General features: G+C 60.4%; 51 protein-coding genes (2 of these 51 only partly in view). 27 read left to right on the top strand and 24 right to left on the bottom strand.

Annotated elements, in window-relative coordinates; genetic code table 11:
- The 5 genes in view from HU727_RS14275 to HU727_RS14255 are tightly spaced (at most 3 nt apart) and all read left to right on the top strand, a layout consistent with a single transcriptional unit that may run on beyond the window.
- On the top strand, positions 1 to 415 hold the 3' portion of the coding sequence (locus HU727_RS14275; RefSeq protein WP_186532337.1) for a DUF2138 domain-containing protein. 1298 nt of this gene lie to the left of the window's left edge; 415 of the gene's 1713 nt are visible here — the last part of the coding sequence; its start codon lies off the left edge, out of view; it ends in the stop codon at positions 413 to 415.
- Positions 385 to 1050: a DUF1175 domain-containing protein gene (locus HU727_RS14270; protein WP_186532338.1), complete on the top strand. Its 666-nt coding sequence runs from the start codon at positions 385 to 387 to the stop codon at positions 1048 to 1050. The genes HU727_RS14275 and HU727_RS14270 overlap by 31 nt, the downstream gene beginning before the upstream one ends.
- A complete protein-coding gene (locus tag HU727_RS14265) occupies positions 1047 to 5621 on the top strand; it encodes an alpha-2-macroglobulin family protein (protein ID WP_186532339.1) in 4575 nt (1524 codons plus the stop codon). Before HU727_RS14270 ends, HU727_RS14265 begins: the two co-directional genes overlap by 4 nt.
- Before the next feature lies 1 nt (position 5622).
- On the top strand, positions 5623 to 7242 hold the full coding sequence (locus tag HU727_RS14260) for a DUF2300 domain-containing protein (RefSeq protein WP_186532340.1): 1620 nt from the start codon (positions 5623 to 5625) through the stop codon (positions 7240 to 7242).
- A gap of 3 nt (positions 7243 to 7245) precedes the next feature.
- Positions 7246 to 8058, top strand: coding sequence for a YfaP family protein (locus HU727_RS14255; protein WP_186532341.1), 813 nt, complete (start codon positions 7246 to 7248; stop codon positions 8056 to 8058).
- A gap of 45 nt (positions 8059 to 8103) precedes the next feature.
- On the opposite strand, the gene darG is transcribed toward HU727_RS14255, so the two are convergent.
- From darG to exaC, 12 genes are all read right to left on the bottom strand, one after another.
- On the bottom strand, positions 8104 to 9189 hold the full coding sequence (gene darG, locus HU727_RS14250; RefSeq protein ID WP_186532342.1) for a type II toxin-antitoxin system antitoxin DNA ADP-ribosyl glycohydrolase DarG: 1086 nt from the start codon (positions 9187 to 9189) through the stop codon (positions 8104 to 8106).
- Entirely contained in the window at positions 9186 to 9803 is a 618-nt protein-coding gene (darT, locus tag HU727_RS14245; RefSeq protein WP_186532510.1) for a type II toxin-antitoxin system toxin DNA ADP-ribosyl transferase DarT, read from the bottom strand. Before darT ends, darG begins: the two co-directional genes overlap by 4 nt.
- 68 nt (positions 9804 to 9871) lie before the next feature.
- On the bottom strand, positions 9872 to 10306 hold the full coding sequence (locus tag HU727_RS14240; protein ID WP_367617013.1) for a hypothetical protein: 435 nt from the start codon (positions 10304 to 10306) through the stop codon (positions 9872 to 9874).
- A gap of 423 nt (positions 10307 to 10729) precedes the next feature.
- Positions 10730 to 11476 (bottom strand): S24 family peptidase, encoded by a 747-nt coding sequence (locus HU727_RS14235; RefSeq protein WP_186532343.1) that lies wholly within the window; start codon positions 11474 to 11476, stop codon positions 10730 to 10732.
- Between the two features lie 217 nt (positions 11477 to 11693).
- Positions 11694 to 12221: an inorganic diphosphatase gene (gene ppa, locus HU727_RS14230; protein ID WP_003205933.1), complete on the bottom strand. Its 528-nt coding sequence runs from the start codon at positions 12219 to 12221 to the stop codon at positions 11694 to 11696.
- A gap of 112 nt (positions 12222 to 12333) precedes the next feature.
- Positions 12334 to 13146 (bottom strand): M90 family metallopeptidase, encoded by an 813-nt coding sequence (locus tag HU727_RS14225; protein ID WP_186532344.1) that lies wholly within the window; start codon positions 13144 to 13146, stop codon positions 12334 to 12336.
- A 4-nt stretch (positions 13147 to 13150) separates the two neighbouring features.
- Positions 13151 to 13801, bottom strand: coding sequence for a DedA family protein (locus tag HU727_RS14220; protein ID WP_186532345.1), 651 nt, complete (start codon positions 13799 to 13801; stop codon positions 13151 to 13153).
- A gap of 350 nt (positions 13802 to 14151) precedes the next feature.
- Positions 14152 to 14613 (bottom strand): GNAT family N-acetyltransferase, encoded by a 462-nt coding sequence (locus HU727_RS14215; protein ID WP_007958617.1) that lies wholly within the window; start codon positions 14611 to 14613, stop codon positions 14152 to 14154.
- A gap of 115 nt (positions 14614 to 14728) precedes the next feature.
- On the bottom strand, positions 14729 to 15562 hold the full coding sequence (eutC, locus tag HU727_RS14210) for an ethanolamine ammonia-lyase subunit EutC (RefSeq protein ID WP_437180412.1): 834 nt from the start codon (positions 15560 to 15562) through the stop codon (positions 14729 to 14731).
- Complete coding sequence (locus tag HU727_RS14205; RefSeq protein WP_186532347.1) at positions 15559 to 16953, bottom strand: ethanolamine ammonia-lyase subunit EutB; 1395 nt, start codon at positions 16951 to 16953, stop codon at positions 15559 to 15561. The genes eutC and HU727_RS14205 overlap by 4 nt, the downstream gene beginning before the upstream one ends.
- Positions 16954 to 17007: 54 nt before the next feature.
- On the bottom strand, positions 17008 to 18459 hold the full coding sequence (gene eat, locus HU727_RS14200) for an ethanolamine permease (protein WP_186532348.1): 1452 nt from the start codon (positions 18457 to 18459) through the stop codon (positions 17008 to 17010).
- Between the two features lie 192 nt (positions 18460 to 18651).
- Entirely contained in the window at positions 18652 to 20172 is a 1521-nt protein-coding gene (gene exaC / locus HU727_RS14195; protein WP_186532349.1) for an acetaldehyde dehydrogenase ExaC, read from the bottom strand.
- A 385-nt stretch (positions 20173 to 20557) separates the two neighbouring features.
- Between exaC and HU727_RS14190 the strand changes: the two genes are divergently transcribed.
- From HU727_RS14190 to HU727_RS14175, 4 genes are all read left to right on the top strand, one after another.
- Entirely contained in the window at positions 20558 to 22468 is a 1911-nt protein-coding gene (locus HU727_RS14190; RefSeq protein WP_186532350.1) for a sigma-54-dependent Fis family transcriptional regulator, read from the top strand.
- Positions 22469 to 22555: 87 nt separating this feature from the next.
- Positions 22556 to 23905: a UDP-N-acetylmuramate:L-alanyl-gamma-D-glutamyl-meso-diaminopimelate ligase gene (gene mpl / locus HU727_RS14185; RefSeq protein WP_186532351.1), complete on the top strand. Its 1350-nt coding sequence runs from the start codon at positions 22556 to 22558 to the stop codon at positions 23903 to 23905.
- The gene (gene ubiX, locus HU727_RS14180; RefSeq protein ID WP_186532352.1) at positions 23902 to 24534 is read left to right on the top strand and encodes a flavin prenyltransferase UbiX; all 633 of its coding nucleotides are present in this window, start codon (positions 23902 to 23904) and stop codon (positions 24532 to 24534) included. Before mpl ends, ubiX begins: the two co-directional genes overlap by 4 nt.
- Positions 24527 to 24811: a YceK/YidQ family lipoprotein gene (locus HU727_RS14175; protein WP_186532353.1), complete on the top strand. Its 285-nt coding sequence runs from the start codon at positions 24527 to 24529 to the stop codon at positions 24809 to 24811. Before ubiX ends, HU727_RS14175 begins: the two co-directional genes overlap by 8 nt.
- Positions 24812 to 24962: 151 nt before the next feature.
- Here the strand turns inward: HU727_RS14175 and HU727_RS14170 are convergent, their stop codons facing one another.
- The 3 genes from HU727_RS14170 to HU727_RS14160 form a co-directional block, all read right to left on the bottom strand.
- Entirely contained in the window at positions 24963 to 25604 is a 642-nt protein-coding gene (locus tag HU727_RS14170; RefSeq protein WP_186532354.1) for an oxidoreductase, read from the bottom strand.
- 27 nt (positions 25605 to 25631) lie between these two features.
- The gene (locus HU727_RS14165; RefSeq protein WP_186532355.1) at positions 25632 to 27359 is read right to left on the bottom strand and encodes a C13 family peptidase; all 1728 of its coding nucleotides are present in this window, start codon (positions 27357 to 27359) and stop codon (positions 25632 to 25634) included.
- Between the two features lie 102 nt (positions 27360 to 27461).
- Positions 27462 to 27917 carry a MaoC family dehydratase gene (locus HU727_RS14160; protein WP_186532356.1) on the bottom strand — a complete coding sequence of 152 codons (456 nt, stop codon included), beginning with the start codon at positions 27915 to 27917 and terminating at the stop codon, positions 27462 to 27464.
- A gap of 193 nt (positions 27918 to 28110) precedes the next feature.
- Here HU727_RS14160 and HU727_RS14155 point away from each other — a divergent pair, with 193 nt between their 5' ends.
- The 5 genes from HU727_RS14155 (at position 28111) to HU727_RS14135 (ending at position 30764) form a co-directional block, all read left to right on the top strand.
- Entirely contained in the window at positions 28111 to 28473 is a 363-nt protein-coding gene (locus HU727_RS14155) for a CidA/LrgA family protein (RefSeq protein WP_186532357.1), read from the top strand.
- Complete coding sequence (locus tag HU727_RS14150; protein ID WP_186532358.1) at positions 28473 to 29189, top strand: LrgB family protein; 717 nt, start codon at positions 28473 to 28475, stop codon at positions 29187 to 29189. Before HU727_RS14155 ends, HU727_RS14150 begins: the two co-directional genes overlap by 1 nt.
- A 9-nt stretch (positions 29190 to 29198) precedes the next feature.
- Positions 29199 to 29789: an LON peptidase substrate-binding domain-containing protein gene (locus HU727_RS14145; RefSeq protein ID WP_186532359.1), complete on the top strand. Its 591-nt coding sequence runs from the start codon at positions 29199 to 29201 to the stop codon at positions 29787 to 29789.
- A gap of 113 nt (positions 29790 to 29902) precedes the next feature.
- Entirely contained in the window at positions 29903 to 30133 is a 231-nt protein-coding gene (locus HU727_RS14140; protein ID WP_186532518.1) for a hypothetical protein, read from the top strand.
- Positions 30134 to 30203: 70 nt separating this feature from the next.
- Positions 30204 to 30764: a hypothetical protein gene (locus HU727_RS14135; RefSeq protein WP_186532360.1), complete on the top strand. Its 561-nt coding sequence runs from the start codon at positions 30204 to 30206 to the stop codon at positions 30762 to 30764.
- A 158-nt stretch (positions 30765 to 30922) separates the two neighbouring features.
- Here the strand turns inward: HU727_RS14135 and HU727_RS14130 are convergent, their stop codons facing one another.
- The 4 genes from HU727_RS14130 to HU727_RS14115 form a co-directional block, all read right to left on the bottom strand.
- Positions 30923 to 34411: a calcium-binding protein gene (locus HU727_RS14130; RefSeq protein ID WP_367617012.1), complete on the bottom strand. Its 3489-nt coding sequence runs from the start codon at positions 34409 to 34411 to the stop codon at positions 30923 to 30925.
- A 72-nt stretch (positions 34412 to 34483) separates the two neighbouring features.
- Complete coding sequence (locus HU727_RS14125; protein WP_225919838.1) at positions 34484 to 36223, bottom strand: hypothetical protein; 1740 nt, start codon at positions 36221 to 36223, stop codon at positions 34484 to 34486.
- A 578-nt stretch (positions 36224 to 36801) separates the two neighbouring features.
- Positions 36802 to 38118 (bottom strand): bifunctional DedA family/phosphatase PAP2 family protein, encoded by a 1317-nt coding sequence (locus HU727_RS14120; RefSeq protein WP_186532362.1) that lies wholly within the window; start codon positions 38116 to 38118, stop codon positions 36802 to 36804.
- 152 nt (positions 38119 to 38270) lie between these two features.
- Positions 38271 to 38996, bottom strand: coding sequence for a DNA-3-methyladenine glycosylase (locus HU727_RS14115; protein ID WP_186532513.1), 726 nt, complete (start codon positions 38994 to 38996; stop codon positions 38271 to 38273).
- A 177-nt stretch (positions 38997 to 39173) separates the two neighbouring features.
- Between HU727_RS14115 and HU727_RS14110 the strand changes: the two genes are divergently transcribed.
- The 13 genes from HU727_RS14110 (at position 39174) to HU727_RS14050 (ending at position 51752) form a co-directional block, all read left to right on the top strand.
- The gene (locus tag HU727_RS14110) at positions 39174 to 40445 is read left to right on the top strand and encodes a glutamate-5-semialdehyde dehydrogenase (RefSeq protein WP_186532363.1); all 1272 of its coding nucleotides are present in this window, start codon (positions 39174 to 39176) and stop codon (positions 40443 to 40445) included.
- Positions 40414 to 41136, top strand: coding sequence for a nicotinate-nucleotide adenylyltransferase (nadD, locus tag HU727_RS14105; protein WP_437180411.1), 723 nt, complete (start codon positions 40414 to 40416; stop codon positions 41134 to 41136). The genes HU727_RS14110 and nadD overlap by 32 nt, the downstream gene beginning before the upstream one ends.
- Positions 41137 to 41208: 72 nt before the next feature.
- Complete coding sequence (gene rsfS, locus HU727_RS14100) at positions 41209 to 41703, top strand: ribosome silencing factor (RefSeq protein WP_186532365.1); 495 nt, start codon at positions 41209 to 41211, stop codon at positions 41701 to 41703.
- Between the two features lie 9 nt (positions 41704 to 41712).
- A complete protein-coding gene (gene rlmH, locus HU727_RS14095) occupies positions 41713 to 42180 on the top strand; it encodes a 23S rRNA (pseudouridine(1915)-N(3))-methyltransferase RlmH (RefSeq protein ID WP_110965050.1) in 468 nt (155 codons plus the stop codon).
- A 10-nt stretch (positions 42181 to 42190) separates the two neighbouring features.
- Entirely contained in the window at positions 42191 to 44086 is a 1896-nt protein-coding gene (gene mrdA, locus HU727_RS14090; protein ID WP_186532366.1) for a penicillin-binding protein 2, read from the top strand.
- A 31-nt stretch (positions 44087 to 44117) separates the two neighbouring features.
- Positions 44118 to 45221 (top strand): rod shape-determining protein RodA, encoded by a 1104-nt coding sequence (gene rodA / locus HU727_RS14085; protein WP_186532514.1) that lies wholly within the window; start codon positions 44118 to 44120, stop codon positions 45219 to 45221.
- Positions 45222 to 45238: 17 nt separating this feature from the next.
- Complete coding sequence (mltB, locus tag HU727_RS14080; protein ID WP_186532367.1) at positions 45239 to 46249, top strand: lytic murein transglycosylase B; 1011 nt, start codon at positions 45239 to 45241, stop codon at positions 46247 to 46249.
- Complete coding sequence (locus HU727_RS14075) at positions 46249 to 47259, top strand: septal ring lytic transglycosylase RlpA family protein (protein ID WP_186532368.1); 1011 nt, start codon at positions 46249 to 46251, stop codon at positions 47257 to 47259. The genes mltB and HU727_RS14075 overlap by 1 nt, the downstream gene beginning before the upstream one ends.
- A gap of 187 nt (positions 47260 to 47446) precedes the next feature.
- Positions 47447 to 48604: a D-alanyl-D-alanine carboxypeptidase family protein gene (locus HU727_RS14070; protein ID WP_186532369.1), complete on the top strand. Its 1158-nt coding sequence runs from the start codon at positions 47447 to 47449 to the stop codon at positions 48602 to 48604.
- Between the two features lie 80 nt (positions 48605 to 48684).
- Positions 48685 to 48960 (top strand): DUF493 domain-containing protein, encoded by a 276-nt coding sequence (locus tag HU727_RS14065; RefSeq protein WP_186532370.1) that lies wholly within the window; start codon positions 48685 to 48687, stop codon positions 48958 to 48960.
- Positions 48960 to 49607 carry a lipoyl(octanoyl) transferase LipB gene (gene lipB, locus HU727_RS14060; protein WP_186532371.1) on the top strand — a complete coding sequence of 216 codons (648 nt, stop codon included), beginning with the start codon at positions 48960 to 48962 and terminating at the stop codon, positions 49605 to 49607. Before HU727_RS14065 ends, lipB begins: the two co-directional genes overlap by 1 nt.
- A 25-nt stretch (positions 49608 to 49632) precedes the next feature.
- The gene (gene lipA, locus HU727_RS14055; RefSeq protein ID WP_167394918.1) at positions 49633 to 50631 is read left to right on the top strand and encodes a lipoyl synthase; all 999 of its coding nucleotides are present in this window, start codon (positions 49633 to 49635) and stop codon (positions 50629 to 50631) included.
- Positions 50632 to 50801: 170 nt separating this feature from the next.
- Positions 50802 to 51752 (top strand): S66 peptidase family protein, encoded by a 951-nt coding sequence (locus HU727_RS14050; RefSeq protein WP_186532372.1) that lies wholly within the window; start codon positions 50802 to 50804, stop codon positions 51750 to 51752.
- 116 nt (positions 51753 to 51868) lie between these two features.
- Here HU727_RS14050 and HU727_RS14045 read toward each other — a convergent pair whose 3' ends face one another.
- From HU727_RS14045 to leuS, 5 genes are all read right to left on the bottom strand, one after another.
- Entirely contained in the window at positions 51869 to 53191 is a 1323-nt protein-coding gene (locus tag HU727_RS14045) for a lytic murein transglycosylase (protein ID WP_186532373.1), read from the bottom strand.
- Positions 53192 to 53252: 61 nt separating this feature from the next.
- A complete protein-coding gene (gene arfA, locus HU727_RS14040) occupies positions 53253 to 53417 on the bottom strand; it encodes an alternative ribosome rescue factor ArfA (RefSeq protein ID WP_186532374.1) in 165 nt (54 codons plus the stop codon).
- A 145-nt stretch (positions 53418 to 53562) separates the two neighbouring features.
- A complete protein-coding gene (gene holA, locus HU727_RS14035) occupies positions 53563 to 54600 on the bottom strand; it encodes a DNA polymerase III subunit delta (protein ID WP_186532375.1) in 1038 nt (345 codons plus the stop codon).
- 39 nt (positions 54601 to 54639) lie between these two features.
- Complete coding sequence (locus HU727_RS14030) at positions 54640 to 55245, bottom strand: LPS-assembly lipoprotein LptE (protein WP_186532376.1); 606 nt, start codon at positions 55243 to 55245, stop codon at positions 54640 to 54642.
- 88 nt (positions 55246 to 55333) lie between these two features.
- Positions 55334 to 57671, bottom strand: partial view of a leucine--tRNA ligase gene (gene leuS, locus HU727_RS14025; protein WP_186532377.1) — the 3' portion only. It continues 269 nt past the right edge of the window; 2338 of the gene's 2607 nt are visible here — the last part of the coding sequence; the start codon falls outside the window, past its right edge; the stop codon is at positions 55334 to 55336.

The raw sequence follows: 57671 nt of genomic DNA, 5'->3' as shown, positions 1-57671 counted from the left end.
TCCGTATGCGGCGAAGACCGCCGAAAACCCGGACGCCATCAGCGGCCGCGCGTTCATGAAAGTCAGCCTCGCCCGCCACGGCTCGACGCTGCTGTTTTCCCTCGACGACAAACTCGTCGACAAGGCCCTCGGCACTCTCGACAAACGCTTCCCGCCGATGGCCGACGTGTTGCCCAAGGATGTGCTGATGCCGATCTACTTCGGCCCCGATTCGATGGCGCAACTGATGCAGCAGGAAACCCTCGACAGCCTGCCGCAGGACATGGAACCCGTGTTCTACAACGCCGCGCAAGCCCACCTGATCCCGAAACTGCGCACCCTCGGCGGCTACGGAAAATATGCCCTGACCTTGCCCGAAGGCAGCGAGCCCGATGGCCACTGGCAATGGTTGCCGCTGGAGTGGAAAGCACTGTGACGGCACTGATCCGCAGCCTTGGTCTGCTTGCGCTGCTGCTCAGCGCTGGCGCCCGCGCCGTTGAGGCGCCAGCGCTCGATCCTGCGCAATCCCAAATTTTTCGTGCCTGGTTTGTGCGCATCGCCCAGGAACAACTGAGCCAAGGCCCGAGCCCACGCTGGTATCAGCAGGATTGTGCCGGGCTTGTGCGATTCGCTGCCAACGAAGCGCTGAAGGTTCACGACGACAAATGGCTGCGCAGCAATGGCGTGTCCAATCGCTATCTGCCGCCGGAACTGTCGCTGAGCGACGCGCAGCGCAAGCTCGCCCAACAGTGGCAGCAGGGCGGCGGCAAGGTCGGGCCCTACGTCAATGCAATCAAGCTGATTCAGTTCAACAGCCATCTGGTCGGCCGTGATGTTTCCCAGGCGCGGCCCGGTGATCTGATGTTTTTCGATCAGGGCGACGATCAGCACCTGATGATCTGGATGGGCCGGTACATCGCCTACCACACCGGCGCAACGACCCCTACTGACAACGGCATGCGTTCGGCAAGCCTGCAACAACTCATGACATGGAAGGACACCCGATGGATACCCGACGCAGCCAACCCCAACTTCATCGGCGTCTATCGACTGAACTTCCTCTCCCAATGACCGGTGCCCGCATGCTGCGTATCTGCGCTTCAATTCCTTTGCTGTTGGCGTTGCTGCTGCCAATCGCCACCGTCAACGCTGAAGATTCGGTCGAGCCAAGCGGCTACACGCCGGTGTCCGGGGAAAGCTTTTTCCTCCTGGCCGACAGCAGTTTCGCGGCCGACGAACAGGCCATGGTGCGCCTGGAAGCGCCGGGCCGTGATTACCGTCGCTTCCGCATGGAACCTTATGGCGGCGCCGACATTCGCGTGTACCGCATCGACAAGCCACTGGACTTTCTCAAGCGCCAGAAGAACCTGCATCGCGTGGTCAGCGATGGCCAATTCAAGGGCGAGGGGCTGTCCAACACCCTCGCGTACCTGTGGGACAACTGGTATCGCAAGTCCCGGCGGGTGATGCAGCGCGCCTTCTCCTATGAATCGCGCAAACAGGTCACCGAGGAGGTACCGGAACTGAAGATGGGCGACGCCATCGTAGCGCCGACGCCGTACGACGCGCAGCCGCAATTCGCACTGATCCCGGGTCTCCCGGTGGTCAGCCAGTTCCGTTATCCGCTGTGGCAGGCCAAGCCGATCCAGCCGCCAGCGGGCGTCAATCTGGCCGGGTCTTCGAGCGACTTCGTCAGCGTCGCGCCGGGCAACGTTTATATCCCGCTGGGCAAGCTGAAGCCGGGTCTGTATCTGGTCGAAGCGCTGATCGGCAAGTACCGCGCGACCACCATGGTCTTCGTGTCCAACACTGTCGCGGTGAGCAAGATTGCCGGTGATGAATTGCTGGTATGGGCGGCGCGCAAACACGAAGGCAGCTCGGTGCCGAAGGTCAACGTGTTGTGGACTGACGGCCTCGGCGTGATGAGCAGCGGTGCCACCGATACCGAGGGTCTGCTGCGCCTGAAACACGTCAGCCCCGAGCGTTCGTTCGTGATCGGCGAAGACGAAGAGGGCGGCGTATTCGTCTCGGAAAACTTCTATTACGACAGCGAAATTTACGACACCAAGCTCTATGCATTCACCGACCGGCCGCTGTATCGCCCAGGCGATTGGGTATCGCTGAAAATCGTCGGGCGCGAGTTCAAGAACGCACGTGATTCGGTGCTGCCGGGTGCGGCGGATGTCAGCGTCAGCGTCCTTGATGCCACCGGTACCGAGCTGCAAACGATGGACCTGAAGCTCGATTCCAAGGCCGGTACTCAAGGCCGCTTCCAGTTGCCGGACAACGCCGTTGCCGGCGGTTACGAGATTCGCTTCAACTACAAGGATCAGGCCTACAGCAGCGCCTTCCGTGTGGCCGAATACATCAAGCCGCACTTCGAAATCTCGCTGAATCTGGCCAAGCAGGATTACCGCACCGGCGAACCGGTCAAGGGCAGCCTGGTGTTGCTCTACCCTGACGGAAAACCGGTGGCCAACGCCAAACTGACCCTGAGCCTGCGCGCCCAACAACTGTCGATGGTCGACAACGAGCTGCAATACCTCGGGCAATTTCCGGTAGAACTGACCAGCACCGAACTGACCACCGACAGCAAGGGCAACGCGACACTCGACCTGCCAGCGGCGGACAAACCGAGCCGCTATATGCTCACCGTGTTTGCCAGCGACGGCGCGGCGTATCGGGTCAAGACCACCAAGGAAATCCTTATCGATCGTGGCGCCGCCAGTTTCCGACTGAGTGCACCGCAACGCTTCAGCGCGGTCGGTGACAAGGTGGCGTTCAGCTACGCCAACGAGGGCGGCACCGAGCCGGGCAAACCGGTGACGCCGGGCACGTATGGCTGGGTGCGACTGGAAGATCAAAGCACCGGCGAAGGCAAACTCGCCGCGACAGATAAAGGGTTCAGCATCGCCTTCGAGCGTCCGGGCACATACAACCTCACCTTGAAAGACCAACATGGCCGTGTGCTCGGCGCTACCGGCCATTCAGTCACCGGTGATGGCGTCAAGGCGGTGCCGGGTACCGTCGAAATCGTCCTCGACAAGCCTGAATACAAGGCCGGCGATGAAGCGCTGGCGTTGATCACTTTCCCTGAGCCGGTCAGCGACGCTTTGCTGTCGCTGGAGCGCGACAAGGTCGAGGCCACTGCGCTGCTGGCCAAGGGGGGGGACTGGCTGAAACTGGAAAAACTCAGCGAGACCCAGTACCGCGCACGCATCCCGGTGAAGGATAGCTTCGCGCCGAACCTGACCTTCTCCGTCCTGTACACCAAGGGCGGGCAGTACAGCTTCCAGAACGCCGGCATCAAGGTGACCGCGCCGCAGATCGACGTGGCGATCAGCACCGATAAAGCGGTGTATCTGCCGGGCGACACGGTCACCGTCGACCTCATGACTCAGTTCGCCGGCAAGGCAATACCGGCGCACCTGACCGTCAGCGTCGTCGATGAAATGGTCTATGCGCTGCAACCGGAAGTCGCGCCGTCCATCGACCAGTTCTTCTATCACCCGCGTCGCAACAACGTGCGCACCAGCGCCAGCCTGTCGTTCATCAGTTACGACGTGGCGTTGCCGGGCAGCCCCGGCGCGCCAGGCAAGGCCAACCGCAGCGAACGCGGGGTGAAAGTGCTGGAGCGCCCACGGCGTGAAGACGTCGATACCGCCGCATGGCAGCCAGAGTTGCTGACCGGCGCCGACGGCAAAACCCGCTTCACCTTCAAGATGCCGGACTCGCTGACCCGCTGGCGCATCACCGCCCGGGCGATCGCCGACGACGGTCAGGTCGGGCAGAAGAAGCAGTTTGTACGCTCGGAAAAACCGCTGTACCTGAAGTGGAGCGGGCCGAGCAAATTTCGCAAGGGTGACCAACCGCAACTTGGTGTGTTCGCCTTCAGCCAGGCCGACAAACCGGTCAAGGCTGAACTGGTCACTCGCTACGCCGGCGCCGAACACCGCCTGCCGGTGACGTTGAACAGCGGCATCAATTATCTGCAAATTCCGCCATTCGCCCTGGCCTCTGGCGAGTGGACGGCGGAACTGGTGCAGGACGGCAAGACGGCTGACGCCCTTGCCGTGCGCCTGAGCGCGACCGGGGACGGCTGGCAAGTCACCCAGACGCAGAGCGTCGACGTGGTCAGCGGCGATACGGCCCTGCGTCTGCCGGCGGATGCCACGGATATTCGCCTGCGCCTGGACGACAGTCCGCAAGCGCTGTTCCGTTCAGCGCTGGACGATCTGCTCGGTTACCCCTACGGCGGCGTCGAGCAAACGGCGAGTCGTTTGCTGCCGCTGAGCATCGCTTATCCATCGCTGGCATCGAACCCGCAGATCCGCGACCGCTTGCGTTTGATCATGCAGAACAGCCGCTTGCGTCTGGTGCAAATGGCCGGGCCATCGGCGAGTTTTACCTGGTGGGGTTACGACGGTGAGCCGGATGCCTTCCTCACCGCCTACGCTTATTACGCCGACTGGAACGCCAGCCGAGTGCTGGAGCTGACCTTACCGCCGGAGCATTGGCTGCGAGTGCTGGAGGTCTACGCCAAACAGGCGCCGAACACGCCGCTGCTGCAACGGGCGCTGATCCTGTCGTTCGCCAGACAGATGCAACTGCCGGTCAATACATTGCTCAGTGGTTTGCTGGACGATCTGGCGAAGGCCGGTGACGGTAATGCCGAAACGCTGATGGATGATGACGCAGAGAGTCTGGTGATGAGCGATCCGGATTCGGCGTTGGGGCTGGCAGCGGCGCGTGTCCTGGCCGCTTCCATGGCGACGCAGGCGAAGGTCGCTTTGCCTGAGCCCTTCAACCGTCAGCTCGGCGCTGCGCAACAGCGCCTGTCGGTCAGTTCGCAGCCGTTCGTTGAGGCGCTGAACCTGTCGCTGCAACCGTTCGACCAGGCTCGCGCGACGGCGCTTTTGCAACGTCTGTTGCCGCAACAATCGACACTGGAACGTGCGCTGGCGCTGACCTGGCTGCAACGCAGCATCGCCCAGGCATCACCGACCATCGCGCTGATGCCGGGGGACGGCTGGAAGAAAAACCATGGCGTTAGTGGCGAGATGTATTGGACGTGGCAAGGCGCGACGCCGGTGCCGAGTGTGCTGACCGTTTCCGGCACTCAGGAACGACCGTTGCGCGCAGCGCTGAGCTATCAGACGCAGCAACCGCCGGTCGATCCGATGGCTGTGACCATCACCCGTCGCCTGTCGCGGCTGGTGCCGGGCGAGGAGGCGTTCACTTTCAAACTGGAGCCGGTCGGCAGCAAGCCGCTGTCCAGCGACAGCTTGTATCTGGACGAAGTCATCCTGACCAACAAGGCGCCCAAACCGCTGCGCTACGGCATGCTCGAAGTGCCGCTGCCGCCGGGCGCTGATGTCGAACGCACGACATGGGGCATCAAGCTGCAGGGCAAGGACGGCACCGAACCGACCGCGCTGGAGAAGGCGCGTTTCGAGCCGGGGCAACTGGCCTACGCGGTGCCGGTGGATGCACTGAGTGGTGAATTGCGTCTGCGCCATTTGGTGCGCTTCTCGCAAAAAGGCCAGTTCAGCCTGCCGCCGGTGCGCTTCAAGCAGGTCTACGCGCCGCAGCATCAGGCTCAGGAAACCAAGGCTGCCCTCGGCCAGGTCACGGTCAACTGACATGACCCGGCCGCTGCTGTGGCTGATGATGTGGCTGATTCCTGCGCTGGCGACGGCGCAGGAAGAACCGTTGCGCGTGGCTTACAAGGGCGAGTTGCTGTCGTTGAATCAGACGCAACTGATCGCCCGCGAGCCGTTGCCGTCGTCACTGGATACACCGCTCGGCAGTCTGTGGAAGCTGTTTGTCTACGCGTGGCTGGTGGATACCGGCGCGCGTGAACCGGCGTACGAATGTCGCGGGCAGTCCAGGGAAGAAGTTTATTGCTGCTCGGCGGGCGGCCGGATCGAGCGTGATCAGGCGCTGGTGAAATCCTGTGGGTTGTATTTTGAACCTGCGCGGTTGGGGATTTCGGCTTCTGACTGGCGAGCGTATTGGCAAGCCCGGCAAGCACCGGCGTGGCTGCTGGACTTGCCTTCGGTGCAACCGGCCACGCGGGTTACTGTCGCCGATCTGCTCAAGCTGCTGGCTTCATTGCCCGCTCAGGATCAAATGCGTCGAGTGCTGCTCGACGTGCCGCTGAACGCGGCGGACGGCAATGTCGTCGGCGAACTCGGCGGACGTCTGCGGGTGAAGACCTGGAGCTGGCTCGGCGATCAGGATCCGCAATCGCGACAGGGTGGCTTCGCCGGCTGGACGGTCGACGGCGCGCCTGTATGGGCGGGTGGGCGAGGCACCAGTCAGATGGTTCTGCGTCATTACGGGCAGGCGCTGGCGACCGTGTTACCTGTCGCATGGCCGGCAGACGCGGGGCGATGCGTGGAAGTTGGCTTGTTCTCGCGTTATCCGCTGGCGCGGGTGCTGAAGGGTGAGCGCGTTGCTGCGTCCGGCCCGTTGCTCGGCGACTACCGCGTCGAATTTGCCAACGGTAACGCACTGGACGTTCGCAGCGACGGCGAGCTGTTCCTGCTCAACGACAAACTCGTCGCCAGGCTTGATCGCGAAGAATACGTTGCCCGCGTCCTCGAACGTGAAGCCAGGCCCGAACCCGCCGAGGCTGCCAAAGCGCTCGCCGTGGCCATCCGCACCTACTTGCTGCAAAACGCCACACGCAACGGCGACTGTCTGAGCATCGACGACAGCAGCAATCGCCAACGCGTCGCACCGCGCCCGGCTTCCAGCGCCTCCCGTAACATCGCCGCCTGGACGGCCGATCTGGTGTTGGCCGGCAGCGCGGTCAACTATCACTCCGATCAGCCCGGCCCGGACAAACTCGCCTGGCAGCAAGCCGTCGAACAAGCCAATGCCGGCCAACGCTACGACGCCATCCTGCTGCACGCCTACCCGCGTGCCAGCCTCAGCCGCTGGGACAACCCGGTCGCCTCCTGCGAAACATTGCCTGCCGCGCAAGACTGGCTGCAAAAACAGCGACGGGGCTGGCGCCAGGCACTTGAAAGCGAAACCGGCTACAACGAAGTCAGCACGTTCGCCGTCTGCAAACTCGCCTTTGGCCGCCCCTTCGTCGACCGCGAACGTCGGCGCATCTATGTACGCGGCGTGCTGACCCTGCAGGACCGCCTCGATCTGACCCACGAATATCTGCACCTGGCCTTCGAAGCCCACCCCAACGGCCAGGACGAAACCTACATCGAAGGGCTCGCCCGTCACCTTTTGCTGGAATAGACCATGACAACCCGTTATCCACAGGTCTTGCTGCTGCTCTGCGCGCTCAACGCACTGCCGCAGGCTTTCGCCGCCGATGGCGTCAAACTGGACACCCCCGTCGGCGGCTGGCGCAGCGGCGCACCCGAAGGCGAGGGCGAGCGCTTTCGCCAGACTGTCAATTATCCCGCTTCATCGGTAAACACCCCGATCGGCCAGGCCAATACCGCGCGCATCAGCGGCGAAATCAAAGCCAGCCCGAAAAACAACGAACCCGGCCGACTCATCGTCAACGGCGTCAGCATGCCCCTGAAAATCGGCGACAGCGGCCGCTTCGACCGCCCGTTCTCCTTTCCCAACGGCAGCAACAGCGTCGAAGTCCGCAGCCCCGACGGCCAGCAACGTCACCGCACGCAGTTCCTCAACACCCGCGGCGGCGCCACTCCGGCCAAGTTGCGCGTCCTTTTGGCCTGGGACAGCGACGGCACCGACCTGGATTTGCACTTGATCACCCCCGACGGTGCCCACATCTGGTACGGCGACCGCACCGCCGCCAATGGCGCCGCGCTGGATGTCGACGTCACCACCGGCTACGGCCCGGAAATCGCCGCCATGCCCGCGCCGATCAAGGGGCAGTATCTGGTCTATGTGAATTATTTTGGTGGCGGGTATCGCGGGGACGACGAGGGCGGGGAAGCGGCGGTGCAGGCGCTGACGACGGCACAGGTGACCGTCATCACCGAAGAAGGGACGCCGAGCGAGAAGATGGAGACGTTTGTGGTGCCGATGCGGGCGGTGGGGGAGTTGACCTTGGTGAAGTCGTTCAGTTATCCGTGAGAGAAATCAGGCAGCAGGTTGCTGCCCGATTTATTCGATCGCATTTCAGGCCGCTAACCCAGACCGGAAACTACTGGATGTCAGCCGCTTGAGCGCAATATCCAGTGCTTGTTCATCGAAGAGTTTGCTCTTGCGAGCCGCAGCACCGGCGCCACCATCCCAATGCTTCATAGCCTCACGTACCGCAGGAACAGTCGCAGGTACCCCCTCCTGGCTCAACAGCCAATCAACCGTGGCTAATAACTCCATCCCGAAGGGCGATTCGAAACCGTCAATTAGCTGAGCCGTGCGTTCCAAGGCTTGTGAGTATTCCTTGGCCTCAGTCTTGAGGTAGGCTTGCAAAAAAGCTTTGCGCTCTTGGTCAAACCAGATCACATCGCTGATGCCAGCGTCACTTATGCGCTTGTCACAGTGCAGATAGCTGCCATCAAGGTTATCGAGCAAGTGCTCTAGCCGGTTCGCATATGGGCCATATTTATGAGCGACAAACTTCAGGTTCAAAGGGTTCTCTGTATTGGGTAACTGCTCGATAGCGCGCTCAAGAAACCAGGCCAGCTTCTGAATTTCCAGCAGACTGCACTCCATGCCTAAAACCCAGTAACGACGAACCAGTTCGGCGATAAGAGCACGGGCAGGCGTGAGTTTTTCCACGCCCGTGCGTTTGGCGACATTCAAATACTGGTTGGACGGTTCGAACACCAAGACATCAGCATCCAGATCACCCAACACGTTGACAATCTGCTCACGTACTTCCGGCCACTTCAAACCGCCATTGCCAGCTCCTAACGGTGGAACCGCGACGGATTTCACATCGTTTTCAAGCAGGAACCGCCGCAGGTCATGCAAGCCTTCGGTAATCCATGCCATTTGCGACGGCGACCGCCAGTGGCGCTTGGTAGGAAAATTCACAATCCAGCGAGGGCCATCAAGTTCGTCGGTGGCTGTCACGTGCATTTTGCCGGTTTCTACTTCGTTCGCTTTGCATGCTGCAGCATATAAGCGGTAATTCTGCGCAAAGCGTTCTTTGAACATCAATGCGATGCCCTTGCCCATTACGCCCACGGTATTCACCGTGTTGACGAGGGCTTCGGCTTTGGCTTCCAGAAGGTTGCCTTGGGTGAATCTGATCATTGGAAATACCATTTGGGACGCGCATGGACAGCCAGCGTCAGGCCTCTGGCTGCGACGTCTGCTTCTATGCGTACTTTCATTGCATCGGTGTGGCACATGATGCCCAGTAGTCCCGTAATCGGTAAGTGATGGTGAATCAGCGCCTCAGCCTGGTAACGCTCCATTTTGCGGGGATCATCAGGATCGCGCTTGAAGTCGCGTCGTTGAAGGATAGACCAATCGATCTGGTCGAGATTCGCCAGATCGCTGTAATAGTTTGTCCAGCTCGGATAGGCGTGTGCGTTTGTGAAGACAAACGGTAGACCGAGCTCTTCAACTCGATACAGGCTTGAGACCAGAATCACGATCTCGTCATTGCTGCGTTGCTGAACACTCCACCCAGAGTGGATGTTCTGCATCATCACCGAGAAGGGCGTGAAATAGAAGGGCACGTAGTCGGCAAGAACGCCTTCGGGGGGGATAGGCACGTGGCGGGAACGGCGTTTGTCGATCAGGTCGACATTGCCAATGTTCACGTATCGAGGTGCCTGTACTTCCGAGTTTGCGCAATGCAGACCGTTGTCCAGAATCCAGGGCAGGTTATCGCGATGGACGATACGCACAGTCGCTGCGATTCTAAAGTGCCATCAATTTTGACCGCAAGCACAACAGGGTAATAAATACATTTATCCGCGAGCCCTGGCTAATCTGGAAAAACGCCACAAAGCGCATTGCCCTGATAACCATGAACAATCGGCCCCAGCACCATGAACGGGCCGCAGGCGTAGAACGGCGACGGCACTGTTTGTTTTGAATAGAGCAAAACGATTTCATTGCCAGACGCGTCACGTCCGAAGGACTGCTCGGAGTACGACGAACACACGGGCAATTTCAACGGCACGGGAATGATCAGCGCCCAAACCGTGATGCCACACCACTCACGTTGGGGCGTTGATTGAACGGTTCGGGTGACCGCTGGAGGGATCGAGCGAGCGCTTAGAACTTTGTACTCATCAGTTCTGTGCGTGGTTTTCTCAGGCAAAGCCACGATGGCACCGACGCAGCCGCAAAGGTGAAAACTCATCGCGGCGATCAGGATGACTGGCCCGAGCATTGTGAAACGAGGGGTGAATCGCACGTTTTAACTTCCTTGTGAAACGCTTCAGAACTGCAGTGCCCAGTTTGTTCGATTCCTTTGCGCGAGGCCTAGCCTTTCTGCAGACATTAAAAAGCCGGCTTGTGGCCGGCTTCTCGGGGACTGGCTTGGTTTATTTTTGGTAAACCGCGCCAGCCTTCAAAACGTACATCCGGATCTGCGTCCGGGTGCGGGACTTGGTCAGACGTTGGTCTGCCGCGTCGGACGCCATCTGAGCCGCGGGGGCGGGTCGATGCGCAAATGTGGGGCGCAGGATACTGAGTTTTGCTTTGGATTCCCAGCCTCAAGTGCGGGTTAGAGCTACTGAAGGGGTACGAACTCTGGATTTGTACCGGTTTTCAGGGCCTGTTCGCGAGCAGGCTCGCTCCCACAGGTTCTGTGTATAGATTGAGATCGGCGAGCGCATCATAGAAACGGCACCACCGGCCGCCGCTTGCCCAGTGTCGACCACCAGAACACCCATCCAATGATATGAATTCTCTGCTCCTCGATCTGCGCCGGCCTGAAAATTTCGTCGGGGTATTCGGCGTTGTTGTGGCTGCGCATGCGCAAGCCGTTGCCGGGCATGCGGTGCAGGTATTTGATGCGCAGCATGCCGTCGTGTTCGATGGCGTAGATTTCGCCGTCGACAACCTGGGTCAGGCCGCGGTCGATGGCGACGATGGAGCCGTCTTCGATGCGGTCGGCCATGCTGTTGCCGATCATGTGGGCGCAGATGGCGTTGGCGTGCTGGATGTCGAGCTGGTCGAGGTGAGCGCGGGGCAGGCGCAGGGATTGATCGGGGTCGAGGATGACGTGGGTCTTGCCGTCGCCGTTGGCGATCGGGGTTTCCTTGAAGAAGGCCAGGTCAATGTCGCTGGGGTTGATGACGGTGTAGACGCCGCAGATAGCCTGGGCATCGAAGGTGTCGCCGTTGCTGGCGGGCGGGTGCAGGCGCGGGACGTCCTTGACGCCTTCCCCGGTTTTCAGCCATTCACTATTGATCGACAACAGGCGTGAGACTTCTTCCATGCGATACGCCGGGACGCCCCGGGTGTACCAGTTATGAACGTTTTGGGCTTCCGTGCCCCAGAACCTTGCGAAATCCGTGGTGCTGATGTTCGCTGCTTCCAGGAGTGCCTTGAATCGTGGACCGCTAGTGTTCTTTCTCATAAACACAGAGTCTACGGCCGGACTAGAGCGGTTTGAATAAACCGGGCGTTCAAAAAAAGCCTGTATTTTGCGACGGGATGTAAGACGTGCTTGTGGGAAATTAAACAGATTAAAACTGCATGTAGGAATTTAAACGTTTCGTTTAGCCGAGACTTGCAGGTACAAAAAACCCCGGACTTCCGGGGTTTTTTTCAAGCGTCACGCGAGGCGTTATTGCTTAGCCCTTGTAGGCGGCAACCGACTTGGTGATCGCTTCGCGGGCGGCGTCTGCACCGGCCCAGCCTTCGATCTTGACCCACTTGCCTTTTTCGAGATCCTTGTAGTTCGCGAAAAAGTGCTCGATCTGCTGGATCAGCAGGGGCGGCAGATCGGTGTATTCCTTCACGTCGACGTACAGCTGGGACAGCTTGTCGTGTGGCACTGCGATGACTTTGGCATCGCCGCCGCCGTCGTCGGTCATGTTCAGGATGCCGACCGGACGGGCGCGGATGACCGAACCTGGCGCTACCGGGTAAGGGGTCACGACCAGCACGTCGAGGGGGTCGCCGTCGTCAGCCAGGGTGTTCGGGATGTAACCGTAGTTGGCCGGGTAGAACATTGGGGTGGCCATGAAACGGTCAACGAACAGGCAATCGCTGTCTTTGTCGATTTCGTATTTGATCGGCGCGTGGTTGGCCGGGATCTCGATCGCGACGTAGATGTCGTTCGGCAGGTCTTTGCCAGCCGGAATCTTGCTGTAGCTCATTGGGCGTTGCCCCCGTAGTTGACCAAAAACACTTGGCCGGATTGACCAAAAAGTGGCGTCGATTATAGGCATATTCTGCCGCGTACGCCATGTGCCGAAAGTCTTGCAGAACTCAGTCCTGCGCCTGATAGACCGGGTCTGTGGCCTGAAGTTGCCGCAACCGGCCCAACGGATCCTGACGGTAGAACAGCTGCAACTGCGCATAGACCCGCGGATAAGCTTCGTGAAGCAGATCCGGAGCGCTGAAGAAGTATTCGCTGGTGACGGCGAAGAACTCGGCCGGGTTCTCGGCGGCGTAGGGATCGATGGCGGTTTCGGCGTCCGGATCGTGGTCGAGCTGGCGGTTGAGATCGTCGTACGCCGCTTGCATCACCTCGGCCCATTCGCCAACGCGCATGTCGGCATGCAGCGGCGGCAGGCCATTGGCGTCGCCATTGAGCATGTCGAGCTTGTGCGCCAACTCGTGAATCACCAGGTTGTAGCCTTCCCAGCCACCGCTGGCCCGCACACCGGGCCAGGCCAGAATCACCGGGCCCTGTTGCCAGGCTTCGCCGCTGTGCTCGCCGTCCCATTCGTGTTCGACGCCGCTGGCATCGCGGTAGCGCTGCGGGCTGAGGAAGTCGTCGGGATACAACACGATTTCGTGAAAGCCCTGGTACCAGTTCAAATCACCGAGATTGAGCAGCGGCAACTGGGCCTGGGCGGCGAGCAGCAGGCGCTGTTCCTGATGCAGTTCGACGCCGGGCAGGGCGGTCAGGCGTTTGTCTTCGAGAAACAGCACGCAGGCCTCGCGCAACCACTGGTCTTCAGTGGCACTGATGCCGTCGAGGAAAGAAAGCTGATCGCGCACCCGTTGCCACAGTTCGTCGGCAATCGGGTGCTTCGCGAGGATGCGCCGGCGACGCCAGGCGCTCAGTGACCACATCGGGTCAGTGCGATTGCACTTTGGTGCTGCCGAAACGGCTGCGCACCACACCGATGATCATCGGCACCAGCGACAGCAGAATGATTGCCACCACCAGCAGCGACAGGTTTTTCTTGATGAACGGCACGTTGCCGAAGAAGTAACCCAAGGTCACCAGCCCGCCCACCCAAAGAATGGTGCCGAGCACGCTGAAGCCGAAGAAGCGCGGATAAGGCATGCGCGCCACGCCGGCCACGAACGGCGCGAAGGTACGGATGATCGGCAGGAAGCGCGCCAGGGTCACGGTCTTGCCGCCGTGCTTGTCATAGAAATCGTGGGTTTTTTGCAGGTAGTCGCGACGGAAGATTTTCGAGTTGGGATTGCTGAACAGTTTTTCCCCGGCCGTTCGTCCGATCACGTAGTTGGTGCTGTCGCCCATGATCGCCGCCAGCATCAGCAGACCGCCGAGCAGTACCGGATCCATGCCACCACCCGCCGCCACGGCACCGGCGATGAACAGCAACGAGTCGCCCGGCAGGAACGGCATCACCACCAAACCGGTTTCACAGAAGATCACCAGAAACAGGATGGCGTAGATCCATGGCCCATAGTTGTTCACCAGCAAATCGAGATACACATCGAGATGCAGGATAAGGTCGAGCGGGTTGAAATCCATGGGGGCACCTGTATGACGGCCGGACTCGGCGGGCCTGTGCGGATGACTTCGTGTAAGCCTACAGCGGAATGTAGTTTTTCTTACAAGCCGGAAAGATCGGGATTATACGGTCTGAGTGATGAAAGGCGCGCCGGTTTTGTAGCGGGGAATGTCGGGGTGTGAGCAATTGTCAGGGTGCATTCGCAGCGAAGGAGCTTTTTGTGGTGAGGGAGCTTGCTCCCGCTGAGTGCGCAGCGCTCCCTTACACCTGCCGCTGTAAATCTGAGGAATCGAGTTGCCTGGATAGGGCTGCTTCGCGGCCCAGCGGGAGCAAGCGCCCTCGCCACAAGCGCGCCCCTATCCAGAAGAGATCAGAGCTCGTCGCTGATCGGCAACACGTAGTTCTTGAACTCGGTGTCTTCCTTGAATCCGATCGATTCGTAGGTTTTCTGCGCAACTTCGTTGTCGGCGCTGGTGGAGACGCGCATGCGCACGGCCTGGGTTTCCTTGGCCATTTTCTTTGCGGTGCGGATCAGGTTGTCGGCGACGAGTTGGCGGCGGGCGTCCTCGGCGACATAGATGTCGTTGAGGATCCACACGCGTTTGAGCGACAGGGAAGAAAAGCTCGGATAGAGCTGGCAGAAGCCCATCAGCTTCTTGTCGTCGTCATCGGCCAGGGCCAGATAGATCACCGATTCCTTGCGGCGCAGGCGTTTTTCAAGAAACGCGCGGGAAGAATCCGGGTAGGGCAGGGAGCCGTAGAACTCGCGATATTTCACAAACAACGGAGTCAACAAATCCAGATGTTCGAGGGTCGCTTGAATAATCCGCATGATAGGTCTCGTCTTCAAGTGGCTGTCTTCAACTGCTCTGACGGCAAGGTGAAACCCTGGCGGCCGTGCGTCGATCCTGCCTGAAACCAGCGCAGAAAGGCAATGCGGAAACGGTTCAGGCTGAGGGCGGATCAAGCAGGAAATTTCGTTTCATGTCTGCGCCTGCCTCCGACTCGAGTGTGTGAAGTTGTGCTTCGTCCTTCAAATTGACGCCCGACAACTGCCGTCGACAGGCTTCGCGCATCAGGTACAGCAAGCGATGCGCCGCCATGCCGTAGCTCAAACCCTCCAGCCGTACGTTGGAAATGCAGTTGCGATACGCATCGGTCAACCCAACCTTCGGCGCGTAGGTGAAATACAGGCCCAGGCTGTCCGGCGAGCTGAGGCCCGGGCGCTCGCCGATCAGCATGACCACCATTTTTGCGCCGAGCAATTGGCCGATTTCGTCGCCAATGGCGACTCGGCCCTGTTCGACCAGCACCACTGGCGCCACCGACCAACCGTCGCCGCTCATCTGTTCTTGCAGACGCGTGAGAAACGGCAGCGTGTGGCGATGCACCGCCAGCGCGGACAATCCATCGGCGACAACGATCGCCAGATCGACTCCTCCCGGATGGGCCGCCGCGTAATCGCGCAAGGCTTGCGCCGATTCATCGCTGAGTTTGCGCCCCAGATCCGGGCGTTGCAGGTAGCTGTTGCGATCCGGCGCGGCGCTGTGCAAAAGCAGACTTTCGTTTCCGCCCTCACTGAGCTGCGTGCCGAGCGTTGCATGATCAAAAGGCAAATGCACTGCATCGCGGGCCTGCGCATGGGCAAACTGGAAATCCAGCTGGGCGCGGGTCGGCAGGCTGGTGCCGGTGCGGCCCAGGGCGATTCGCGCCGGCGTCAGGCGGCGCAACTCGAGCCAGGGGTTTTGCGGGTCGACGGGTGGTTTTTCCATATGACTCATCCCAGGTGCGCCAGCGCGTGGCGGAAGGCCGGCGGCAGGTTGTTACCGAAGCGGACCTTGCCGTCCGCCTGGGTGAAGATGCCCATGTTGGCCAGCCATTGTTCGAACTCCGGGGCCGGTTTCAGGCCCAGGGTCTGGCGAGCGTAGAGGGCGTCGTGGAACGAGGTGGTCTGGTAGTTGAGCATGATGTCGTCAGAGCCCGGGATGCCCATGATGAAGTTGATCCCGGCGACGCCCAGCAGAGTCAGCAGGGTGTCCATGTCGTCCTGATCAGCTTCGGCGTGGTTGGTGTAACAGATGTCGCAGCCCATCGGCACGCCGAGCAATTTGCCGCAGAAGTGATCCTCGAGGCCGGCGCGGATGATCTGTTTGCCGTTGTAGAGGTATTCGGGGCCGATAAATCCTACGACGGTGTTCACCAAAAACGGCTTGAAATGTCGCGCCACGGCGTAGGCTCTTGTCTCGCAAGTCTGTTGATCGACCCCGTGGTGGGCATTGGCTGACAGCGCGCTGCCCTGACCGGTCTCGAAATACATCAGGTTTTGCCCGAGCGTGCCGCGATTCAGGCTCAACCCGGCGTCGTAACCTTCCTGCAGCACATTAAGGTTGATGCCGAAACTGGCATTGGCCGCCTCGGTGCCGGCAATCGACTGGAACACCAGATCCAGTGGCACGCCACGGTTGATCGCCTCGATGGACGTGGTGACGTGGGTCAGTACGCAGGCCTGTGTCGGAATGTCGTAGCGCTGGATGATCGCGTCGAGCATCTCCAGCATTGCGCAGATCGAGGCGATGCTGTCGGTGGCCGGGTTGATCCCGATCATCGCGTCACCGTTGCCGTACAGCAGGCCGTCGAGAATGCTTGCGGCGATCCCGGACGGTTCATCTGTCGGGTGGTTCGGTTGCAGGCGGGTCGACAGGCGACCGCGTAGACCCAACGTGCCGCGAAATTTCGTCACCACGCGTATCTTCTGCGCCACCAGCACCAGGTCCTGCACGCGCATGATCTTTGATACGGCGGCGACCATTTCCGGGGTCAGGCCGGGGGCGAGTGCGCGCAGGCTGGTTTCATCGGCGGCATCGCTGAGCAGCCAGTCGCGCAAACCACCGACGGTGAGGTGGCTGACAACTGCGAAGGCTTGTTGGTCGTGGGTGTCGATGATCAGCCGGGTGACTTCATCGGCTTCGTAGGGGATCAGCGCTTCCTGAAGGAAATGCGTGAGCGGGATGTCAGCCAGCGCCATTTGCGCGGCCACCCGTTCGCCATCGTTCAGTGCGGCGATCTCGGCGAGAAAATCCCCCGAGCGTGCCGGACTGGCCTTGGCCATGACATCTTTGAGGCTGTCGAAGCGGTAGGTCTGCGCGCCGACCGTATGAGCAAAACTGGCCATTCAGCGTTCTCCGTGACGGCGCAGAGCCAGTCTGCGCCGTGGTTTTCGGCAAAATCAGTGCAGGGCTTCTTCAGCTTTCTGAATCGCCGCGAATTCCTCTTCCGGCGTGCCCGCTACCAAGTGATGCCGACTGTAGAAAGCAAAGTAAGCAATTAACACTCCATAGATGATGGCGGCGCCGATGACCACCCGTGGATCGACGAGGAAGCCCGCCACCACGGCGATGCAGGCCAGCACCAGCGCCACGCCCGAGGTGAAAATGCCACCCGGCGTGCGATACGGCCGGTCCATTTTGGGGCGGCGGATGCGCAAGGTGATGTGCGCGGCCATCATCAGCACATAGGAAATGGTAGCGCCGAAGACGGCCACCAGAATCAGCAAGTCGCCTTGGCCGGTCAATGACAGACCGAAACCGATGATGCCCGGAATCACCAGTGCCAGCACCGGAGCCTTGCTTTTATTGGTTTCGGACAATTTGCGTGGCAGGTAACCGGCGCGGGACAGGGCGAAAATCTGCCGCGAATAGGCGTAGATGATCGAGAAGAAACTGGCGATCAGCCCGGCCAGCCCGACGAGGTTGACGAAGCTGCCCATCCAGGTCGAACCGCCATAGGCTTTGCTCAGCGCTTCAACCAGCGGGTTGCCGGAGGTCAGCAACGAGTTCGCGCCCGCGCCTCCGGGGCCGACAATCAGAATCAGCAGCGCAAACATCAGCAGCACCAGCATCGCGCCGATCAGACCGCGTGGCAGGTCGCGCTTGGGATTCTTGGTTTCTTCGGCGGCCAGCGGCACGCCCTCGACCGCGAGGAAAAACCAGATCGCATAGGGAATCGCCGCCCACACGCCGACGTAACCGAACGGCAGAAACGGGCTGGCGCCGACAGCGGCGGTGACTGGAATGTCGAGCAAGTTGGCGACGTCAAAGTGCGGCACCATCGCAACCAGAAACACGCCGAGCGCCAGGGCGGCAACGGCGGTGATCACGAACATCAGCTTGAGCGCTTCGCCGACCCCGAAAATGTGGATGGCGATGAAGATGATGTAGAACGCCAGATAGATCATCCAGCCGCCGATGCCGAACAGGGACTGGCAATAAGCGCCGATGAACACCGCAATCGCGGCGGGGGCGATGGCGTACTCGATAAGGATTGCCGTGCCGGTGAGAAAACCGCCCCACGGCCCGAATGCGCTGCGGGCAAAACCGTAACCACCGCCTGCGGTGGGAATCATCGAGGACAGTTCCGCCAGCGAGAAACACATGCACAGGTACATGGTGGCCATCAGTAGCGTCGCGAGGAACATCCCGCCCCATCCGCCCTGAGCCAGACCGAAGTTCCAGCCGGCGTAGTCGCCGGAAATCACATAAGCGACGCCGAGCCCCACCAGCAGGACCCAGCCGGCGGCGCCTTTTTTCAGTTCGCGTTGTTGGAAATAGTCGGAGCCGACCTTTTCGAAGTCGACGGAGGAGCCGGTCGCCGGAGCGCCAGCCGGGGATTCGCTTGGCATAGGGTTCACCTTTCTTATTGTTTTATAGGCCCGGCGACAGCCAGGCCATTGGGTTGAATGGCACAACGCTTTCGCGAGCAGGCTCGCTCCCACAGGGAATTGCGTACGAACATGAATCACCTGTGGGAGCGAGCCTGCTCGCGAAGACAATCCAGAGGGCGAAGCAGGAACACCTGCCTCACCCCGTCTGGATCAGAAGAACCCCAGCGGATTGATGTCGTAGCTCACCAGCAGGTTTTTGGTCTGCTGATAGTGATCGAGCATCATCTTGTGGGTTTCGCGCCCCACGCCGGACTTCTTGTAACCACCGAACGCGGCATGCGCCGGGTACAGGTGGTAGCAGTTGGTCCACACGCGACCGGCCTTGATCGCCCGGCCCATGCGGTAGGCGCGGTTGATGTCGCGGGTCCACAGACCGGCGCCGAGGCCGAACTCGGTGTCGTTGGCGATGGCCAGGGCTTCGGCTTCATCCTTGAACGTGGTGATGCTCACCACCGGGCCGAAGATTTCTTCCTGGAACACACGCATTTTGTTGGTGCCCTTGAGCAGGGTCGGCTGGATGTAATACCCGGTCGCCAGGCTGCCCTCGAGTTTTTCCACCTTGCCACCGGTCAACAGCTCGGCGCCTTCGCCCTTGGCGATTTCCAGGTAGGACAGGATCTTGTCAAATTGCTGCTCCGACGCCTGAGCGCCGACCATGGTGTCGGTGTCCAGCGGATCGCCACGCTTGATCTGGCTGACCTTCTTCATCACTGCCTGCATGAATTCGTCGTAGATCGATTCCTGCACCAGCGCGCGGGAAGGGCAGGTGCACACTTCGCCCTGGTTGAAGAACGCCAGCACCAGGCCCTCGGCGGCTTTTTCGATGAAGCTCGGCTCGGCCTGCATGATGTCTTCGAAGAAGATGTTCGGCGACTTGCCGCCCAGCTCTACCGTGGACGGAATGATGTTTTCCGCCGCGCATTTCATGATGTGCGAGCCGACGGGCGTCGAGCCGGTGAACGCGATTTTGGCGATGCGCTTGCTGGTCGCCAAGGCTTCGCCGGCTTCTTTGCCAAAGCCTTGCACGACGTTAAGCACGCCCGGTGGCAGCAGGTCGCCGATCAGCTCCATCAGCACGCAAATGCCCAGCGGCGTCTGCTCGGCAGGCTTGAGCACCACGCAGTTACCAGCGGCCAGCGCTGGCGCGAGTTTCCACGCGGCCATCAGCAGCGGGAAGTTCCACGGGATGATCTGCCCGACCACGCCCAACGGCTCATGAATGTGATAGGCCACGGTGTTGCCATCGATCTCTGCGGCGCTGCCTTCCTGGGCACGCAGGCAACCGGCGAAATAGCGGAAGTGGTCAGCGGCCAGCGGGATGTCGGCGTTGAGGGTTTCGCGGATGGCTTTGCCGTTGTCCCAGGTTTCGGTGATCGCCAGCAGTTCGAGATTCTCTTCGATGCGATCGGCGATTTTCAGCAGAATCAAAGAACGCGCCTGCACTGAGGTGGAGCCCCAGGCATCAGCGGCGGCGTGGGCGGCGTCCAGTGCCTTGTCGATGTCTTCGGCGGTGGAGCGCGGGAATTCGGCGATGGGCTGGCCATTCACTGGCGAGGTATTGGTGAAGTACTGACCTTTGACAGGCGCGACGAACTCGCCGCCGATGTAGTTACCGTACTTGCTCTTGAACGAGACCTTGGCGCCTTCAGTACCGGGGTGAGCGTAACGCATGATGATGTTCTCCTTGGCTTTGTACTTATTAGAGAAACGCGCAAGTGCGCTTGCTATAAGCGTAGAGCAAGGGCCGGGCCACTGCCGTGCAGGTCAGGTAAATCAAGGGATTGGCAGGCTCTCGTCGGACGAATGGATTGGCGCTGTGACGGTTTCGGTACAGCTTGAGTGACAATTTGTACCGCTTCCGGCACAGCGTGTGACCGACCGGTCTTGCCAGCATTGCAATGACTCGGTGGCTGGAGGATGCTGGGCGCAAAATCGCACTGTCACCGACGATGAACTTTGGCGAGCGCTTCGCACTCGAGCGGGAGCAAGCTCCCTCGCCACAAGGTGGTGCCTACCCCGAAAGCCGGGGTATGGCTTTCGGGGAGAACAATAAGAAATGCACGACAACCATTTGAGTCGCCATGCCCGCCAGGTACTCACCGTCACCCAGGGCAAACCGCACTTGCACGGCCCCGGTGCCGATCCGTCGATTGCCCGCTCCTGGCTGCGTTGTCTTGAGGACTATCACCTTGACCCGGCCCTGAGCGTAGCGCCCACGGTGCTTGAGCAGGGGCGCGTGCTTGAAAGCCGCGAGCGTCTGCAACAGGTGCTACAGATTGCCGGCACTGAGATGAGCAGCCTGCATCAGCAACTGTCCGGCGCCGGCCACGCCGTGCTGCTGACCGATGCGCGCGGGGTGATCCTCAACTGCGTCACTGCACCCGCCGAGCGCAAAATTTTCGAGCGCGCCGGGCTTTGGCTCGGCGCGGACTGGAGCGAGGCCTGCGAAGGCACCAACGGCATCGGCACTTGCCTGGTCGAGCGTCAGGCGCTGACCATCCATCAGGACGAACACTTTCGCGGCCGTCACACCGGGCTGACCTGCTCGGCGAGCCCGGTGTTCGACCCGCACGGCGAACTGCTGGCGGTGCTCGACGTGTCTTCGGCACGCCCGGACGTCTCGCGTCAGAGCCAGTTTCACACCATGGCGCTGGTCAATCTGTCGGCGAAGATGATCGAGAGTTGCTACTTTCTGCGCTGCTTCGACAACCAATGGTTGCTGCGTTTTCATTTGCAGGCCGAGTCCGTCGGCTTGTTCAGCGAGGGACTTCTGGCCTTCGACGGTGAGGGGCGGATCAGCGCGGCCAACCAGAGTGCGCTGAATCTGCTGGGGCATATTCGCGGTGGCTTGCTCGGCAAACCGGTCGAGGCGTTTTTCGATCTTTCGCTGGATGACTTGCTTGGCCGCGCGAGTGCCAACGCCAGCGCCAGTTGGCCGCTGCGCACCCGTGATGGACGGCTTTTATTTGCGATGTTGCGGGGCGAGTCACGCAAGCCGACGCCGGTTATCCCTACGCCAGTGGCGGCGCCTGCTCCGCACCTGTCTGGCATTTGCCTGGGTGACGAAGCGTTGCAGATGGAATTTCGCAAGTCCTTGCGCGTATTCGAGCGCGACGTGCCGCTGCTGATCAACGGCGAAACCGGATCCGGAAAAGAAGCCTTTGCCAAAGCCGTGCATCAGGCCAGCCAGCGTGCGAGCAAAGCCTTTGTTGCCCTCAACTGCGCGGCCATTCCGGAAAGCCTGATCGAGAGCGAACTCTTCGGCTATCGCGGCGGCAGCTTCACTGGCGCGCGCAAGGACGGCATGCGCGGCAAGTTGCAACAGGCCGATGGCGGCACCTTGTTCCTGGACGAAATCGGCGACATGCCACTGGCCTTGCAGACCCGTTTATTGCGCGTGCTCGAAGACCGCCAGGTCGTGCCGATCGGCGGCGAGCCGGAAGCGGTCAACGTGCGGATCATCAGCGCGACGCACCGCAATCTGCTGGAACGGGTCGCGCAGGGCAGCTTTCGCGAGGATCTCTATTACCGCTTGAACGGACTCGAAGTCGCCTTGCCGCCCTTGCGCGAGCGCAGTGACAAATCGCAGTTGCTGGATTTTTTGCTCGCCGAAGAAGCAGGTGGCGAGACAATCCTGATCGACGAGCCGGCGCGTGAGGCATTGCTGGCTTTCGACTGGCCGGGGAATGTGCGGCAGTTGCGCAATGTGCTACGCACGCTCGCAGCGTTGTGCGATGGCGGACGCATCGGAGTGGAGAATTTGCCGGTGATGATTCGGCAGGGGCGGCCGGCGGTTGTGGCGCAAGAGTCTTGCGCACAGCCACTGGACGATGCCGAAAGGCTGGCGCTGCTCAATGCACTGGAACAGGCACGCTGGCACATGACGCACACGGCTGAGCAACTGGGTGTCAGCCGCAATACGCTGTATAGAAAACTGCGCAAACATGGCATCGCCCGCTCTGCCTGATTTCCACAAGGTGCAGGCAGACAAAGCTAAAGAGTGCGATTTCCCCCTCCCTACGCTAACCTGCGGCCATGTTTTACGAGGTCGACTATGCACATTCATATTCTGGGTATCTGCGGGACTTTCATGGGCTCGATGGCAGTGCTGGCCAAAGAGCTGGGCCATCACGTCACTGGCTCCGACGCCAATGTCTATCCGCCGATGAGCACGCAACTTGAAGCCCAAGGGATTCAACTGACGCAGGGCTATGACCCGGCACAGCTCGATCCGGCACCGGATCTGGTGGTGATCGGCAACGCCATGTCCCGTGGCAACCCGGCCGTGGAATACGTGCTGAACAAAGGCCTGCCTTACGTTTCCGGCCCGCAATGGCTGGCCGACCATGTCCTGCAAGGGCGTTGGGTGCTGGCGGTGGCCGGCACGCACGGTAAAACCACCACCAGCAGCATGCTCGCCTGGATTCTGGAACATGCCGGCATGAGCCCGGGTTTCCTGATCGGCGGTGTGCCGCAGAATTTTTCGGTGTCGGCACGCTTGGGCGGCACGCCGTTCTTCGTGATCGAGGCGGATGAATACGACAGCGCCTTCTTCGACAAGCGTTCGAAATTCGTCCACTACCGCCCGCGCACCGCGATCCTCAATAACCTTGAGTTCGACCATGCGGACATCTTTGCGGACCTGCCGGCGATCGAGCGGCAATTCCACCACTTGGTGCGCACCATCCCGAGTGAAGGCCTGGTCATCCATCCGACCACCGAACCCGCACTGCAGCGCGTCATCGAAATGGGGTGCTGGACTCCGGTGCAAACCACCGGCGCCGGCGGTCAGTGGCAGGTCAAGTTGCTCAGTGAAGACGGCTCGGCTTTTGAAGTGATGTTCGAAGGCGTATCGCAGGGCACCGTCGAGTGGGAATTGACCGGTCAGCACAACGTCGCCAATGCCTTGGCTGCGCTGGCGGCGGCGCGTCATGTCGGTGTCGTGCCGTCGATGGGCATTGCCGGTCTGAGCGCGTTCAAAAACGTCAAACGCCGGATGGAGAAAGTCGCCGAAATACGCGGCATCACCATTTATGACGACTTCGCCCACCACCCGACCGCGATCGCCACCACTCTCGACGGTTTGCGCAAACGTATCGGCGATGCGCCACTGATCGCGATCATCGAGCCGCGCTCAAATTCGATGAAGCTCGGCGCGCACCGTGACGGTTTGCCGGACAGCGTGGTCGATGCCGATCAGGTGATCTGGTACGCGCCTGCCAATCTCGGCTGGGACTTGGGCGCAACCGCTGCGTTGTGCACCGTGCCGTCGATTGTCAGCGACTCGCTGGAAGGCATCATCGAGCGCGTGAAGAGCCAGGCGCAGCCCGGCACTCACGTGGTGATCATGAGCAACGGCGGCTTCGGCGGCCTGCATGGCAAACTCGCCGAGGCCCTGCAATGAACAACGGCCCCGAACGCATCACCCTGGCGATGACCGGCGCGTCCGGCGCGCAGTATGGCTTGCGCCTGCTCGACTGCCTGGTGCGCGAAGATCGCGAAGTGCACTTTCTGATCTCCAAGGCTGCGCAACTGGTGATGGCCACCGAAACCGACGTCACGCTGCCGCCCAAGCCGCAGACGATGCAGGCGTTCCTCACCGAATATACCGGAGCTGCCGCCGGGCAGATTCGTGTGTACGGCAAGGAAGACTGGATGTCGCCGGTGGCTTCGGGCTCCGGCGCGCCGGCGGCGATGGTGGTGGTGCCTTGCTCCACCGGCACGCTGTCGGCGATTGCCACCGGTGCCTGCAACAACCTGATCGAGCGCGCGGCGGATGTGACCCTCAAAGAGCGGCGCCAGTTGATTCTGGTGCCGCGCGAGGCGCCGTATTCGAGCATTCATCTGGAGCACATGCTCAAGCTGTCGAACATGGGCGTGACCATCCTGCCGGCCTCGCCGGGTTTCTATCACCAGCCACAGACCATCGACGATCTGATCGATTTCGTTGTGGCGCGGATTCTCAACCTGCTGGGCATTCCTCAGGACATGTTGCCGCGTTGGGGTGAGCATCATTTGAGCAGCGATGAATAAGCTGCTGGTCATTGTGCTGGCCCTGCAATTGGGCGGGTGCGCCACCGCGCGTACGCTGGATGCGGCGAAGCCGGGCGCACCGGTGGTCTATTCCGGGACGCGGCTGGATCTGTACGCGTTGAATGGCGGGTGCTGTGCAATGGACCGGTTCGGTGCCGAGGCGCCGAGCTATCCCGGTGTGGACCTGCCGGCCAGTGCGTTGCTCGATACGTTGTTGCTGCCGTTGTCGTTGCTCACGGTCATCGGCGTAGGTTTCCAGGCAACCGGCGGGTTGTAGTGAGCAACATAGCACCTGTGGCGAGGGAGCTTGCTCCCGCTCGGCTGCGCAGCAGTCGCAACTGCTGCGTAGGCGATTCACCTGAAAAAAACTGGTTGAATGGCTTCTGGACTGCTTCGCAGCCCAGCGGGAGCAAGCTCCCTCGCCACAGTTATTTGCCGAGCTTGCGCAGGTCGTCCGATTCGATCACCCGAACCCCATCCTGTTCCTCCAGCGCCAAGCGCCACATCGCGCGCGCCAATTGGCAGGCTTCGATGCCCCGGTATTTTCCCGGAATAAGCTTCGATAACGGTCCGGCCAATTGCTCGGCCAGGCGCGGCTCGGTGCGCTCGCCCAGCAACAGCGATGGCCGGCAAATGGTCAGTTGCGGCCAGTCCTGGGCGCGCAGGGCCTGTTCCATTTCGCCTTTGACCCGGTTGTAGAACACCGACGATTTCGGATCGGCGCCAATCGCGCTGATCACGATCAGGTGCCGTGCGCCCATCTCGCGCGCGCGTTTGGCAAATGCCACGACCATGTCCAGATCCACCGCCCGAAAGGCTTCTTCGGAGCCGGCCTGCTTGATCGTGGTGCCGAGGCAGCAATAAGCGATATCGACCCGGCCGCTGAGCTGAGGCAGAAAGGCCTGCGGATCACCGACCGGGTTTTCCAGATGCGGATGCTCGGCCAGCGGCCGACGGGAAGGGGCAAGGACACGGGTAATCGTTGGCTCGTTGAGCAAACGGTCGAGTAGGTGTTCACCGGTTAACCCGGTGGCTCCGGCAAGCAATACGTGCTGAGGCGTCAAGTACATAGTGTCTCTCCCTTGATACTGTCCAGCTTAGTTGCTCTTTGACGCGCCGTCGTTCAACGCAGCGCTTTGCAATGCTTTTCGCGCTTGCTGTTTACGCAGCAATTGCCAGTGCGACAGCACGGTTTTCGGCGCCCAGATCTGTGGTTCCGAGGCTTCGAAGCCGTCTGCCAGTTCACGTTCGGCAACCGTGGCTTTGGCCAGTTTGAAGGCTTGCTCAAGGTCGTCGGTCTGGTTCAGCGCCTGCGCGAAGAGCGCGTCGCCGAAGTAGGTGAAGTTGGCTTCTTCCGAACACCCGAACGACACCCGGTCCGCACGCGAGGCGGTCATGACCAGCGTGCGTTCGTCTTTCAGGGCCGGGATGAATCCGCCGGAATAGCACGAGGAAATCACGATGATCTTGTCGCGATGCTTCAGCGGCGCGAGCACGGCGGCGAGCTCGTCGGCCGGCAGGTCGGCCAGTTCCATGCGTGGCTGATCGAGCACCAGTTCGTGTTCGGCGGTGCCGTGGCTGGTGAGGTAAATGAACAACAGGTCTTCCGGGCCGCTGCGTTCGGCGAGGGCTTGGGCGGCGCGGCGCAGGTTTTCGCGGGTGGCCATCGGCCGGTCGCCGAGGTGGTCGCGGTGGTTGACCAGACGAATCTGGCCGAAGGCGCCGAAGCGCGTGTTGAGCATGTTGGCGACGTAGTCGGACTCGCGCAGGAATACGCTCTGCTTGCCATCGCCACCGAGGGTCAGTGTATACAGCTCGACGGCCGGGGTTGAGGCGGGGATCGCCGCCAACGCGTCGTCGAGCAACCGGCCCTGAGCGAGCAAACCGAGCTCCAGTGTGTCAGGCAGTAACTTGCCGTCGGCGTCGCGCACACGCTGGCCGTTGATCCAGGTGCCGCTGAGCACGCTGCCATCGGTCAGCACCAGGGTGCCGCGCCCGGAATAGCTGTCGTTGTCGAAGCCGCCAATGTAAAAGCTGCCATCTGAGAGGTTCAAACGGCCCTGACCGGTGAACCGCCAATCATTGAATACACCGATGTAATGGCTGCCGTCGGCGCCGATCAGCTCGCCCTTGCCGGTCAGCGCGCCTTCCTTGAACTGGCCAAGCCAGACGTCGCCGTCAGCGTTTTCGTAGCGGCCCTTGCCGTGCAATTGATTGTTCTTGAAGCCGCCGACGTAGATATCGCCGTCAGCGCTGTTGTAGGTGCCGTTGCCTTCCAGTTGACCGTTCACGAAATGGCCGCTGAACGTATTGCCGCTGGCATCGCCGCGCTGTCCTTCGCCATTGGGTTTGCCGTGGGCGAACTGGCCCTGATAGGAACTGCCGTCGTCCATCTCAAGACGGCCAAGCCCTGCGTACTGGTCAGCCTTGAACTCGCCGCGATAGGTCATGCCGTTTTCTTTCAGCGTGCCTTCGCCGTCGCGCCGGCCTTGTTTGAAACCGCCGGTGTAACTGCTGGCGCTGGTGGTCAGGCTGCCCTGGCCGTCAAACAAGCCTTGCTGGAACTGCCCGCGATAGACCTCGCCGTTGCTGCCGTGCCATTCGCCTTGCCCATGCCACTGCCCCTTGTCGAACTGCCCGGCGTACCAGCTGCCGTTGGGGTAGTCGACCCGCCCGTGGCCTTGCAGCAAGCCATCGACCAATTCACCGCGATAGCGTCCGCCGTCCGGCAGGCGCGCATCCGGCGGCAACAGCGATTCGCCGTCGCCGCAAGCGGTGAGCATCAGGGTCAGGACAAATGGTGCAAGTCGAGCGATTGAGCGCATAGCGGGATCCGGGCAATTAGCCGACCGAGTATGCCGCAGCTATGCGTCGCATATATAGAGACTTGACGCGAAACAGCGTGCGCTGCTTCGCATCCGGAACGATCAGACGAAACAGAGCGACAAAGGCTCGGCGATATAGGCCGGTTTGTCCGAGCCCTCTATCTCAAGCGTTGCGGTCGCCTTGAGCAACCACTGGCCGGGTTTTTTCTCGGTCACTTCGACCATGTCGACCTTAAGGCGGACCTTCGAATCGACCTTCACCGGCTGGATGAAACGCACGCTGTCCAGGCCATAATTGACGACCATCTTCACGCCTTCCGGCAAAACCAGGATGTCTTCCATCAGTTTCGGCATCAGCGACAACGACAGAAAACCATGGGCAATGGTGCTGCCAAAAGGCGTTTGCGCGGCTTTGACCGGATCGACATGGATGAACTGAAAATCGCCGGTGGCTTCGGCGAACAGGTTGATGCGCGCCTGATCGATGGTGAGCCAATCGGAACGTCCGAGTTCCTTGCCGACATAATCTTTGAGCTCTGCAACGGGAACATAGGGCATTGAGACTCTCCTTGGGTTCATCTGTTTTATAGTTTTTCAGGGGGCGGATTTGACCGGCCTGCGAACCACTGTAGATCATCATGGCGATTTGCTCAGGTCAACCGACCATGCTTTTGGCGAATGCCGGTCCATAGCGCCGGCATGCTTATAATGCGGGCGACTTGCGGGTTGAAAAGTAAGACGGAGATGTCAGATGTTGTTACGTGGCCTGACCATGCTGGTGCTGTTTCAGTTGCTCGGCACGGCGCTCAATCACCTGTTGCTGCCGATATTGCCGGGGCCGATCATCGGTCTGCTGCTGTTGCTGGTTTTCCTGATTGTTCGCGGTGAAGTCGGCGAGCCTTTGAACCAGGCGGCGAGTAGTCTGCTGCGTTATCTGCCGTTGCTGCTGGTGCCACCCGCGGTGGGGGTGATGGTTTACGCGACGGCCATCGCCGCCGATTTCTGGGCGATTGTCGGCGCGCTGGTGGTGTCGCTGATCCTGTCGATGGCCTTTGCCGGCGTGCTGATGCAGCGTCTGGTCAAGCGTCACGCGCCGCCGGCGGAGGAGTCCTGATGCTCTTCGACTGGCAAGGCGCGTGGGCGTCGGTGATTCACCATCCGCTGTTCGGCATCGGCATTACCCTGGGCGCGTATCAACTGGTGCTGGCGGCGTTCGAGAAAACCCGCTGGATCTTTCTGCAACCGGTGCTGGTCTCCATGTTGCTGGTGATCGGCGTGCTCGTCGGCTGCGGCCTGACGTATGCGGAATACCGCAAGAGCACCGAGATCCTCAGCATTCTGCTGGGGCCGGCAACGGTGGCGCTGGCGGTGCCGTTGTATCTGAATCTGCGACGTATTCGCCAATTGTTCTGGCCGATATTTACTACGCTGGTGATAGGCGGGGTGGTGGCGACGGGCATGGGCGTAGCGCTGGGCTGGTGGTTCGGCGCCGATCACATGATTCTGATGACCATGGCGCCGAAGTCGGTGACCTCGCCGATCGCCATGCTGGTCGCTGAGCAGATTGGCGGTGTGGCTGCACTGGCGGCCGTGTTTGTGCTGATCACCGGCGTTATCGGCGCGATCTTCGGCCCGGCATTGCTGACCCGTCTAGGAGTGCACGGCCCCGAGGCGCGCGGCATGGCGTTGGGCATGACCGCTCACGCGGTCGGCACAGCGGTGGCGATGCAGGAAAACGATGAGTGCGGCGCTTTCGCCGCGCTGGCGATGAGTCTGATGGGTGTGGCCACGGCGGTGTTCCTGCCGTTGGCGGTGTCGATGGTGGTGTAAGGAATGTCTATGAGTCTGCCGCTTTTCCCGCTCAATACGGTGCTGTTTCCTGGCTGCAATCTCGATTTGCAGATCTTCGAGGCGCGCTACCTCGACATGATTGGCCGCTGCATGAAACAGGGCGTCGGCTTCGGGGTGGTGTGCATTCTTGAAGGCAGCGAAGTCGGCGTCGCGCCAGAAGGTTTCGCCATGGTCGGTTGCGAAGCGCGAATCACCGATTTTCAGCAGCAGGACAACGGCCTGCTCGGCATTCGCGTCCAGGGCGGGCGCCGCTTCACTGTGTTGCGCACCGAAGTGCAACGCGATCAGTTGATTCTGGCCGACGTCGAGTGGCTCGACGACGAGCCCGAACAACCGTTGCAGGACGAAGATGCGGATTTGGTGGCGCTGCTCAAGGCGCTGGCCGAACACCCGATGGTCGAAGCGCTCGACATGGGCACCGAGGCTGCGGGGCAACAGTCGTTGGCCAATCAACTGGCCTACCTCTTGCCCTTCGCTGAAGAAGACAAGATCGACCTGCTGCAACTCGATGATCCGCAACAACGCCTGGATGCGATTCAGGCGTTGCTGGATGAACTGCAGGGCGAACTGTTTGCCTAGTTGCACCCTGAATTAACTTGGCGTGCTTGCCAGCATTGTTTTGGTTTGGTCGTTGTCTTATTTTCAAGTTGTTCGCAAGGTGCGGATGGATTGAATAAAAACAAGGATGAATCATGACTGTATATGAAGACGAGTGGGCGTTTTGGGATGATATCGCCGGGAAGTATATTTTGAAACATTCCGGGGTGGATCATAATATCAGTAATGTAATAGAGGCTGCTTCAGTCTATGCGGACCGGATGGTGATAGCCCGGCGTAAAAGAAAATTTGAAAAGGTGCCTGACGGAGAAGTTTTCCGCAAATCGGCTAAAGCCACGACTGTGTTAGCCACGGCCGCCGTTTGATCTCTTCCCTTTTCCGCGCTGCCCGCCGTTGCAATATATCGGCGGCGGGCTGTTTACAGGTGCCAATCTGATGACTACTACAAAAATAAACAAGAGAACATTTACTGCGCATCTCTATCTCGGTGGTCGGCCAGTGGTCCTCAACCAACAACGTCTGCAGAAGGTCCTGCTCGATCTTCGGATCACACAGGGCGAACAACTGGATGCCGAGGTCGGACTGGCAGATCAACGCATATCAAGTTCCATCACATTGGCAGGCCATGAAGACGATAAACCGCTGGTGTTGAAGTTCGTCCCTCATAATGACGTCTACTCAATCAGCCTTGTCCATGCTGGCGAGTTTGACGGTGCGCGACTATTTATTGAAGAGGAGACTCATAATCTGTTGGCCAGTACCAGTGCCGCCGTACAATACTTTTCAATAAGTACGTATGGGGCCTTGAAGGCTTCCCTCAGTGATATTGAGGCTGGTCCTGCTTATGTCGGGTTGAGCACGGAACCGAACGGTAAACCTGTGTATCCTTACAGTTACAGTGGCGTGAGCACGTTTATGAATGTAGATCCGAATAAAACAGGGCACAACGCCTTTAGAAACAAGCCTGCAAAATTCGTGATCAAGGTGGTCAAGTAGCGTACAGCCTTTGTTTGATAAAAAAGCGCCATTCAATGAATGGCGTTTTATTTGATTTGTCCTTGGTTTCGTCCTGTTCTGCCTGTTACACCGGGTTGACTGAGTGCCGGCGGGGAAGCAAATCCCGCTGGCACTTTGTCAAGGCCGGCAAAACATGGTCAGGTTTTCTCGATGGGAAGTGTCAGGTCTTCGGGGTTGATCTTCACCTGCGCATCGGTGCTCACGCTCCAATCGTTACTCGTCGGATTGTAGATCACCGTGCCAGCGGTACCGGAGTTGTGACTGATATGGTTTACGTAAATAAGTACAGCCAGCTCGTTGCGCTGTTTGTGTTGGGCAATGTCGGCCAGCATTGCTGCGACGCTGGCATAGCCCCGGGCGTCGATGACATACAGCTGCAACACTTCAAACAGCAGTGAGACCTCATAGATGTTTCCGGCTGACGTCACCACGCTGACGCATTCCACTGGCGTGTCATCCTCGATAAGCGGCAGTTCGACCGTCACGCTGGCAATTCGCAGGCGATCGGCGTCCAGTTGGATGTCGTCGCGTGTGACGGTCTCGGTCATCGTCTCGGTGTACAGATTCCAGGTTGATGCGTTGCCTGTTTTGGCCGCCGCCACTGGCGTGGCCAGGCGCACGATGCAATTGCTCGACAGGTAGACATCGTAAGTCGCACTCTCGCCTTCAAGCAGATAGATACCGGTGTGCGTCCGTGACTCAATGACCACTTTGCTCGCGTGCGCAGTCAACGTCGGTTTCTCACTCACCAGGGGCCGGGTAAACAAGTAGCTTCCATTGCGTCGTTTCAGCCAGCTGCGGGTGCTGATCCGCCGTGTACCGGGATGTCCGGCGTCGTGTCTGTAGTCCAGATTTGGCACTTGCAGGCGGTACGAAACTTCATCCTGCAGGATCAGCGTGATGTCTTGCGCCACGAACGGGGTGGTGACTTTCAGACTGTTACGGCCACTGTAGCCTGTGGCCTGCGCGATGGTCTGAATGGCCCCCTTGAACATAACCGCTTGGGACGGCAGCAGGATCGTCAGGCAAATATTCTTGTAGATCAGGTGCGTATTGCCCGAGACGCCTGCACGTACTTCAACGTCATAGCTGGCCACCGCGTCGATAATTTCGCTGTCCTTGAAGTCCAGAAACACGGTGCGGGACGTGGCAGTGACATCGCGTGTGGTCATGAATTCGACCCTGCGCGCGCTGCGTGCAACGAAATGCCGATGCAACGCCTGACTGTCGATTGTCACGCTGCCGTCATTGACGATCGCCGGAGCAGGTGCCGGTTGACCATTGACGGTCACGGCGACCTCAATGTCCTGATCCCAGACTTCACCTGGCTTATTGGGTAGCAGGGCCAGCATTTCAAACCCGTCCTGGGTCCGAAACAGCCATTGGGTGTTTGTTTTCAGCTGGCGCTGGCCATCGACCATTTCGTAGACATGTTCGAGGAACAATTCATGGTCAGGGTCGCGGCCGTCCTCGCCGCGCAGCGAGGTGACCACCAGCGATGTGCCGATGATCTGCCAGCGCTGGATGACAGCCCTTGGCCAGTCAAACTCGACCACGCTTGAGTGTTCACCTTCTTCGATAATCGTCGTGTGGGTATTGGTCCGGGAGATGAAGTAGCGATCGTCGCCAACGCCGCCCTCCACATGGCATCCGGCGCCGAAGATCGCGATGGTGTCGTTGCCGCCTCCGGCGCTGATGCGGTCGTCACCATTGGCGAAAATTTTGTTGGCCTCGGCTGAGCCGGTGACACGGCTGCTGCCCTTGCGCAAAGTCGAGGCGTTTTCAAACGAGGTCAGGTGCGCAACTTCGATGCCTTGAGCGGCCGGATCGAGGGTTCGCAATGCAATTTTTCCGGACTGCAAATCGATGTCATGGCCGACATGGCGAGTGTCGGTCTCCGGGCGACGGCCTTCAAAGGCCACGGTGTCGGTGCCGGCGCCGCCATCCAGGACGTTGATGTGCGCCGGTTTGGCCGAGCGATCCAGTTCCAGGGCGGTGACTTCGTGGTAAAAAGCATCGTTATGGTCGCCGCCGGTCAGCGCTTTGTGGCCGTCGCGATAGGTGAACAAATTAGGCTGTGCCTTGACCCCGATGACGTGGTCATCCCCGCCGCCAAGGCGCCAGAAAACCCCTTTGCCCTCGCCGGCGCTACCGCTGACCGTGCCTTTGAGATGCGCTGGCAGCCCTTCGCTTGCATCGAGCACATCGTCTGCGTCGACGATGACTGCCTGACGGTCGAGCTTGAACGGCTTCTCTCCTGCGCTTTCGTCCCACTGATAGCGCCACAGTTTCACGGACTGCAATTGCGTGTCAAAGGCGCCGTTGACCACGTGTTCAATGGAGTTTTTGTAGGCGCCTTCAAGCATTTCTCTGGCCGTCAGCTCCAGCCGTTTTTCGTGATCGCGATAACCTTTGGAGAGCTTGAAGCGATCCATCACTTGCTCGTCGAGCTCCTGGGCGGTAAAGGCGAACCAGCCCGAACGCAGTCGTTCAAGTGCAGTCAGCTCGATGTAATCGTCGATGTCATCAACGACGCGGGCGGCCTGATAAATCATCGAGCCGGCGATCAGCACTGCCGCTGCGGCGAGGCCGACAGGTCCGGCAACACTGCCGAAGCCAGCCAGTGCCGCGACGCCGAGCACGAGGCTGATGCCGGCGCCCGCTACGCTCAGAGCGCCGCTGACGTAATGATCCTGAGCCACTTTGCCTGACGAGGCAGCGGCAGCGTTGAACGATTTGACCGCGTCGATAACGTCGAATGGCAGGGTGATCGCGCTGGCGAACAGCCCGGCTCCCCGGCTCATGTATTTGCCCGTCGAGGTCAGTGGAAAAGTCTTGAAGAGGTGGCCACCCTGGGTGAGCATCGCCTGCCCGGTCCTGGTCAGGCCCTGCTCGATGATCAACGAACCCAGTTCGGCGGCAATGGATCCGCCCTGAAACACCGCTTCCAGCTTCGCGCCTTTCTTGATGGCATCGATCATGCCCACGTAACCGCTGTAGATGCCGAAGGCTTGCAGCCCGACCCCGGCGCCACTCATCAAATAGCTTTTGTGCTTGTTGACCCAGCTCGGTGCGTTCTCGAAAGAATCGACGCGATGGATATCCAGCTTCTGCGCGGCTTTGCCCAGTTTGTTGAGACGGTCGATGGGGCTGCCGGCATCGATCGGCTTGTCGCTGACGAACAGCGGCCCGGCATCCACGGAGCGCTTGCAGACGATTTCATAGAACAGCATGGCCGCCACGGCGCTGTCCGGGACATCGACGGACTGCAGGCGCGACTCCACTTTCGTCGATTCGAAACTCAGCCCATCCAGGAAAGCCTGGTTCGGGATTTTCGTGTTGGTATCCGCCGGGCTTATGGGCTGACCGTTCACCCTTGCGCCCAATGCCTGCAGCGCGACGCGAGTGGCCATGACTTCGCCAATGCGCAACGGGCCAAAGCGCTTGTCGAGCGATTTCAAGGTCTGCCGGTCGGAGGCGTCAATCCCGCTGGGCAAGGCTGGCGCAGCCACCTGATCGAGCCTGCCCGCCGACGGCGCGTGAGCATTGGCGGAAGTTTCGATGGGTGTAACCTGAATCGGGCCTGCGACGGCAATGTGCGAGGACGGTGTGATGAGTGTTGCCACGTCTTAATCCTTTAAGAGTGTGTAAGAAAAAGCCGGTTTTCTATCCGGAATTCTTTGTTAGACCTGCGTGTTTCAGGGCCAGACGATGTCATGCGCGAACTCGTCCTTGTTACCCGAGAGTCCGAGGATAGGCCGGGCCGCCGCCTCAACCTTGTCGATCAGTTGGTCGTATTCGATTTTGTTGGCCTTGCCGGCATGGGTGGCCGCTTCGATGCGTTCAGCATTGGCCCCCGCCATTTCCTTGATGTCCGACACTCTGGCGCCTTTGGTCAGGGCGCTGTTCAGCAGCCAGATGCGGTCGGCAGGGAGTCCACTGCGGGTGACTGAGACAAGCCCCTCGAAGTCATCGTCGGGGAACCAGGTCGGCGGAGTGTGCTGCGCCGCGGCGTTGAACATCACGTTTTCTTCGCGAGGGACGACTTCCAGGTTGCGGGTGTCCAGGGCGTACATGAACATTTCAGTCTGTTGCGTGCGTATGGATTCATAACCGCGCTCTTTGTCCCACGCCACGGGGCTTTGCGGCTCGGACCATTCAGAGGACGAAGTGCTCGACGAATCGCTGGTGTCGCTGGCGCCACTGTCCGAGTCGCTGTCACCCGCGTCGCGTCCCGGATGTTTATGGGTCTGGCTGTTGAAACGCAGGTATTCGGGATCGGGTGAGCGTGCGTACATCTGGCCTTCATTGAGGCTGAAGGTTGCGCTGAGGGGCTTGTGCGTGGTCGCGCCTGGTTCGTGGTGGTAGCGGGGCAGCATGGCACCGTCGTTTGCCAGTTCGAACGGTGTGCGCTCGTCACCGCGAAACAGTGCGGGAACATCGGTGCGGTACAGGCAATTGTTCTTGTTGCGCAAATAACCAAGCCTTTTCAACAGCGCTTCGCGGACTTCAGGGGTCAGGCTGTTCTCGGCGTAGTACCAGTCGTGACGAGCATTGCGCTTGAGGTTGAGCTGCTCGATCGCGTCGCTGGCGAACTGTTCGAGGCGATGCGGATTGTCAACGTCTTCGAGCAGGCGCTTGTGTGCTTGCGTCCATGCCGGGATCGCCAGGTCGTTCTGCATGTCCTGTTGCAGGCGCGTCAGTTGGCTGGGCAGCAGGTTGCAGGATTGCAGAAAAGTCTCGCGCTCCTTCAAGGTCATGGTCGGGTGCAGCCAACGCAAGGAGTCACGCAGCAGGTCAGTGACCGGGTTTCCCGTGCTCATCGGTTCGGCCCATCGCGGTGGTTTGCCGGTGGTTTGGGCTTCTATACGAAAGCGCGTGATGTCCTGCCCCTGTAAACCATACAACTGCCAGATTTGATGGTCGGTCCATTGCTTGAGGTGGGTGGGTTGTGCGTCGAATCCGCCCACAGGGGGCTCGACCCGCATCAGATTGCCGTAGGCGTCTCTGAAAGCATATTGCGTGTCGGCATCGTTCGATCCGGCAGATGGCTTCATTTCGTAGTAGCCCTGAATATCCGGCGAGCGCCACGAAGCGCTGTAACGGCTTTGATCGATGGGCATGTCCACCGGGCTCGGGCGTGAACGCTTGGCGGCGGGAGCGCCGCCGGGCTGTTCGCTTGCGGTCAGGACGGGGCGTTTTGGCGCCGGTCGCTCGGTCAGGCGCCAGGTCGGGCTGTCCGCATTTCTATACAGGCGCGGGCCGGAGGGGACACGCTCGGTCAACCGTTTGCTGCGCCAGGCGCCGGACTCATCCTGGCCGACGTGGGTGGTTTTCAAGGCGCTTGCAAATTCGACGTCGACAAACCGTCTGCCCACAATCCAGCGGAACCCGTCAGCGTCCGCCGGCTTCATGCCGCGCAAAAACGCGTCTGACATCCAGTAGTCATTCGCTGCAGCAGAGGGCAGCGGGTCAACGGCGCTGCGCAACGGTATCGGGAAAATTTCAACGGCGGGTGCCGGTGAATGGTCAGTGGGCATCTGCCGGCCAACAGTGCTGCCCGGTGTTGTTCCTTCGTCGAAGCCAGGCCTTGAGAGTTCGGGGTGAGTGCCGTCAAGTCGATGGGGCGGGGATGCGGGCGCGTCGGGTATATGCGAAGTTGGCACCGTCGGCTTGCGAGGTAGTTTGGGGCTCATTGATTACTCGAAAATAATAGATGAAAACATCAGGTCGGAAGTTGCAGTATTCATCCCGAGGAGAACTAAGGTGGCGATGAAACTGCAACTTGGGTAAATCAATCTAACGGGTTTTGATCTACAAGTAAGGCTCTGTTGTCCCGAATGAGGATTGATTGTGTAACGGCAGTTTTGTATTTGTTTCGAGCGGAGAATTGTCTGGTGGTTAACCAGGAAAGTTAACCAGGATGGAGTAATCAGGTATAGGCAATTAGCGCCGCTATTGTCGGAATATTCCTAAATGGCGGCGCATCATAAATAGTGCTTGTAAGCTGCTGGTTTTAGTAGGCGTAACGCAACAGCGTGTGGGGCAGGTGGCGCAGCACGAAGAACCCGAACAATGCCACCATCGACGGCAAAACCAGCCACCAGATCTTGAACGGCATCGGGTTGAGCGACGTCTGTCGCTGGCTCAGCCACAGCATGGCGGCACAGACGCAAATCGCGAGCATCGCCCCGGCCAGGATGTCGGTCGGCCAGTGTGCCCCCAGGTAAACCCGTGACAACGCGATCGCCATCGCCGGGATGCAGGCAATGAGCAGCCAGGTCAGTCGCATGCGCGGCGGCTGTCCACGACCGGCCAGTACGCCGAGCGTCAGGAACAAGGCAAACGCGCCGGAAGCGTGGCCGCTTGGCATGCTGTAGGTGGTCAGCGGATCGCTGAGCACCTCCGGCCGCACCCGGGCGAAAAAGTATTTGGTCCCTGTGTTGGCCAGTGAGGTGACCAGCAACGTCGCGCCGGCGAACGTCGCCTGGCGCCACTGTTTGCACAGCAACAGCAGAATGACGAGCAGGGCGCTGAACAGCAGCATGTTGCGGAACTCGCCGATCAGGGTCAGCGTCACGGCAATTTCGTCCAGCGTCGGCTGGCGATGCTCCTGGACCAGCGTCATCACGCCATTGTCGAGCGCGGTCAGGTACGGATAGCCGATAAACAGGCCGATCAGAATCAACAGGCTCATGCTGCTGATCCAGATCGTCGCGCGGCGATGGCGACGCAGGCTGCTGTTAACGCTCAGACCAACCATCACGGCGATGCTGGCGGCGACAATCCCGGCCTGCAGCCAGAAACCCTCGGGCAACGGCAGGCGGAACGCCGCACCGGTCGCCCAGCCCGGCAGCAGATAGGCCAGGCTCCAGCCGGCAGCGGCCAACAGACTGACGGCGAAGAAACGCGGGAAGGGCATGTCGCACATACCGGCAACCATCGGCAGCATGGGGCGCAGCGGGCCGATGAAGCGCCCGACCAGCAGGCTGGCGATGCCATAGCGCTGGAAATACGACTCGGCGCCGGCCATCCATTCCGGGTGATGGCGCAGGCCGGGCAGGCGACGGATGTTCTGGTGGAAGTGCCGGCCCAGAAAATACGAAATCAAGTCGCCGAGGATGCCACCGAGAAAACCCAGCAGCAGTGTTTCGCTCAATGACAGTGCGCCGCTGCCGGCCAGCACCGCCACGGTGAACAGCAACACGGTGCCCGGCACGATCAGGCCGGCAATTGCCAGGCACTCCACGCACGCGACAATGAAAACCGCGGCGGCCAGCCACTGTGGATTGGCGCTCAGCCATCCGGTGACGCTATCGAGCCATGGGCCCATACAGAAAAACTCCATTCGTTCTTTAATTGATTGTGCCGCGGTTGACTGCTCACCTGTGAGAGCGAGCCTGCTCGCAAATGCGCTGTGTCAGACGATAGAAGCGTTGGCTGGCACACCCCCTTCGCGAGCAGGCTCGCTCCCACAGGGGGACATCAGTTATTTGCGGGTTCGGCATTAGCTCCGGGAAGCAAAAAATAATCCCGGCCTTCGACCTGACCCCGTCGCAGCGGGTTCCGCGTGCACCACTGCGCATACGCGGCATCCACGAAGCGATACATCAGGTGCTCGTCCCGGCCCAGCGGAATACCCAGCCGGGTGGTTTGAATGACGTGCGTGGGCGCCGGTCCGGTATCCTCGACCAGCAACATTTCATGGTCGAAGCGCTTGGCGTCCCACATCGGTACTTTCAAACCCAGCGCCTTGCACAGTAACGTTTGACCAGCGCAGAGCTTTTGCGTCGGACGTGGCCGGCCCTGGGCATCCGGATTGTTCAGGAGCATCTGCGCCAGACTGGCCGGTCCGCTGATTTCATCAACCCACGGATAAGCCGATTTGATCAGCACCGCGTTGCCCGGTCCTTGTGCGCTTAAGTTCAGGGAATCGCCGCCACGGGCGTAGTACATATAGATGTGCCCGCCATCCAGAAACAAAGCCTTACGTTTTTCTGTATAGCCAAGTGAAGAATGGCTGCCTTTTTCCGCGCAGTAATACGCTTCGGTCTCGATGATTCGCGCGCTCAGCCACAGGTCGCCGACACGATGCCGAATGACTTTGCCCAGCAGCGCCTGTGCCAGCACTTGGGCGTCGCGGTCGAAAAAACTGTCCGGCAGGCCCATGGGCAGGCGCGTGTGGGCGGAGGGATGAGGCACGTTGATCATGACGGGCAAGGTTTATCCAGGCTCAAGAGGTCGTGATGATAGCAACGCTCAGCTTAATTACGTCTGAACGATGGTCAAACGCAGCTCATTTTGACCATCCGCCCGTCACCGCTGTTAGTCCCGGGACGCGACAGCTATAATCTGCCGCTTTCCTCTTTGCCAAGACCCCAGCAGACCATGACTGAGTCCGTTCTTGACTACATGACCCGATTGGGTCGCGCCGCCCGCGAAGCTTCTCGCGTCATCGGCCGCGCCAGCACTGCGCAGAAAAACCGCGCTTTGCAGGCGGCTGCCACTGCGCTGGACGCCGCTCGCGCCGAGCTCGCCGCAGCCAATGAACGGGATCTCGCCGCCGGTCGTGCCAATGGTCTTGAGCCTGCGTTGCTGGAGCGTCTGGAACTGACCCCGGCACGCATCGACGGCATGATCGTCGGTCTGCGCCAGGTCGCTGCACTGCCGGATCCGGTCGGTGCGATCCGTGACATGAGCTTCCGTCCGTCGGGCATCCAGGTCGGCAAGATGCGCGTGCCGCTGGGCGTCATCGGGATCATTTACGAATCGCGCCCCAACGTGACCATCGATGCCGCCAGCCTGTGCCTGAAGTCCGGCAACGCGACCATCCTGCGCGGTGGCTCCGAGGCAATTCACTCCAATCGTGCGATTGCCGCCTGCATTCAGCGCGGTCTGGCCGAGGCCGAACTGCCGGCCGCTGTGGTGCAAGTGGTCGAAACCACTGACCGTGCTGCCGTTGGCGCGATGATCACCATGCCTGAATACGTCGACGTCATCGTGCCCCGTGGCGGCCGTGGCCTGATCGAGCGCATCAGCCGTGATGCGCGCGTCCCGGTGATCAAGCATCTGGACGGCATCTGCCACGTTTACGTCAGTGAACACGCCGATCTGCCGAAAGCCCAGCGTATCGCTTTCAACGCCAAGACCTATCGTTATGGCATCTGCGGCGCGATGGAGACCCTGCTGGTTGATCAGACGGTTGCCAAGGATTTCCTGCCGGCGATGGCTGACCAGTTCCGCGAAAAAGGCGTCGAGCTGCGTGGCTGCGAGCGCACCCGTGCAATCATCGAGGTGGCTGCGGCCACCGAAGACGACTGGAACACCGAGTACCTGGCGCCGATTTTGTCGATCCGCGTGGTCGACGGCCTGGATCAGGCCATCGAACACATCAACCATTACGGCTCGCACCACACCGACTCGATCGTCAGCGAAAACCTCGCCGACACCCGGCGCTTTGTGGCGGAAGTCGACTCGGCGTCGGTCATGATCAACGCCCCGACGTGCTTCGCCGATGGATTTGAATACGGATTGGGTGCCGAGATCGGCATTTCTACTGATAAGCTGCACGCCCGCGGCCCGGTGGGTCTCGAAGGTCTGACCTGCGAGAAGTACATCGTGGTCGGCGATGGCCAGTTGCGCGGCCAGGCGACGGTCTGACTTGACCGACCTCGACCTGGCAGCGCCGCACACCGGCAGCGAGTCGCGTCCGCAACGCATTGGCGTTCTGGGCGGCACCTTCGACCCGGTGCATATCGGCCATTTGCGTGGCGGGCTGGAAGTTGCCGAGGCGCTGGCGCTCGACGAGTTGCGCATGATGCCCAGCGCCCGGCCGCCGCACCGCGATACGCCGCAAGTGTCGGCGCAGGATCGGCTGGCGATGGTCGAGTGTGCGGTAACAGGATTGCCGCCGCTGGTGGTGGACGCCCGCGAATTGCAGCGGGACAAACCGTCCTGGACCATCGATACCCTGGAGTCGATGCGCGCCGAAATGGCCGCCGAGACCCAGGTTTTTCTGCTTTTGGGCTGGGACGCATTTTGCGGCCTGCCCACTTGGCACCGCTGGGAAGAGTTGCTCCAGCATTGCCACATCCTGGTGCTACAGCGCCCGGACGCCGACAGCGAACCGCCGGATGCCTTGCGCAACCTGCTGGCAGCGCGTTCGGTGAGCGACCCGCTGGCCCTGAAAGGGCCGAGCGGACAGATTGCATTCGTCTGGCAGACACCGCTCGCGGTATCCGCCACCCAGATCCGTCAACTGCTGGCCAGCGGTAAGTCGGTACGTTTCCTGGTGCCCGACGCGGTCCTGGCCTACATCGATGCGCACGGTCTGTACCGTGCGTCGAACTGAACAAGGCGTGCTTAACTGATACGAATCACCGTGTCCCCAAGCCGCCGAATACATGAGCAAAACGAGTTTTATATGACTGACAAAGATCTACCGAAAGTAAAGCGCAAAGGCACGTTCAAGAGCGCGCCACTGCCTGAAGCGGTCAACACCAACGAACCGCTCAAGGGCGATGAACTGGTCAAGATTGCCGTCGCCGCGCTGGAAGACGTGAAAGCCCAGGACATCCAGATCATCGATGTTCGCGAGAAGCAGAGCATCACCGACTACATGATCATCGCCACCGGTACCTCCAATCGCCAGATCAACGCGATGCTGGACAAGGTCCGCGAGGAAGTGAAAAAGCAGGGCGCCAAGCCGCTGGGCGAAGAAGGCAAGGGCGACAGCGACTGGGTGCTGCTCGACCTGGACCTGGTGATCGTGCACATGATGACCGCCTCGGCGCGTCAGTTCTATGACCTGGAACGCCTGTGGGCCGGCGCCGAGCAAAGCCGTGCGGCCGATGCCAAGCACCACAGTCCGGAAAACACCCACGAGCATTTCACCAAGCTCAACAAAGACCAGTTCTAAGGGATTGCTGTGCGACTGCGCCTGATCGCCGTCGGTTCACGCATGCCCAAATGGGTGGAAGAAGGCTGGCATGAGTATGCCAAGCGTCTTCCGTCCGAGCTGGCGCTGGAACTGGTGGAAATTCCGCTCAATACCCGTGGCAAGAATGCCGACGTGGCCCGTTTCATCCGCCAGGAAGGCGAAGCCATGCTGGCCAAGGTCGGGCAGAACGAGCGGGTCGTCACGCTGGAAGTTCACGGCAAGCCCTGGAGCACCGAGCAACTGGCGGTCGAGCTCGACCGCTGGCGGCTGGATTCGCGCACGGTCAATTTCATGGTGGGTGGCCCGGAAGGGCTGGCACCCGAAGTCTGTGCCCGCGCCGATCAGCGCTGGTCATTGTCGCCGCTGACATTGCCGCACCCGCTGGTGCGGATCCTGATCGGCGAACAGTTGTATCGTGCCTGGACTGTATTGTCCGGTCACCCTTACCACAAGTAATCCAGCCCTCATGTCTCAGCCGATCCGCATCAAGGACCACGAAAAGGACGCCCGTCTGGTGCGCAGCCGCGTCGTGTTCGGTGCGATTGTGATCGTGATGCTGATCGGTGTGCTGATCGCGCGCCTGTATTACTTGCAGGTGATTCAGTACGAGTACCACTCAACCCTGTCGGAAAACAACCGCGTCCATGTTCAGCCGATTCCGCCCACTCGCGGGTTGATTTTTGACCGCAATGGCGTGGTAGTGGCGGACAACCGGCCCAGTTTCAGTCTGAGCATGACCCGCGAGCGGTCAGGCGACTGGCAGCAAGTGCTGGACGTTATTGTCGAAGTACTGGAACTGACGCCCGAGGACCGGGTGATCTTCGAGAAACGCATGCGTCAGGGGCGCCGGCCGTTCGAGCCGGTGCCGATTCTGTTCGAGCTGACCGAAGAGCAGATCGCCCGGATCGCGGTTAACCAGTTCCGCCTGCCCGGCGTGGAAGTGGTCGCGCAGCTGGTTCGCCACTACCCGCAAGGTGCGCATTTTGCGCATTCGGTGGGCTACATGGGACGGATCAACGAGAAAGAGCTGAAGTCGCTCGATCCGGTCAACTACAGCGGCACTCACCACATCGGCAAAACCGGCATCGAGCGCTTCTACGAACCGGAATTGCACGGGCAGGTCGGTTACGAAGAAGTCGAGACCAACGCTCGTGGCCGTGTCTTGCGCGTGCTCAAACGTACCGATCCGATTCCCGGCAAGGACATCGTGCTGAGCCTGGACATCAAGTTGCAGGAAGCGGCCGAGGCCGCACTCGGCGGGCGACGTGGCGCGGTGGTCGCGCTGGACCCGAAGACTGGCGAAGTGCTCGCGATGGTCAGTCAGCCAAGTTTCGACCCGAACCTGTTCGTCACCGGCATCAGCTTCAAGGCCTATGCCGAGTTGCGCGACTCGATCGACCGGCCGCTGTTCAACCGGGTGTTGCGCGGTCTGTACCCGCCGGGCTCGACGATCAAACCGGCGGTGGCGATTGCCGGTCTGGATGCGGGCGTGGTCACGGCATCGAGCCGGGTCTTCGATCCGGGTTACTACATGCTGCCCAACTACGATCACAAATACCGCAACTGGAACCGTACCGGCGACGGCTTCGTCGACCTCGACACGGCGATCATGCGTTCCAACGACACTTACTTCTATGACCTGGCGCACAAGCTCGGCATTGATCGGCTGTCGATCTACATGAACAAGTTCGGCATTGGCCAAAAGGTCTCGCTGGACATGTTCGAAGAATCTCCCGGCCTGATGCCATCTCGCGAATGGAAGCGCGCGACCCGCAAGCAGGCGTGGTTCCCCGGCGAAACCCTGATTCTGGGGATCGGCCAGGGCTACATGCAATCGACGCCGTTGCAGCTGGCCCAGGCCACTGCGCTGGTGGCCAACAAAGGCATCTGGAATCGTCCGCACCTGGCCAAGTCCCTCGACGGGGTGAAGCCGGTGGATGAAAACCCGATGCCGAACATCGTGCTGCGCGATCCGTCTGACTGGAACAAGGTCAACCACGGCATGCAGCAGGTGATGCACGGTGCGCGCGGTACCGCGCGCAAAGCGGCGATCGGCGCGCAATACCGCATCGCCGGCAAATCCGGTACCGCGCAGGTGGTGGCGATCAAGCAGGGCGAAAAATACGATCGCTCCAAAGTGCAGGAACGCCACCGCGACCACGCCTTGTTTGTCGGCTTCGCCCCGGCCGATGACCCAAAAATTGTCGTGTCTGTGATGGTCGAGAACGGTGAGTCCGGTTCCGGTGTTGCCGCGCCCGTGGTGCGTCAGATCATGGACGCCTGGCTGCTCGACAAGGACGGTCATTTGAAAGCCGAATACGCCAGCCCAATCACTGCGGAGGCCTCGGCCCGTGATGAATAACTTCGATCGCATGCTCTCCAGCGAGGATGTGATGCGTCGCCGCGCGACGTTGCTGCAAAGACTGCATATCGACGGTCCGCTGTTGATCCTTCTGCTGATCCTCGCCGCCGGCAGCCTGTTCGTGCTGTATTCGGCGAGCGGTAAAAGTTGGGATCTGCTGGGCAAACAGGCCACGTCTTTCGGCATCGGCCTGGTGGCGATGATCGTCATCGCCCAGTTCGAACCGCGCTTCATGGCCCGTTGGGTGCCGCTCGGTTATGTGATTGGCGTAGTGTTGCTGATCGTTGTGGACATCATGGGCCACAACGCCATGGGCGCCACACGCTGGATCAACATTCCCGGCGTGATTCGCTTCCAGCCCTCGGAATTCATGAAAATCCTGATGCCGGCAACCATCGCCTGGTACCTGGCCAAGCGCACCTTGCCGCCGCAACTCAAGCACGTCGGCATCAGCCTGATGTTGATTGGCGTGCCGTTCATTCTGATCGTGCGCCAGCCGGATCTGGGCACCTCATTGCTGATTCTGGCCGGTGGCGCTTTCGTATTGTTCATGGGCGGCTTGCGCTGGCGCTGGATTCTCAGCGTGCTCGCGGCGGCCGTGCCAGTGTCAGTGGCGATGTGGTTTTTCGTCATGCACGACTATCAGAAGCAGCGCGTACTGACCTTCCTCGACCCGGAAAGCGATCCGCTCGGCACGGGCTGGAACATCATTCAGTCCAAAGCCGCGATCGGTTCCGGAGGCGTTTTCGGCAAAGGCTGGCTGCTCGGCACCCAGTCGCACCTGGATTTTCTGCCGGAAAGTCACACCGACTTCATTATTGCCGTGCTGGGCGAAGAGTTCGGGCTGGTGGGTATTTGCGCGCTGCTGCTGATTTATCTGTTGCTGATCGGTCGAGGGCTGGTGATCACCGCCCAGGCACAGACGTTGTTCGGCAAATTGCTCGCCGGCGCGCTGACCATGACGTTTTTTGTTTACGTTTTCGTCAACATCGGTATGGTCAGTGGCCTGTTGCCGGTCGTGGGGGTGCCGTTGCCGTTCATTAGCTACGGAGGAACTTCGCTGGTGACACTGCTGTCAGCGTTTGGGGTTTTGATGTCGATCCATACCCATCGCAAGTGGATCGCACAGGTTTGAATAAGGTGAAGAGTGCAATGCAAGTAATGCGTGGCTGGGCGACTCGATGCGCGCCGCTGGTTGGCCTGATGGGCCTGCTGGGCAGCGTGCAGGAAGCGCTGGCCGGCGACTATGAAGGCTCGCCGCAGGTGGCCGAATTCGTCGGTGAAATGACCCGCGACTACGGTTTCGCCGGTGAACAACTGATGGGTGTGTTCCGCGAGGCGCAACGCAAGCAGTCGATCCTCGACGCCATCTCAAGGCCCGCCGAGCGGGTCAAACAGTGGAACGAATATCGCCCGATGTTCATTACCGACGCGCGCATCGCTCGTGGTGTGGACTTCTGGCGTCAGCACGAGGCGACCCTCGCCCGTGCCGAGCAGGAATACGGCGTACCGGCACAAGTCATCGTGTCGATCATTGGCGTTGAGACCTTTTTCGGACGTAATACCGGCAATTTCCGTGTGATCGATGCGTTATCCACGCTTGGTTTCGACTATCCTCCCCGTGCCGAATTTTTCCGCAAGGAACTGCGTGAGTTTCTGCTGCTGGCGCGTGAAGAGCAGGTTGACCCGTTGACGCTCAAAGGCTCGTACGCCGGGGCCATGGGCCTGCCGCAGTTCATGCCGAGCAGCTTTCGCGCGTACGCGGTGGACTTCGACGGGGACGGCCACATCAATATCTGGAACAACCCGGACGATGCGATCGGCAGCGTTGCGAGCTATTTCAAGCGTCATGGCTGGGTCGCCGGTGAGCCGGTGGTCAGCCGCGCCGATGTGCGTGGCGAGCAGGTCGATGAAGGCCTGACCACCGGCATCGAGCCGGTGAAGACGGTCGCAGAGTTGCGGGCGCTGGGCTGGTCAAGTCATGATGCGCTGCGCGATGATATGCCGGTTACGGCATTTCGCCTCGAAGGCGACAACGGCCCTGAATACTGGATGGGCCTGCAGAATTTCTACGCGATCACGCGTTATAACCGCAGCGTGATGTACGCCATGGCCGTACATCAACTGTCTGAACAGCTGGTACAAGCACGGGGCGTCAAGTAATGCAGGCATTGCCTAACCATAAACCCCTGAAGCTGGTGGCTTTCGCTACGTTGGCGGTCCTGGTCGCCAGTTGTACGACCAGCCGCACCCCGACGCAGAAAACGCCGTCCACCGCTGTCCGCGCCCAACCGGGTCTGGACATCAATCGCGCACACAAAGACGGCGCGCCGTGGTGGGACGTCGACGTCTCGCGTATCCCCGATGCGACGCCGACCCTGCACACCGGCCCGTACAAAGCCAATCCGTATACCGTGCTGGGCAAGACTTACTTCCCGCTGCAGGAATCCAAAACCTACGTGGCATCGGGCACGGCGTCCTGGTACGGCACCAAATTTCATGGCCAGAACACCGCCAACGGCGAGGTGTATGACCTCTACGGCATGAGCGCCGCCCACAAGACCTTGCCACTGCCAAGTTACGTTCGGGTGACCAACCTGGACAACAACAAGACCGTGATCCTGCGGGTCAACGATCGTGGGCCGTTCTACTCCGATCGCATCATCGACTTGTCCTACGCCGCCGCGAAAAAACTCGGTTATGCCGAAACCGGCACCGCGCGGGTCAAGGTCGAAGGCATCGATCCGCAGCAATGGTGGGCGGCCAAGGGGCGTCCGGCGCCGCTGATGCTCAACGAGCCGAAAGTGGCGCAAAATAGCGCTCCGGTGATCACGGCCTCGGCCGGTACCGTCGAGCAATGGACGCCACCGCCGCAGCAACATGCCGCGGCCGTCGTGCCCGTGCAGATCGACGCAAAAAAAAACGCTTCTGCACCAGCGTCTGGCCAGTATCTGCAGGTGGGCGCGTTCGCCAACCCGGACGCTGCCGAACTGCTGAGGTCCAAGCTCAGCGGGATGGTGAGCGCTCCGGTGTTCATCAGCTCGATCGTGCGCAATCAGCAGACCCTGCACCGGGTACGCCTGGGGCCGATCGGCTCGCCGGGTGAAATCGCCCAGGTGCAGAACAGCGTACGTCTGGCCAACCTGGGTTCGCCCAGCGTGGTCACCGAGTAACAGGTAGACCTTGATTGACGGTTCACTTGCGGTATCAGGGGGGTGAACCAGGTTGTTGGCTCGTCGAAGAACAAAAGCCCGGCAAGGGTGACTGGAGTGAGCAACTGAACACGCGATGGCCCGTTAGAAGGCTGTCTGAATAAGTTTTGCCTTCGGGCAAGTTTCCATTAGCGATTTCGAGAGACGGATGAACATCACCACCTTTGCCAAACGCCTGTGTCTGCTAGTCCCGCTGCTCCTCTCGCCAGCCGCTTTCGCGGCCGAGATGATGCCGTCGCCACCACAACTGGCCGCCAAGGCCTATGTTCTTATGGACGCCAGCAGCGGCAATGTGCTGGTCGAGAACAACGGCGATCAGCGTCTGCCACCGGCCAGCCTGACCAAGCTGATGACCGCCTACATCGCGACCCTGGAAATCCGTCGCGGCCAGATCGGTGAAAACGACCCGGTGACTGTCAGCGAAAACGCCTGGCGCACCGGCGGTTCACGGATGTTCATCAAGGTCGGCTCGCAGGTTACCGTCAGTGACCTGTTGCACGGCATCATCATTCAGTCCGGCAACGACGCCAGCGTCGCCCTGGCCGAGCACATCGCCGGCAGCGAAGACGCGTTCGCCGACCTGATGAACAAGACCGTCACCGAACTGGGCATGACCAACACCCACTTCATGAACCCGACCGGTCTGCCAAACCCTGAGCACTATTCGTCAGCGCACGACATGGCGACCCTGGCCCGCGCGATCATCCACGAAGACCCGGCTCACTACGCGATCTACTCGCAGAAAGAGTTCTTCTGGAACGGCATCAAGCAGCCTAACCGCAACCTGCTGCTGTGGCGCGACAAGACCGTTGACGGTCTGAAAACCGGCCATACCGAAGAAGCAGGCTACTGCATGGTGTCCTCGGCGGTACGCGACGGCCAGCGCCTCATCGCCGTCGTATTCGGCACCAACAGCGAAGTGGCCCGTGCCGCTGAAACCCAGAAGCTGCTGACCTACGGTTTCCGTTTCTTCGAAACCCAGACCTTCTACCAGAAGGGCACCGAACTGGCGCAAGCCCCGGTGTGGAAAGGCACCACCAACCAGGTCAAGGCCGGCCTGGCGCAAGACCTGACCATGACCCTGCCAAAAGGCCAGCTGAAAAAGCTCGCTGCCAGCATGACCATGAACCCGCAACTGGTTGCGCCAATCGCCAAGGGCGACGTGATCGGTAAAGTCGAAGTCAAACTGGAAGACAAGGTGGTGCATAGCGCTGACCTGATCGCTCTGGATGGCGTCGAGGAGGGTGGTATCTTCCGCCGCATGTGGGATAGCATCCGTCTATTCTTCTACGGCTTGTTCAACTGATTTAGTGTTGACCTGCATGGCCCCGCCCCGATCCGGTGCGGGGCCATGTGCGTTACCACGGCTTAAGAGGCCGTTACGCCATGACCGATACCGAAGTACAGGCGCCAAAGATCGAATTTCCTCAAACTGATTATCCGATCAAGGTGATCAGCGATACGGGCGTCGGCCGCAAAGACCTGATCATTGAGATCGTCAAGAAACACGCGACCATCAACGACGAACGCATCGACGAACGTCAAAGCAGCACCGGCAAATACACCACCATTCAGTTGCACATCGTCGCCACCGATCAGGATCAGCTGTACAACATCAACAGCGAACTGCGGGCGACCGGCTTCGTGCACATGGTGTTGTGATGCCCGGCACGCTGGGCTTTCGCGAGCTTGGCCAGATGGCTTACGAGCCGGTCTGGCATGCCATGCAGCGCTTTACCAACGAACGCGGCAGCGATGCCGCCGACGAAATCTGGCTTGTGGAGCACCCACCGGTGTTTACTCAGGGCCAGGCTGGCAAGGCCGAGCACCTGTTATTGCCGGGGGAGATTCCGGTGGTGCAGGTCGATCGCGGCGGGCAAGTGACTTATCATGGCCCCGGGCAACTGGTGGCGTACCTGTTACTGGATGTGCGCAAGCTGGGTTTCGGCGTGCGTGATCTGGTCAGTCGCATGGAAGCCTGCCTGATTGAACTGCTGGCCAGCTACGGCGTGACCGCCGCAGCCAAGCCAGACGCCCCCGGCGTTTACGTCGAAGGGGCAAAAATCGCTTCTCTGGGTTTGCGCATTCGCCACGGTTGTTCCTTTCATGGCCTGGCCCTGAACGTGGATATGGACCTGGAACCGTTTCGACGGATTAATCCCTGCGGCTACGCCGGGCTGGCGATGACCCAGCTGAGCGATTACGCAGGATCGATTGAATTTGCCGAGGTAAGTGCCCGGCTGCGCGCGCAGCTCGTCAAACACCTCGACTATGCTGAGCAGACGACCCTTACGGGCGGAATCGACTGATATGACTACTGATGCAGTGCAAACCATGATCCCGACGCTCGACGTGACCGAGCGCCCGGCCCCGCGTCCCAAGGTCGAAGCCGGCGTCAAGCTGCGCGGCGCCGAGAAGGTTGCACGCATCCCGGTCAAGATCATCCCGACCACCGAACTTCCGAAGAAACCCGACTGGATTCGCGTGCGCATCCCGGTTTCGCCGGAAGTCGACCGGATCAAGAGCCTGCTGCGCAAACACAAGCTGCACAGCGTCTGCGAAGAAGCGTCCTGCCCGAACCTCGGCGAGTGCTTCTCTGGCGGTACCGCGACTTTCATGATCATGGGTGATATCTGCACCCGTCGCTGCCCGTTCTGCGACGTTGGCCACGGTCGTCCGAAGCCGCTGGACGTCAATGAGCCGCAAAGCCTGGCCATCGCCATCGCCGACCTCAAGCTCAAATACGTTGTGATCACTTCGGTTGACCGCGACGACCTGCGTGACGGCGGCGCCCAGCACTTTGCCGACTGCATCCGCGAAATCCGCAAGCTGTCGCCGAACGTGCAGCTCGAAACCCTGGTTCCGGACTACCGTGGCCGCATGGACGTCGCGCTGGAAATCACCGCCGCCGAGCCGCCGGATGTGTTCAACCACAACCTGGAAACCGTGCCGCGCCTGTACAAGGCTGCGCGTCCGGGTTCGGACTATCAGTGGTCGCTGACGCTGCTGCAGCGTTTCAAGCAAATGATGCCGCACATTCCGACCAAGTCCGGCTTGATGCTGGGTCTGGGCGAAACCGACGAAGAAGTCATCGAAGTCATGAAGCGCATGCGCGAACACGACATCGACATGCTGACCCTGGGTCAATACCTGCAGCCGTCGCGCAGCCACCTGCCGGTACAGCGTTTTGTGCACCCGGACACCTTCGCCTGGTTCGCCGAAGAAGGTTACAAGATGGGCTTCAAGAACGTCGCTTCCGGGCCGTTGGTGCGTTCTTCGTACCATGCCGACGAGCAGGCGAAGCTGGTCAAGGCTGAGCTGCTGGGTTCCTGATTCAGCGCGGATGAAAAACGCCCGCCGAGGTTTAGCACCCGGCGGGCATTTTTTTGCCCGGCCTACATTCGCTGCTGACTTTTCCTTCAACCCACGGCGTGGCTGACCCTCTTCTGTTTGTCCCCGTTCCTGACTACTGTGTGTGCATCAATTCACAGGGAGATCCAAGGATGACCGTTCGACCGACCCACACACTTTGCCCGCACAGGGCTGTGCCAGCGCTGCCCTCGGAAGGGCTGATCGGCGTCATTGCACCTGCCGGCCCCGGCGCTCTGGACACTGAAAAAGCCGAGCAATGGATGCGCGCCCGTGGCTATGGGCTCAAGGTTTTTCCAGGCGTCTATGAGAAGGACGGTTATCTGGCTGGCAGTGACGACGTGCGCCTGCGCGACCTGCACGCGGCGTTCGCTGACCCCGAGGTCGATGCGATCATTTGCCTGCGCGGTGGGTATGGCACGCCACGTCTGCTGGACCGGATTGATTACGACTTGCTCAGTTGTCATGCCAAGCCGTTTGTCGGTTACAGCGACATCACCGCGCTGCACCTCGCCATCAGTCGCTACGCCGGGTTCGTGACCTTTCACGGGCCGCTGCTCAATGCCGACCTGTTGGGTGACAAGGAGCCACCGACGGTGACTTCGTTCTTCGCCATGCTGCGCGGGCAATTGAAGGCGGGGAGTGTGTTTAGCCATCCGGTGGCTTATCCGTTGACTACCGTCGAGCCTGGCATCGCGCACGGACGCTTGCTCGGCGGTAATCTGGCGATGATCGCTTCGACGTTGGGTACGCCTTACGAAATCGATGTCGAGGGGGTGATTCTGCTGATCGAAGACATCAACGAGCCGCTGTATCGCATCGACCGCTTGCTGACCCAGATGCGTCTGGCTGGCAAGTTGGCCAAATTGCGCGGGGTGTTGGTCGGGGATATTGCCGGCGTGGATGTCGCAGCGCTGAACCGCTTGCTCAAGCAGACTTTCGAGCCGTTGCGAATTCCGGTGTTGTCGGGATGGCGTAGCGGGCACTGTGATCCGAACCTCACGCTCCCGCTGGGTGCGCTGGTGCGACTGGATGCAGGGAAGCAGGAACTGATGCTGGAGCAGGATGTGGTGATCAAGGCCTGAAGGTTTATTGCCTGATAGTCAGTCTTCGCGAGCAGGCTCGCTCCCACATTTGCAATGCATTTCAATGTGGGAGCGAGCCTGCTCGCGAAAGCGATATCAGCCATACGGCATTCGTTCTATTGGGAACGCAGGCTTTCCAGCAGTTTATGCGTCGGATAACCATCCGCCGGCCAGCCAAATGACTGCTGGGCACTGCGAATCGCTTTGCGCGTATTGGCGCCAATGATCCCGTCCGCCGTGCCGGCATCGTAATTGCGCGCACTCAACAGGGTCTGCAACTCCATGCGCTCGGTGCGGCTCAGCGGCAGGTCATCTTTTGGCCAACTGCCGTTGATCAAGCCGCCACCGCTGAAACGCTCGGACAACAGGCTCACTGCCAGCGCATACGACGAGGAGTTGTTGTACTTGAGGATCGCGCGGAAGTTGTCGAGGATCAGAAAAGCCGGACCACGGTGGCCGGCCGGTAGCAACAGCGCAGCGGACAGTTGCCCGGTTCCTGCCGGTACCTCACCGCCATTGGGCATGATCACGCCCAACTGGCGCCATTCGGCAACGGTCTTGCGAATCGCGCCGTCTGCCAGGGTGTAATTGAAGCTCGTCGGCATTTGCACTTCGAAGCCCCACGGCTGACCGCGCTGCCAGCCGGAGCTTTGCAGGTAATGCGCCGTTGAAGCCAGCGCATCGGCGGGGCTGCCCCAGATATCGCGGCGGCCATCACCGTCAAAATCCACGGCATGGGTGTTGTAGGTGGTCGGAATGAACTGGGTCTGGCCCATGGCGCCGGCCCACGAACCCAGCATTTTCTCGGGTGTGATGTCGCCTTGCTGCAGAATCTGCAGGGCGGCGATCAATTGCGCGTGGGCAAAGCCTGGACGACGACCTTCGTAGGCGAGGGTGGCCAGTGAATTGATGACTGATTTGCTGCCCTGGAACTGACCGAAGTTACTCTCCATGCCCCACACCGACACCAGCGCCTGACGGTCGACGCCATAACGCTGCTCGATGCTTTGCAGGATGTCGGCGTACTGGCCAATCAGTGTCTGGCCTTTGCGCACACGCAGCGGCGACAGCGCCCCGTCGAGGTATTCCCACACCGGACGGGAAAATTCCGGCTGACTGCGGTCGGCGCGAATCACGCTGGCGTCGAAGCTGATATCGGCGAATGCGCGATCAAACAGTTCAGGCCGGATGCCGGCGGCGAGGGCCTCCTTGCGGAAACCTGCCTGCCACTCCTCGAAGGTTTGTGTGGGCTGGATATCGAGCGGATTGGCGGACGGCATTACCGGCGGAACGATCGCTGGGGCCGGGGCGACCGGAGCGGCTTGAAGCGGTTGCGCATCAGCGGCGGTGGGTTTTTCCGCGCAGGCGACGAGCAGAATGAAGCTGGAGGCAGCGATCAATTGGCGGACAGGCCAACGACGGGAAAGACTTGGGGGCATGCACAGTTCCAGGGAATACGAATCAGGTGCTGACCTTAACATGAGCGGGGGGTAGTGCGCTTCAGGCAGCCAGAAAGTAAGAAGCCTCCCAGTTGTCAGACTGGAAGGCTTCGCGGCGGTAGCTGCCTTTGCCCTTGGAAGGTCGTTCCTGGCGGCTGCGGAACAGGGGTTGGGCAACGATGGATTTGGCCTTGTTCGGGCCATGCTTCGATGGCTTTTTGCTCATTAGGGTTCTCTCGGTGAGGTGGGTTTTGCGTTGCAGATAATCTGCTCATGCTAAAGAAAAGTCAAAAGATCGCAGCCTTCGGCAGCTCCTACAGGGGGAATGCATTCCAAATGTAGGAGCTGCCGAAGGCTGCGATCTTTTGATCTTATTCGGCGGGGAGTGTCAGACGCTGGCCGGACATCAACAATGCCAAGCGACTCAGGCTCATCCACGGCGAACCGGCCGCCTGGCCTTTGATCTGTGCGTCGATGCGTTGCGCTTCAAGCAGCAACTGCGCCCAGCGTTGCGCCGAGTAACGTTGCAGAGCCTTGCTCATCAGCGGTTTGCGCTTGTCCCACACCGGCGGTCTGGCCTGGCTGAAGCACTTGTCCAGCGGGGTGCCTTGGCTGTATTGCAGCGAAATATTGGCCAGCAGGCGCAACTCCCGCGCCAGGGCCCAGAGAATCACTGGCGGCTCGACACCTTCGCCACGCAAGCCTTCAAGCATGCGCAAGGCATGGGCTGGCTCGCCGTTGAGGACGGCGTCGGTCAAGCCGAACACGTCAAAACGTGCGCTATCGGCCACGGCAGCCTGTACGGTTTCGACAGTGATCTGGCCACCTTCGGCCATCAGCTTGAGCTTTTCGATTTCCTGGGCAGCGGCGAGCAGGTTGCCTTCGACACGTGCGGCAATCAATTCGACGGCATCCTGGCTGGCCGACAAGCCGGCCTGCGACAGACGCTGGCGAATCCAGCTTGGCAACTGACTGGCATCCACCGGCCAGATTTGCACGAACTGGGTTTGCTGGCCTTCGACCAGTGCCTTGCCCCACTTGGTCTTTTGCGCGCTGCCGTCAAGCTTGGGCAAGCTGATCAGCAACACCGTGTCTTCGGCGGGGCGCGAGCAATATTCGATCAGCGCGGCCGCGCCTTTATCACCGGGCTTTCCCGAAGGCAGACGCAGTTCCAGCAGGCGTTTCTCAGCGAACAGCGACATGCTGGCGCCGGCCATCAGCAGCGTTCCCCAATCGAAATTGGCGTCGGCGGCAAAGACCTGGCGTTCGTCAAAACCTTGCTGGCGAGCAGCGCTGCGAATGGCGTCGGCAGCCTCCTGACACAGCAACGGGTCATCGCCGCTGATGATGTAGACCGGCGCGAGGGCGCCTTGCAGGTGTTTGCCGAGTTGTGCGGGAGCGAGCTTCATAAGAAAACGCGAGCGGGGCGCCTGAACGCCCCGACCGTCTTACTGCTGCGGGATTTCGAGCGGCGACTGACGCGGGGTTTCCGCTTCAGCCTTTTGTGCCGCTTCCAGCGCATCGGCTTCAGCCTTGGCGCGGTCATTGGCGGCTTGCTGCAGTTGCTCCAACTGACCCGGGGTCAGTTGCGACAGGCGCAGCATCATGCGCTGAACCAGCTCGCGGCGGGTTTCACGACGGGCGTCGTTGGCTTCCTGATCGGAGCCGACGAGGTTGTTGCCGTCGTGGATGAATACTTTCTGCACTTCAAGCTTGTCGCTCAGCAGCGACAAATCTTTCTCGCCACGGATGTCGTAGCTCAGAATCGTGCTCACCTGATACTCGCCCGTGCGACCGGCACCGGCGTAGCTGAGGATGCGCTGGCTTTCCTGCTCGTCGGCCAGGTACAGCTTGTAAGGTGCGCCGCTGTATACCTTGACGCCGCTGGCTTCAAGCAGCTGACGCATTTGAGTGACGGTTTCGCCGTAGGCGTTGCGTGCGCTCAGGTCCAGTTCCTTGATCGACAGTTCGTTGGCGCCAGTGCCGCGCAGCTGGAAACCGCAGGCGCTCAGCAGGACGGCGAGGCCTATCACCAGCAGATTGCGTTTGATCATTGTGTTGCTCCCCTTGAAACCATGTGGGCCAGCCTTGTGGCCCGAAAGGTTTTACAGAGCGCCAGGCATACCTGACGCTCAATCCAATTTAGCTGGCGACGATGTTCACCAGTTTGCCCGGCACCACGATTACTTTGCGAATGGTCAGACCGTCGACGAAACGCAATACGTTTTCGTTGATGCGCGCGGCGGCTTCGATTTCTTCGCGAGTGGCGCTGGCTGGCATTTCGATCTGACCGCGCAGTTTGCCATTGACCTGGATGACCAGAGTCAGGTTGTCCTGTACCAGGGCGCTTTCGTCGACGGCCGGCCAGCCTGCATCGATCACAGCGTCGGCGTGACCCAGCTGATTCCACAACTCATGACTGATGTGCGGCGTGATTGGCGCCAGCAGCAGCGTCACGGCTTCGAGGCCTTCGTGAAGCAGCGCACGATCCTGTTGGGTCGCCTGCGCGGCTTTTTCCAGGACATTCATCAATGTCATCACTTGAGCGATGGCAGTGTTGAATTTGTGATTCTGCCCGACGTCATGGCTGGCCTGCTTGATGGCGAGGTGGATCGCCCGGCGCACGGCTTTCTGTTCGTCGTTCAGGCTGGCGATGTCCAGTTTGCCCGGCAAGCCCTGAGTGACGTGGGCTTGCGCCAGACGCCAGACGCGCTTGAGGAAACGGTGCGAACCTTCAACGCCGGAATCGGACCACTCCGCACTCATGTCAGGCGGCGAGGCGAACATCATGAACAGGCGGCAGGTGTCGGCGCCGAACTGGTCGATCATCGACTGAGGGTCGACGCCGTTGTTCTTCGACTTGGCCATCTTCTCGGTGCCGCCGATTTCCACCGGCAGGCCGTCGGATTTCAGTTTGGCGCTGATGACTTTGGCCTTGCTGTCACGCTCCAGCTCCACGTCCGCCGGATTGAACCAGGTGTAGGCGCCATTGGCTTCGCGGCGATAGTAAGTCTCGGCGATCACCATGCCTTGGGTCAGCAGGTTCTTGAACGGCTCGTTGGAGCTGACCAAGCCTTCGTCGCGCATCAGCTTGTGGAAGAAGCGCGCATACAGCAGGTGAAGAATGGCGTGTTCGATACCCCCGATGTACTGATCCACCGGCAACCAGTGATCGGCGGCGGATTTCTCGACCAGACCGCCTTCAAAGTGCGGCGAGGCGTAGCGGGCGTAGTACCACGACGACTCGACGAAGGTGTCCATGGTGTCGGTTTCACGCTTGGCCGGCTGACCGCATTTCGGGCAGGTGCACTCGTAGAATTGCGGCATGCGTGCCAGCGGCGAACCGGCGCCGTCCGGCACCACGTCTTCCGGCAGCACGACGGGCAGTTGATCTTCCGGGACCGGCACGTCACCGCACGCGGCGCAGTGAATGATCGGGATCGGGCAGCCCCAGTAGCGCTGGCGGCTGATACCCCAGTCGCGCAGACGGAACTGAGTGCGCGATGCACCGAGGTTCTTCTTGATCAGGGCAACTTCCATAGCGTCGAACGCGCCCGCGAAGTCGAGACCGTCGAACTCGCCGGAGTTGATCAGCGTGCCGTGCTCGCCGTAGGCGTCTTGCCACGGCGCCGGGTTGGTGTCGCCGGAGCTCGTACGCACAACCGACTTCACCGGCAGGTTGTACTTGTGAGCGAATTCAAAATCGCGCTCGTCGTGCGCCGGCACGGCCATGACGGCGCCGTCGCCGTAGTGCATCAACACATAGTTGGCGACCCAGACCGGGAGTTTTTCACCGGTCAGCGGGTGTTCGACGAACAGGCCGGTCGGCAGGCCTTTTTTCTCCTGCGTGGCGACGTCGGCCTCAGCAACGCTGCCGCCCTTGCATTCGGCGATGAACGCCTGCAACTCGGGGTTGTTCTGTGCCGCCAGCGTCGCCAGCGGGTGCTCGGCCGCGACGGCGACATAAGTCGCGCCCATCAGGGTGTCGGGACGCGTGGTGAAGACTTTCAGGGTGCCGGATTCGCCGATCGAGTCGACGTTGTATGGGAACTGTACTTCCATGCCGCGGGATTTGCCGATCCAGTTGCGCTGCATGGTCTTGACCTGTTCAGGCCAACCGGTCAGTTCGTCGAGGCTTTCCAGCAGCTCATCCGCGTAAGCGGTGATCTTGAAGTAATACATCGGGATTTCGCGCTTTTCGATCAACGCGCCGGAGCGCCAGCCGCGACCGTCGATCACCTGTTCGTTGGCCAGAACGGTCTGATCAACCGGGTCCCAGTTCACGGTGCCGCTTTTCTTGTAGATCACGCCTTTTTCGAACAGGCGAGTGAACAGCCATTGTTCCCAGCGGTAGTAGTCCGGCTTGCAGGTGGTGACTTCGCGGGACCAGTCCACCGCAAGGCCCAGGCTGCGCAGCTGCGACTTCATGTAGGCGATGTTTTCGTAGGTCCACTTGGCGGGCGCCACGTTGTTCTTCATC

It is taken from the genome of Pseudomonas khorasanensis, assembly GCF_014268505.2.
Lineage (GTDB): Bacteria > Pseudomonadota > Gammaproteobacteria > Pseudomonadales > Pseudomonadaceae > Aquipseudomonas > Aquipseudomonas khorasanensis.
Note: the sequence above shows the minus strand (reverse complement) of the source record. Positions and strands in the feature narration are given on the sequence as shown.

What these genes read in the sequence shown, in the direction of transcription:
- nadD (WP_437180411.1), top strand. Translation starts at nt 40,414, where the DNA reads ATGGCCAGTTGCGCGGCCAGGCGACGGTCTGACTTGACCGACCTCGAC.
- mpl (WP_186532351.1), top strand. Translation starts at nt 22,556, where the DNA reads ATGCACATTCATATTCTGGGTATCTGCGGGACTTTCATGGGCTCGATG.
- HU727_RS14140 (WP_186532518.1), top strand. Translation starts at nt 29,903, where the DNA reads ATGACTGTATATGAAGACGAGTGGGCGTTTTGGGATGATATCGCCGGG.
- HU727_RS14235 (WP_186532343.1), bottom strand. Translation starts at nt 11,476, where the DNA reads ATGAGAAAGAACACTAGCGGTCCACGATTCAAGGCACTCCTGGAAGCA.
- HU727_RS14110 (WP_186532363.1), top strand. Translation starts at nt 39,174, where the DNA reads ATGACTGAGTCCGTTCTTGACTACATGACCCGATTGGGTCGCGCCGCC.
- HU727_RS14165 (WP_186532355.1), bottom strand. Translation starts at nt 27,359, where the DNA reads ATGCGCTCAATCGCTCGACTTGCACCATTTGTCCTGACCCTGATGCTC.
- lipA (WP_167394918.1), top strand. Translation starts at nt 49,633, where the DNA reads ATGATCCCGACGCTCGACGTGACCGAGCGCCCGGCCCCGCGTCCCAAG.
- HU727_RS14135 (WP_186532360.1), top strand. Translation starts at nt 30,204, where the DNA reads ATGACTACTACAAAAATAAACAAGAGAACATTTACTGCGCATCTCTAT.
- holA (WP_186532375.1), bottom strand. Translation starts at nt 54,600, where the DNA reads ATGAAGCTCGCTCCCGCACAACTCGGCAAACACCTGCAAGGCGCCCTC.
- HU727_RS14145 (WP_186532359.1), top strand. Translation starts at nt 29,199, where the DNA reads ATGAGTCTGCCGCTTTTCCCGCTCAATACGGTGCTGTTTCCTGGCTGC.
- mltB (WP_186532367.1), top strand. Translation starts at nt 45,239, where the DNA reads ATGCAAGTAATGCGTGGCTGGGCGACTCGATGCGCGCCGCTGGTTGGC.
- rsfS (WP_186532365.1), top strand. Translation starts at nt 41,209, where the DNA reads ATGACTGACAAAGATCTACCGAAAGTAAAGCGCAAAGGCACGTTCAAG.
- HU727_RS14215 (WP_007958617.1), bottom strand. Translation starts at nt 14,613, where the DNA reads ATGCGGATTATTCAAGCGACCCTCGAACATCTGGATTTGTTGACTCCG.
- arfA (WP_186532374.1), bottom strand. Translation starts at nt 53,417, where the DNA reads ATGAGCAAAAAGCCATCGAAGCATGGCCCGAACAAGGCCAAATCCATC.
- HU727_RS14125 (WP_225919838.1), bottom strand. Translation starts at nt 36,223, where the DNA reads ATGTCAGACGCGTTTTTGCGCGGCATGAAGCCGGCGGACGCTGACGGG.
- HU727_RS14030 (WP_186532376.1), bottom strand. Translation starts at nt 55,245, where the DNA reads ATGATCAAACGCAATCTGCTGGTGATAGGCCTCGCCGTCCTGCTGAGC.
- HU727_RS14075 (WP_186532368.1), top strand. Translation starts at nt 46,249, where the DNA reads ATGCAGGCATTGCCTAACCATAAACCCCTGAAGCTGGTGGCTTTCGCT.
- mrdA (WP_186532366.1), top strand. Translation starts at nt 42,191, where the DNA reads ATGTCTCAGCCGATCCGCATCAAGGACCACGAAAAGGACGCCCGTCTG.
- HU727_RS14170 (WP_186532354.1), bottom strand. Translation starts at nt 25,604, where the DNA reads ATGTACTTGACGCCTCAGCACGTATTGCTTGCCGGAGCCACCGGGTTA.
- rodA (WP_186532514.1), top strand. Translation starts at nt 44,118, where the DNA reads ATGCGTCGCCGCGCGACGTTGCTGCAAAGACTGCATATCGACGGTCCG.
- HU727_RS14220 (WP_186532345.1), bottom strand. Translation starts at nt 13,801, where the DNA reads ATGGATTTCAACCCGCTCGACCTTATCCTGCATCTCGATGTGTATCTC.
- HU727_RS14255 (WP_186532341.1), top strand. Translation starts at nt 7,246, where the DNA reads ATGACAACCCGTTATCCACAGGTCTTGCTGCTGCTCTGCGCGCTCAAC.
- HU727_RS14225 (WP_186532344.1), bottom strand. Translation starts at nt 13,146, where the DNA reads ATGTGGTCACTGAGCGCCTGGCGTCGCCGGCGCATCCTCGCGAAGCAC.
- darG (WP_186532342.1), bottom strand. Translation starts at nt 9,189, where the DNA reads ATGATCAGATTCACCCAAGGCAACCTTCTGGAAGCCAAAGCCGAAGCC.
- eat (WP_186532348.1), bottom strand. Translation starts at nt 18,459, where the DNA reads ATGCCAAGCGAATCCCCGGCTGGCGCTCCGGCGACCGGCTCCTCCGTC.
- ubiX (WP_186532352.1), top strand. Translation starts at nt 23,902, where the DNA reads ATGAACAACGGCCCCGAACGCATCACCCTGGCGATGACCGGCGCGTCC.
- HU727_RS14120 (WP_186532362.1), bottom strand. Translation starts at nt 38,118, where the DNA reads ATGGGCCCATGGCTCGATAGCGTCACCGGATGGCTGAGCGCCAATCCA.
- HU727_RS14175 (WP_186532353.1), top strand. Translation starts at nt 24,527, where the DNA reads ATGAATAAGCTGCTGGTCATTGTGCTGGCCCTGCAATTGGGCGGGTGC.
- HU727_RS14270 (WP_186532338.1), top strand. Translation starts at nt 385, where the DNA reads ATGGTTGCCGCTGGAGTGGAAAGCACTGTGACGGCACTGATCCGCAGC.
- HU727_RS14190 (WP_186532350.1), top strand. Translation starts at nt 20,558, where the DNA reads ATGCACGACAACCATTTGAGTCGCCATGCCCGCCAGGTACTCACCGTC.
- HU727_RS14265 (WP_186532339.1), top strand. Translation starts at nt 1,047, where the DNA reads ATGACCGGTGCCCGCATGCTGCGTATCTGCGCTTCAATTCCTTTGCTG.
- HU727_RS14155 (WP_186532357.1), top strand. Translation starts at nt 28,111, where the DNA reads ATGTTGTTACGTGGCCTGACCATGCTGGTGCTGTTTCAGTTGCTCGGC.
- HU727_RS14205 (WP_186532347.1), bottom strand. Translation starts at nt 16,953, where the DNA reads ATGGCCAGTTTTGCTCATACGGTCGGCGCGCAGACCTACCGCTTCGAC.
- HU727_RS14050 (WP_186532372.1), top strand. Translation starts at nt 50,802, where the DNA reads ATGACCGTTCGACCGACCCACACACTTTGCCCGCACAGGGCTGTGCCA.
- lipB (WP_186532371.1), top strand. Translation starts at nt 48,960, where the DNA reads ATGCCCGGCACGCTGGGCTTTCGCGAGCTTGGCCAGATGGCTTACGAG.
- eutC (WP_437180412.1), bottom strand. Translation starts at nt 15,562, where the DNA reads ATGAGTCATATGGAAAAACCACCCGTCGACCCGCAAAACCCCTGGCTC.
- HU727_RS14115 (WP_186532513.1), bottom strand. Translation starts at nt 38,996, where the DNA reads ATGATCAACGTGCCTCATCCCTCCGCCCACACGCGCCTGCCCATGGGC.
- HU727_RS14150 (WP_186532358.1), top strand. Translation starts at nt 28,473, where the DNA reads ATGCTCTTCGACTGGCAAGGCGCGTGGGCGTCGGTGATTCACCATCCG.
- exaC (WP_186532349.1), bottom strand. Translation starts at nt 20,172, where the DNA reads ATGCGTTACGCTCACCCCGGTACTGAAGGCGCCAAGGTCTCGTTCAAG.
- HU727_RS14065 (WP_186532370.1), top strand. Translation starts at nt 48,685, where the DNA reads ATGACCGATACCGAAGTACAGGCGCCAAAGATCGAATTTCCTCAAACT.
- HU727_RS14260 (WP_186532340.1), top strand. Translation starts at nt 5,623, where the DNA reads ATGACCCGGCCGCTGCTGTGGCTGATGATGTGGCTGATTCCTGCGCTG.
- HU727_RS14045 (WP_186532373.1), bottom strand. Translation starts at nt 53,191, where the DNA reads ATGCCCCCAAGTCTTTCCCGTCGTTGGCCTGTCCGCCAATTGATCGCT.
- ppa (WP_003205933.1), bottom strand. Translation starts at nt 12,221, where the DNA reads ATGAGCTACAGCAAGATTCCGGCTGGCAAAGACCTGCCGAACGACATC.
- HU727_RS14070 (WP_186532369.1), top strand. Translation starts at nt 47,447, where the DNA reads ATGAACATCACCACCTTTGCCAAACGCCTGTGTCTGCTAGTCCCGCTG.
- HU727_RS14160 (WP_186532356.1), bottom strand. Translation starts at nt 27,917, where the DNA reads ATGCCCTATGTTCCCGTTGCAGAGCTCAAAGATTATGTCGGCAAGGAA.